The organism is Mesorhizobium sp. M0633 (genome assembly GCF_040320645.1).
Taxonomy (GTDB): domain Bacteria; phylum Pseudomonadota; class Alphaproteobacteria; order Rhizobiales; family Rhizobiaceae; genus Mesorhizobium.
In genome coordinates, this window is the sequence record NZ_JAMYQC010000042.1 from 1 (window position 1) to 49878 (window position 49878).

General features: G+C 59.5%; 49 protein-coding genes and 3 pseudogenes. 31 read left to right on the plus strand and 21 right to left on the minus strand.

Annotation, left to right across the window (positions count from 1 at the left end):
• The first annotated feature begins 264 nt into the window (after nucleotides 1-264).
• Both NKI47_RS35260 and NKI47_RS30190 read left to right on the plus strand, forming a co-directional pair.
• Nucleotides 265-390: a hypothetical protein gene (locus NKI47_RS35260; RefSeq protein WP_352549760.1), complete on the plus strand. Its 126-nt coding sequence runs from the start codon at nucleotides 265-267 to the stop codon at nucleotides 388-390.
• A gap of 171 nt (nucleotides 391-561) precedes the next feature.
• Nucleotides 562-804 carry a hypothetical protein gene (locus NKI47_RS30190; RefSeq protein ID WP_352594785.1) on the plus strand — a complete coding sequence of 81 codons (243 nt, stop codon included), beginning with the start codon at nucleotides 562-564 and terminating at the stop codon, nucleotides 802-804.
• Here NKI47_RS30190 and NKI47_RS30195 read toward each other — a convergent pair.
• The 3 genes and pseudogenes from NKI47_RS30195 to NKI47_RS30205 all read right to left on the minus strand — a co-directional run.
• A pseudogene (locus NKI47_RS30195) lies at nucleotides 696-1197 on the minus strand (hypothetical protein); the annotation flags it as partial. The gene NKI47_RS30190 and the pseudogene NKI47_RS30195 sit on opposite strands and share 109 nt — an antisense overlap.
• 524 nt (nucleotides 1198-1721) lie before the next feature.
• Nucleotides 1722-1967 (minus strand): hypothetical protein, encoded by a 246-nt coding sequence (locus tag NKI47_RS30200; RefSeq protein ID WP_352479079.1) that lies wholly within the window; start codon nucleotides 1965-1967, stop codon nucleotides 1722-1724.
• An 83-nt stretch (nucleotides 1968-2050) separates the two neighbouring features.
• The gene (locus NKI47_RS30205; protein ID WP_352449750.1) at nucleotides 2051-2752 is read right to left on the minus strand and encodes a Crp/Fnr family transcriptional regulator; all 702 of its coding nucleotides are present in this window, start codon (nucleotides 2750-2752) and stop codon (nucleotides 2051-2053) included.
• Between the two features lie 412 nt (nucleotides 2753-3164).
• On the opposite strand from NKI47_RS30205, the gene NKI47_RS30210 reads away from it, so the two are divergent.
• Nucleotides 3165-3350, plus strand: a complete 186-nt coding sequence (locus tag NKI47_RS30210; protein ID WP_352594724.1) for a hypothetical protein — start codon at nucleotides 3165-3167, stop codon at nucleotides 3348-3350.
• Nucleotides 3351-3393: 43 nt separating this feature from the next.
• On the opposite strand, the gene NKI47_RS30215 is transcribed toward NKI47_RS30210, so the two are convergent.
• Together NKI47_RS30215 and NKI47_RS30220 are read right to left on the minus strand one after the other, a co-directional pair.
• A complete protein-coding gene (locus NKI47_RS30215) occupies nucleotides 3394-3606 on the minus strand; it encodes a hypothetical protein (protein WP_352594726.1) in 213 nt (70 codons plus the stop codon).
• A gap of 598 nt (nucleotides 3607-4204) precedes the next feature.
• Nucleotides 4205-4558, minus strand: coding sequence for a hypothetical protein (locus NKI47_RS30220; protein WP_352594728.1), 354 nt, complete (start codon nucleotides 4556-4558; stop codon nucleotides 4205-4207).
• 256 nt (nucleotides 4559-4814) lie between these two features.
• Here NKI47_RS30220 and NKI47_RS30225 point away from each other — a divergent pair, with 256 nt between their 5' ends.
• Nucleotides 4815-5036: a hypothetical protein gene (locus tag NKI47_RS30225; RefSeq protein WP_352594730.1), complete on the plus strand. Its 222-nt coding sequence runs from the start codon at nucleotides 4815-4817 to the stop codon at nucleotides 5034-5036.
• A 484-nt stretch (nucleotides 5037-5520) separates the two neighbouring features.
• Here NKI47_RS30225 and NKI47_RS30230 read toward each other — a convergent pair whose 3' ends face one another.
• The gene (locus NKI47_RS30230) at nucleotides 5521-5739 is read right to left on the minus strand and encodes a KTSC domain-containing protein (RefSeq protein ID WP_352594731.1); all 219 of its coding nucleotides are present in this window, start codon (nucleotides 5737-5739) and stop codon (nucleotides 5521-5523) included.
• Nucleotides 5740-6010: 271 nt separating this feature from the next.
• On the opposite strand from NKI47_RS30230, the gene NKI47_RS30235 reads away from it, so the two are divergent.
• From NKI47_RS30235 to NKI47_RS30300, 13 genes are all read left to right on the plus strand, one after another.
• Nucleotides 6011-6244: a hypothetical protein gene (locus NKI47_RS30235; RefSeq protein WP_352467844.1), complete on the plus strand. Its 234-nt coding sequence runs from the start codon at nucleotides 6011-6013 to the stop codon at nucleotides 6242-6244.
• Nucleotides 6245-7216: 972 nt separating this feature from the next.
• Nucleotides 7217-9244 carry a conjugal transfer protein TraG gene (locus NKI47_RS30245; protein WP_352594734.1) on the plus strand — a complete coding sequence of 676 codons (2028 nt, stop codon included), beginning with the start codon at nucleotides 7217-7219 and terminating at the stop codon, nucleotides 9242-9244.
• A 120-nt stretch (nucleotides 9245-9364) separates the two neighbouring features.
• A complete protein-coding gene (locus NKI47_RS30250; protein WP_352594736.1) occupies nucleotides 9365-9778 on the plus strand; it encodes a CopG family transcriptional regulator in 414 nt (137 codons plus the stop codon).
• Nucleotides 9775-10743, plus strand: coding sequence for a P-type conjugative transfer ATPase TrbB (gene trbB, locus NKI47_RS30255; RefSeq protein ID WP_352594738.1), 969 nt, complete (start codon nucleotides 9775-9777; stop codon nucleotides 10741-10743). The genes NKI47_RS30250 and trbB overlap by 4 nt, the downstream gene beginning before the upstream one ends.
• Before the next feature lie 11 nt (nucleotides 10744-10754).
• On the plus strand, nucleotides 10755-11063 hold the full coding sequence (locus NKI47_RS30260; protein ID WP_023680310.1) for a TrbC/VirB2 family type IV secretion system protein: 309 nt from the start codon (nucleotides 10755-10757) through the stop codon (nucleotides 11061-11063).
• Nucleotides 11063-11335 carry a VirB3 family type IV secretion system protein gene (locus NKI47_RS30265; protein ID WP_023680309.1) on the plus strand — a complete coding sequence of 91 codons (273 nt, stop codon included), beginning with the start codon at nucleotides 11063-11065 and terminating at the stop codon, nucleotides 11333-11335. The genes NKI47_RS30260 and NKI47_RS30265 overlap by 1 nt, the downstream gene beginning before the upstream one ends.
• A complete protein-coding gene (trbE, locus tag NKI47_RS30270) occupies nucleotides 11329-13779 on the plus strand; it encodes a conjugal transfer protein TrbE (protein ID WP_352594740.1) in 2451 nt (816 codons plus the stop codon). Before NKI47_RS30265 ends, trbE begins: the two co-directional genes overlap by 7 nt.
• Nucleotides 13776-14501 (plus strand): P-type conjugative transfer protein TrbJ, encoded by a 726-nt coding sequence (trbJ, locus tag NKI47_RS30275; RefSeq protein ID WP_352594742.1) that lies wholly within the window; start codon nucleotides 13776-13778, stop codon nucleotides 14499-14501. The genes trbE and trbJ overlap by 4 nt, the downstream gene beginning before the upstream one ends.
• Nucleotides 14502-14537: 36 nt before the next feature.
• Nucleotides 14538-15860 (plus strand): P-type conjugative transfer protein TrbL, encoded by a 1323-nt coding sequence (gene trbL / locus NKI47_RS30280; RefSeq protein WP_352594744.1) that lies wholly within the window; start codon nucleotides 14538-14540, stop codon nucleotides 15858-15860.
• Nucleotides 15861-16592: a conjugal transfer protein TrbF gene (gene trbF / locus NKI47_RS30285; protein WP_352467838.1), complete on the plus strand. Its 732-nt coding sequence runs from the start codon at nucleotides 15861-15863 to the stop codon at nucleotides 16590-16592.
• Nucleotides 16582-17610, plus strand: coding sequence for a P-type conjugative transfer protein TrbG (gene trbG / locus NKI47_RS30290; RefSeq protein ID WP_352594746.1), 1029 nt, complete (start codon nucleotides 16582-16584; stop codon nucleotides 17608-17610). The genes trbF and trbG overlap by 11 nt, the downstream gene beginning before the upstream one ends.
• Before the next feature lie 10 nt (nucleotides 17611-17620).
• Nucleotides 17621-18838, plus strand: a complete 1218-nt coding sequence (locus NKI47_RS30295; protein WP_352547784.1) for a TraB/TrbI/VirB10 family type IV secretion system protein — start codon at nucleotides 17621-17623, stop codon at nucleotides 18836-18838.
• A gap of 11 nt (nucleotides 18839-18849) precedes the next feature.
• Entirely contained in the window at nucleotides 18850-19122 is a 273-nt protein-coding gene (locus tag NKI47_RS30300; RefSeq protein ID WP_352517831.1) for a DUF2274 domain-containing protein, read from the plus strand.
• 588 nt (nucleotides 19123-19710) lie between these two features.
• Here NKI47_RS30300 and dgt read toward each other — a convergent pair.
• The 9 genes from dgt to NKI47_RS30345 form a co-directional block, all read right to left on the minus strand.
• Nucleotides 19711-21054, minus strand: coding sequence for a dGTP triphosphohydrolase (gene dgt / locus NKI47_RS30305; RefSeq protein ID WP_352594748.1), 1344 nt, complete (start codon nucleotides 21052-21054; stop codon nucleotides 19711-19713).
• Entirely contained in the window at nucleotides 20963-22012 is a 1050-nt protein-coding gene (locus NKI47_RS30310; protein WP_352594750.1) for an abortive infection family protein, read from the minus strand. Before NKI47_RS30310 ends, dgt begins: the two co-directional genes overlap by 92 nt.
• Before the next feature lie 244 nt (nucleotides 22013-22256).
• Nucleotides 22257-23429 (minus strand): hypothetical protein, encoded by a 1173-nt coding sequence (locus NKI47_RS30315; RefSeq protein WP_352594752.1) that lies wholly within the window; start codon nucleotides 23427-23429, stop codon nucleotides 22257-22259.
• A 363-nt stretch (nucleotides 23430-23792) separates the two neighbouring features.
• On the minus strand, nucleotides 23793-24125 hold the full coding sequence (locus NKI47_RS30320) for a hypothetical protein (protein WP_352594753.1): 333 nt from the start codon (nucleotides 24123-24125) through the stop codon (nucleotides 23793-23795).
• Nucleotides 24126-24542: 417 nt separating this feature from the next.
• Nucleotides 24543-24992, minus strand: a complete 450-nt coding sequence (locus NKI47_RS30325) for a PAN domain-containing protein (protein WP_352594755.1) — start codon at nucleotides 24990-24992, stop codon at nucleotides 24543-24545.
• Between the two features lie 90 nt (nucleotides 24993-25082).
• A complete protein-coding gene (locus NKI47_RS30330) occupies nucleotides 25083-25748 on the minus strand; it encodes a hypothetical protein (protein WP_352594757.1) in 666 nt (221 codons plus the stop codon).
• The gene (locus NKI47_RS30335; protein WP_352594759.1) at nucleotides 25732-27165 is read right to left on the minus strand and encodes a hypothetical protein; all 1434 of its coding nucleotides are present in this window, start codon (nucleotides 27163-27165) and stop codon (nucleotides 25732-25734) included. The genes NKI47_RS30330 and NKI47_RS30335 overlap by 17 nt, the downstream gene beginning before the upstream one ends.
• 407 nt (nucleotides 27166-27572) lie before the next feature.
• Entirely contained in the window at nucleotides 27573-28271 is a 699-nt protein-coding gene (locus tag NKI47_RS30340; RefSeq protein ID WP_352547772.1) for a thermonuclease family protein, read from the minus strand.
• A gap of 123 nt (nucleotides 28272-28394) precedes the next feature.
• Complete coding sequence (locus NKI47_RS30345; protein ID WP_352594761.1) at nucleotides 28395-28874, minus strand: hypothetical protein; 480 nt, start codon at nucleotides 28872-28874, stop codon at nucleotides 28395-28397.
• A 700-nt stretch (nucleotides 28875-29574) separates the two neighbouring features.
• Between NKI47_RS30345 and NKI47_RS30350 the strand changes: the two are divergent.
• Nucleotides 29575-29852 (plus strand): annotated as a pseudogene (locus tag NKI47_RS30350) (integrase core domain-containing protein); the annotation flags it as partial.
• A 124-nt stretch (nucleotides 29853-29976) separates the two neighbouring features.
• On the opposite strand, the gene gmd reads toward NKI47_RS30350, so the two are convergent.
• The 3 genes and pseudogenes from gmd to NKI47_RS30365 all read right to left on the minus strand — a co-directional run bounded on the left by gmd (nucleotide 29977) and on the right by NKI47_RS30365 (nucleotide 32348).
• Nucleotides 29977-31047, minus strand: a complete 1071-nt coding sequence (gene gmd, locus NKI47_RS30355; RefSeq protein WP_023718702.1) for a GDP-mannose 4,6-dehydratase — start codon at nucleotides 31045-31047, stop codon at nucleotides 29977-29979.
• A gap of 140 nt (nucleotides 31048-31187) precedes the next feature.
• Nucleotides 31188-31504 (minus strand): annotated as a pseudogene (locus tag NKI47_RS30360) (nodulation factor ABC transporter ATP-binding protein NodI); the annotation flags it as partial.
• A gap of 439 nt (nucleotides 31505-31943) precedes the next feature.
• A complete protein-coding gene (locus NKI47_RS30365) occupies nucleotides 31944-32348 on the minus strand; it encodes a hypothetical protein (RefSeq protein WP_352479097.1) in 405 nt (134 codons plus the stop codon).
• Nucleotides 32349-32595: 247 nt separating this feature from the next.
• Here NKI47_RS30365 and NKI47_RS30370 point away from each other — a divergent pair, with 247 nt between their 5' ends.
• From NKI47_RS30370 to NKI47_RS30400, 7 genes are all read left to right on the plus strand, one after another.
• Nucleotides 32596-32751: a hypothetical protein gene (locus tag NKI47_RS30370; protein WP_352483792.1), complete on the plus strand. Its 156-nt coding sequence runs from the start codon at nucleotides 32596-32598 to the stop codon at nucleotides 32749-32751.
• 393 nt (nucleotides 32752-33144) lie between these two features.
• Nucleotides 33145-34134 carry a nodulation protein NodZ gene (locus NKI47_RS30375; protein ID WP_352547767.1) on the plus strand — a complete coding sequence of 330 codons (990 nt, stop codon included), beginning with the start codon at nucleotides 33145-33147 and terminating at the stop codon, nucleotides 34132-34134.
• Between the two features lie 152 nt (nucleotides 34135-34286).
• Entirely contained in the window at nucleotides 34287-34448 is a 162-nt protein-coding gene (locus NKI47_RS30380) for a hypothetical protein (protein WP_352479197.1), read from the plus strand.
• Between the two features lie 55 nt (nucleotides 34449-34503).
• Complete coding sequence (locus tag NKI47_RS30385; protein WP_352594764.1) at nucleotides 34504-35919, plus strand: mannose-1-phosphate guanylyltransferase/mannose-6-phosphate isomerase; 1416 nt, start codon at nucleotides 34504-34506, stop codon at nucleotides 35917-35919.
• A gap of 666 nt (nucleotides 35920-36585) precedes the next feature.
• The gene (locus NKI47_RS30390; RefSeq protein WP_352479198.1) at nucleotides 36586-36759 is read left to right on the plus strand and encodes a hypothetical protein; all 174 of its coding nucleotides are present in this window, start codon (nucleotides 36586-36588) and stop codon (nucleotides 36757-36759) included.
• 347 nt (nucleotides 36760-37106) lie between these two features.
• Complete coding sequence (locus tag NKI47_RS30395) at nucleotides 37107-37565, plus strand: (2Fe-2S)-binding protein (RefSeq protein WP_352467057.1); 459 nt, start codon at nucleotides 37107-37109, stop codon at nucleotides 37563-37565.
• A gap of 3 nt (nucleotides 37566-37568) precedes the next feature.
• Nucleotides 37569-39770: a xanthine dehydrogenase family protein molybdopterin-binding subunit gene (locus NKI47_RS30400; protein WP_352594766.1), complete on the plus strand. Its 2202-nt coding sequence runs from the start codon at nucleotides 37569-37571 to the stop codon at nucleotides 39768-39770.
• A gap of 706 nt (nucleotides 39771-40476) precedes the next feature.
• On the opposite strand, the gene NKI47_RS30405 is transcribed toward NKI47_RS30400, so the two are convergent.
• The 3 genes from NKI47_RS30405 to NKI47_RS30415 all read right to left on the minus strand — a co-directional run bounded on the left by NKI47_RS30405 (nucleotide 40477) and on the right by NKI47_RS30415 (nucleotide 42235).
• Nucleotides 40477-41667, minus strand: a complete 1191-nt coding sequence (locus NKI47_RS30405; RefSeq protein ID WP_352594768.1) for a tyrosine-type recombinase/integrase — start codon at nucleotides 41665-41667, stop codon at nucleotides 40477-40479.
• Nucleotides 41667-41918 (minus strand): helix-turn-helix domain-containing protein, encoded by a 252-nt coding sequence (locus NKI47_RS30410; RefSeq protein ID WP_352594770.1) that lies wholly within the window; start codon nucleotides 41916-41918, stop codon nucleotides 41667-41669. The genes NKI47_RS30405 and NKI47_RS30410 overlap by 1 nt, the downstream gene beginning before the upstream one ends.
• 65 nt (nucleotides 41919-41983) lie before the next feature.
• Nucleotides 41984-42235, minus strand: a complete 252-nt coding sequence (locus NKI47_RS30415; protein ID WP_352594772.1) for a hypothetical protein — start codon at nucleotides 42233-42235, stop codon at nucleotides 41984-41986.
• A 788-nt stretch (nucleotides 42236-43023) separates the two neighbouring features.
• Between NKI47_RS30415 and NKI47_RS30420 the strand changes: the two genes are divergently transcribed.
• From NKI47_RS30420 to NKI47_RS30445, 6 genes are all read left to right on the plus strand, one after another.
• Nucleotides 43024-43986, plus strand: coding sequence for a LysR family transcriptional regulator (locus tag NKI47_RS30420; RefSeq protein WP_352594774.1), 963 nt, complete (start codon nucleotides 43024-43026; stop codon nucleotides 43984-43986).
• 196 nt (nucleotides 43987-44182) lie between these two features.
• On the plus strand, nucleotides 44183-45196 hold the full coding sequence (locus tag NKI47_RS30425) for an amino acid ABC transporter substrate-binding protein (RefSeq protein ID WP_352594776.1): 1014 nt from the start codon (nucleotides 44183-44185) through the stop codon (nucleotides 45194-45196).
• A 70-nt stretch (nucleotides 45197-45266) separates the two neighbouring features.
• Entirely contained in the window at nucleotides 45267-46454 is a 1188-nt protein-coding gene (locus NKI47_RS30430) for an amino acid ABC transporter permease (protein ID WP_352594778.1), read from the plus strand.
• A 3-nt stretch (nucleotides 46455-46457) separates the two neighbouring features.
• On the plus strand, nucleotides 46458-47597 hold the full coding sequence (locus tag NKI47_RS30435) for an amino acid ABC transporter permease (protein ID WP_352594780.1): 1140 nt from the start codon (nucleotides 46458-46460) through the stop codon (nucleotides 47595-47597).
• A 63-nt stretch (nucleotides 47598-47660) separates the two neighbouring features.
• Entirely contained in the window at nucleotides 47661-48389 is a 729-nt protein-coding gene (locus tag NKI47_RS30440; protein WP_352594781.1) for an amino acid ABC transporter ATP-binding protein, read from the plus strand.
• 62 nt (nucleotides 48390-48451) lie between these two features.
• Nucleotides 48452-49684, plus strand: a complete 1233-nt coding sequence (locus tag NKI47_RS30445; RefSeq protein WP_352594783.1) for a MalY/PatB family protein — start codon at nucleotides 48452-48454, stop codon at nucleotides 49682-49684.
• Nucleotides 49685-49878: the final 194 nt, after the last annotated feature.

Genomic DNA, 49878 nt, shown 5'->3' on the forward strand with positions numbered 1-49878 from the left:
GCTCGAAATAGACCCCGATACGAGAGCGTTCTCTCTGGTCGGCGCATTTATGGGCCATTTTGCACTTCTTGAAACTCGCATCGGAGCTGCTCTGGGCGAGGTACTTGGCGTCAATGGGGCACGTCGACTAATCGTCAATCGAAACATGGGTTCGACGAGAGGATCAAAACCGGACGCACACTTAAGGGGACCGGAACCGGAATGTCAGGCTTCTAAAGCCGATGGCAGAAACCGGATACGGATGTCGAAAAGGCCGACCGCCTCGTGTTCGACCTCGACCCCGATGAAGGCCTCGATTTTGAGGCCGTCCGCGCCGCTGCCTTTCAGTTCCGCGCTATCCTTGAATCGCTGGGGCGGGGTCGCGCTGACCAATCCTTGCCCGATCTGTAGCGGCCGACGCGGGAAGAAGGCAGTAAAGCCGGGATTTAAACGGCAACGCGGCTCTCATGGCCTTGCCTGATCGGAACCTGCGGAGATCGGCCTCGTTTGGCTGAAGCCATGGCAAAGATCAATCCGAGGACCGTCGCCAGTCTTTTGAGGGAATACGGACAACGGGCGTCTATGCGCGGCGACAATCCCTATCGCATAACGGCATACTTGCGCGCGGCAGACAGTCTGACGGCGCTGTCGCAGCCGCTTGACCGGATCATCGCCGCCGGCGCGCTCACCAACATCCCGGGGATCGGTGACGCGCCCGCGGCTCGCCGCCTATTGTCTGCAGCTGTCGCTGCGTCCTGTTCGCGCCAGACCGTAACCAGGTCGCGGTCAAGCACATCCTCCACGTGCTGCGGGTCGAACACGTGAAAGGTGATGTTTCTTGCCCGCCCGCGGAGTTTCACCGTTTTCGTCCCGGCGCTCTGCAAGCGACCATCTTTCAACCAGCGGTGCCGTTCGGCCGTCGAGATCGTCAGAATGTCCTCGATTTCACGAGGGATTACGGGCAAGTCTTCGATATTCTGCAGTGCTTTGGATAGGATCCCGAATACCACCTGCACATCATTCTCGGCGCCTTCAGACAGGCGCAGGGTAAGCACGCGGGACTCGATATTGAAATTTCCTGAACTCCGTTGGAAGGCGGGCGCGTATTTCGAGAAAAATACCCCTCACTCTGACGGACGATCCAAACGTTGCAGCTGGGGTTAAAGGCCACTCTCCAATCAGCTTCGCTGTTGCATTGATTTTACGGCGCGTGGACATGCCCCTTTATATAGATCCCCGATAGTCGGCAGCGATGAGCCGATCGCAAAGCCAACATGAGTTCTAATCCGCCAGCGGTCTGAACCACGATGCCCTAAAAGCGCAACCACGATTGTTAGCGGGGCCGCTTGCAACTCCGGCTAACAGGAAGCGGCCGAGTTGATCTCGAAGTGCGATATCAGGCGCGTTGCCGCCTGGCGGCTGTACGTGGGCCACAACCTGACCGTCCGTGATTGGGAGCCACATGGCTAAAGCGGCTGTTCCGCTATTGAGCCTCGACATGCGTTTTCGGGACCCACCCCGTCGGATTCAATCGTGAATCCCGCATCGATCGCGCTTCGCGCAATCAGATCGCCAAGTTGCCAGTCCGTGAGTTCGCAAAAGGGAAGCATTCTCCTCACGGTGTGGCTAACCTCGGATATCGAAATGCTCGGGCTGCCGATGTTGTCGATCAGGTGGCGGACAATCGCTTGGCGAACGTCCGATAAGGTAGGCGTCTGCGCGAGCGCAGGCATCACCCGGCCCTATGAATGGAGCCGTGGTTCTGCGGCCACGGCTGTTTTTAAGTCGAACGCGACTGGCACACCGTGAATAATGGATGCTGCCGCCAAGAGCTCCTCCAGCTCGCGGTCGGTGGCCCTGCATGCGGGCATGAGTGTTCGGATGGCGCGGATTGCCTGTGCTATCGAAAGGAAGTGGGCCTTGCCTCTGGAGAGAACATAGGCTTCGGCGGCTCTTTCAACCGTGACTGTGTCAAAAGTGGTGGTCATCGAGAATTCCTCCCTGAACCCTGACCCACACGATTTACGGCACGAATTCGGTAGCTTGCAAGGGTTTGTCTGATTTAGGACAGTTAGGCTGAGGCTAGGCCGAAGTGACTTTGCTCCTCCTCCCCGTAAGCACCATGCGTGAGTCGTATCATTCCAACGCGGTCGATAATCGTGATCTCGCCGCGCTTGGCGTGAACCAGCCCCCGATATTCAAGCATTTGGAGGGCCGTGGTAACGCCGGGGCGCTGGGCACCAAGCATTGTCGCCAGGAATTCATGCGTCAGGTAGATCTTATTTCCTTCGACGCGGTCTTGGACCATCAGCAACCAGCGGGCCAAGCGCTCCTCGATTTTGGAGTGGCCGTTGACCAGTGCCGTCCGGGACGACTGGATGAGGAACGCGTGGGCATAGCGAAGCAGTGACTCGCGAAGGGATTGGCTCTCTGCAATCGCAGAGCGAAGAGCTTCAACCGGGAGGATCCAGCCATTACCTGCGACTTGGATATAGGTTTCATTGGGCGACTTGTCCTGGCCGAGAATAACGGCAACTCCTGTCATGCCGTCATGGCCGACGATGCCGACTTCGCTTTGCCGCCCACCGGTCATCGTAGCGACCACTGACGCGATGCCCATCTCTGGAAAATACACACGCTCGATCGGCTGATAAGAGACTTCCAGCTGGTCTTTGATGTTGAGTTCGACGTGATGCAGTGACGGCCTCAAAAGCGCGAAATCCTCCGAGGAGAGGGTTTTCAATACATGGTTGCGAAGAAGGGATTGGGGCATGGCTCTCTCTCCCATGCGGGCAAGAGCACGTACCTCTTACTGTCGGCTGCGTCCGACGCGCTGGCGGCCGATGTGGGAAGCATAGCCTTCAAATGTGCGGTTGGCAAAGAGTCCGTGCCTGGCGAAAGGCTCGGGGAATGTCGGCTTGAGTCCCGTAGGTGGTGGGCGCTTCTTATGACTTATGAGGCCGGTCACGAATGTCCGGAACCGGCCTAAGCAGATCGGCAGGTTTCGAGCATCGAGTTGGCAAAAGCAGTCGTTCAGCTCACGTGATGAGTTTCGGGCGCCCTCGCTTTGCGCTTACCGACATTGTGCTTCACCCGTTCCGGCCCTCTTCTTAAGCGCAGTAACTTTGAAACAAATCCGGCCGGCAGGCGTTCCAGCATGGCGGGCGGCGTTGCCGGAGGACCCAATGCCCGACGAATACAATGACATCGTCATCCCCCAAGACCACGATGCATCGCCACTTCGGGAGGAGGAGTATTTCGTCCTCTGCCCGGGGTGCGGCCAAGCGTTCGACATCAGGTGTATGGCAGAGGCGCTTCATCACAACGAGCTAGGCCACGAGCCATACGACCTCGACCGTAGTCGGCAGTGATCGACGACCGTCGATGAGCGTTTGGAGATGTCCCTTCAGGCCTCTATACGAGCCGGGTCGAGACCAGCACCGAGGGTAAGCTCTCGCTCATCTGGCCGGTCACGTTGCCGACCGATCGGCCTGACGAATCCCTGTCGCGAGGGCGGATCTTCGCCGGCACGCTATGTCTTGACGATACCTTGCGGGCTTTCAGCAACGACTTGATGCCGTTGTGGTCGTCGTCGATGCGGCCGCGGCCGACCGAAAGCTTCGACAACGTATGCACCGCATGCGACAGTTGTTGTTCATCCAGGGCGACGGCGCCTACTCCACCGCAACCATGTCGCCCAGTTCTGTCACGACGCTCCGAAGCAGACCTGCTCCCGGCATCGGGTGCCGGGACCAACATGTGATCTCCATAATGCGTAAGAGCCGGAGGCCCATCGCCGGCGACAAGGCGCTCATTGCAGAGAAAGGTTAACGATCGATCGGATGCCCGCGTGCCTTCACGCGCAATGTTGCTGGGCGCCTCCTTCGACAGCGCGCACATGCGACACGTCCTGGCCGCGCGCGCCGCCTGTTGCCGAGAGCGACGATCGCGAATGCGCGAACGGCTGGACGGCAGGTGAAGCGGGGTCGCGATAGGCGCACATCGGACTTGCTTCACCGGTAGTCCGAAGACGCCAGCGACACTATCTGACCGAAAGCAAACAGAAGCTAGGCGTGCCCCACTGAAAGCACAAGCAAGCGCAAACGTTCCTGGACTGATGCTCGGCTGGCGGCAACTTGCTCGCCAGCCGAGTTTATCTTAGCCGGTGGTCGGGGGAGACCAGCCAGCCACACGCTGGTGATTCCAACCCGAGCCGATGTGCCAATCAGCAACCTTCGTCGGTCTTTTTCACCTGGCCTGGCGCGGCGGTTTTGGCTGTCGTGTCCTGCTGACCTGGCGCCGCCTGCTGAGCGCTGCCAGTCTGCTGGCCGGGCGCGCAGTCTCTGGCCGAGTTCGCATTTGTGGTGCCGCTGGTCGTGGTCGTGTCGGTGCCTTGATCGCCGGACATGTTGGTGCCGCTGCTCGTCGTGCCGGTGCCCTGATCCGTCGTGCTGGGCATGGTTGTCGTGGTCGAGGTGCCGCTCGTCGAGGTTCCGCTCGAAGTTCCGCTGGTCGTCTGGGCAAAGGAAAGCCCGGCCGACACCGCCAGTACGGCCGAAGCCAAAAGGATGCGTTTCATGTTCTTTCTCCTGTCTGAATGCGCGGTGTGCGCTGGCAAATCCAACAGGCAGATAGAAAGAGTGTTCCCCCAAGAAGCTCAACTTTTGTCACTCTGGTCGTAGGCCAGCCTTAAAGTGGCGGACGTATATTAGAATCCTCTTGAAGAAGACGCTGCCCGCACCAGAATCCGTGGCATGGCTCGGGGAATAGACATTGGTGACCAGGTGGCCATTACGGCCAGGGTTCGAAGGCGGATAACAGAGGACCGCGTAAGCGTGTCGATCCCAGGCTACGACTTCCCACATTCCATCATCGACCACAGCAAGGTGAACCGAGGCCAGCAAATCGACCTGAAAGGCGAGGTCACGCGCATCGACGAGGACACCGTGACGATCGACCTCGGGCCGCTGGTCACGGTCGACCGTGACAAGGTCCGGTTGGTAGAGAAATATAGGCCGCCAAACCGACGAAAGGCACTTGTCGTTGCCCCGGATTAGAACCGACAACATCGCGACGGGCTATGAGGGCAGGCCGCATGACGGGCCGGTAGAGGACGAGTCGAAGCACTTGGTCTACTGCCCAGTCTGCGGCCAAACGTTCGACGCGCGCGATCTTGGACAGGTCTTCCACCACGCTGAGTCCCAGCACGAGCCGCTTCCGGTCGAGCAATAGTCCAGCTAGTTGAGCTCCGGCGGCAGACCGACGTTGAGACCCTTCAGCGCGCCACCGCGTACGTTGGATGAGAAAAGGGTGCTGCGTGCACCGCGCCTTCCCCGCGCGCCGATGTTCCACCTGGACCGCAAAAAAGTCCCGCCGCACTGCCAGAACGGCGGGACCGATCAAACGCTTTGCACCAGGCGGGGGGATGCGGGGGGTTGGGCTTGCCAGGTGAGCGCGGACCGTAACCAACCCTAAGCGCGGCAACGCGTCCACCAACCGCCGGTTGGAGCGATAGGACGATTGAGCGGTCGGCAGGTCAGGTCATCCCGGGTCGCTATCGCTCGCAACCAGACGATAGCGGAAATTGTTGCGGATGTGGTCGTTGAAGTAGCGGCCCTTGGCGAACGCGGCCCGGAACGCGGCAAAGGTTTCCGGCGGTACCCCCTCAAACTCGTACCGCTTGCCGCTGGCCACAAACCAGACAGAGAGGATTCTTCTGTCAGGATCGTATTCCGTTTTGCGTATCGAAGTAGATGGCATGAGCACCACAGCCCGAGGCCCGCGCCTTGCGGGGAGCGCGGGCCGATCGGAATACCGATCTGCAGCAATACCTGGAGGGGGAGGATTCGCTGCGTGCACCGAACTTTCGCGGCGATCCCGTGTTCCATCGAGATACACAAAAAGCTGGCTGCACCTTTCGGCATCACGCGGACGTTGGATTTCTGAGAAAGCGCGAGCGTCAATACTAACTTCTGGTGATGGAATTTTCCCGTGAGATAGGCACGCTCCACGGCGAAAGGAGTGCCCCGCCATGACCGTCCTCGCCTACAACCTTGCCAATGACATCAAAGGATTATGGAGGGTCGTCTTCGTGCCGGACGAACTGCATTTGTATGTGGAATTCAGCCAGCCAGACGCCGACACAAACCCGGCTGATTGGATGAGCGTTGATGATTTCCTTGCATGGCGGCCGAAAGGCGCACTCCACGAGCGAGCGCGCGACAGCTTGGTTTCGCTCATTTGCAAGGCGCTGACAGGGCGGTGAGACACGGGAAACCCGCACCGAGATCGAGTGCGAGCGCCGCGAGTGGGCCTAGGGCCCCACAAGCCAGTGCGACCCCGCCGCCGGCAAACCGCGGCGGGCGAGTGCCTCGGGGACACGATGGTAGATTACTAATGCGTTCGCGCGTGTGGCCTTAAGTCGCAAACTATTGGCTTCAGAAGCAGGGCGTAGGGCTTCATTGATGGTGCTACCAACACCATATGGTGACCCATAGCCCTCCAAAACGAGAGAAGCTCGTCCCGACGGGTCGCACTGCGGCCGTCAGCTGGTAATTGCTACGAACTAGGAAACCATCATGCCTGAAAATATCAGACCAACTTCGAGAGACGTCCCCCTCATTCAGCTAGGCCTCTATCAGTGCCGCTTCCCGGTGAGCGAAGACGCTTCTGTACCTGGCGGTTATCGTTTTTGTGCTGGGCCAACTTCGCCGGATCGCGTCTACTGCGATCACCACCACAACATTGTGACCGCCGTGGACCCTCGTCGAGCCCGTTCGGGTCTTCACCTCGCTCAACGACGCGCCGCGTAAGCCTGACTGGCGGCGGCCTCCCGGCCAGGCGCTATGGGCTCCAAGGCCTTGGCTACGACGTTGCCATCGGCTCGGTCTGGCCCATCCTGCCTTATGCCGTCTTCGCCGATGTATCCCCCGTCGCCCAATTGAGAACGACGACTTCTCGCCGAGCCTTTCAGCTCGCTCTCGCACAAACGCGTCGGCTCCAAAGGTTTGTCTGTCAGCACATCTTCAATGTGCCCGCGCCTGAAGCCCCAACATCTTCTGCGACCAAACCGCGTACCTGGCACCGCCGATCGGTTGCTGCGGCGGATTTTCGCTGTTCGCAGCTGAACAATGCCTATCAACCTTGTCATCGCACCTAGTCGCACGTAGCGGCCGTTCGAATTCTCATCGCTCGGCGCGATGTTTGGTCCGTCTGGCCAGAAGAGCGGAGCAAGCCATTGACACCCACGAAGTTGCTGATTGGGCAGATCGCTGTCGTATTCGCAATTGTCATTCTTGGCGTGTGGACTGCAACCCAATGGTGCGCCCACATGCTCTTCTATCAGCCGCCACTCGGCGCGCCATGGTTTGTGACAGTCGGCTGGCCGATCTACCAGCCGTGGAAACTGTTCGAATGGTGGTTCCAATTTGACGCCTATGCGCCTGAAGTCTTCGACAAGGCTGGCATACTTGCCGGAGCCAGCGGGTTCCTGGGCTGTGCCGCCGCGATAGCTGGGTCCCTCTGGCGCGCACGGCAGCGGGGGTTGGTCACCACCTATGGGTCCTCACGATGGGCCATGAAGCTGGAGATCGAGAAGGCGGGGCTGTTTCAGCCGGCCGGCGTTTTCCTTGGCGGACTGAATTATCGCTATCTGCGCCATGACGGACCAGAACACGTCATGGCCTTTGCGCCGACACGTTCGGGCAAGGGCGTCGGACTCGTTGTTCCAACCCTTCTTTCCTGGACCGGCTCGGCCGTCATTCACGACATCAAAGGCGAGAACTGGCAGCTGACCTCTGGCTGGAGGTCGAAGTTCTCGCACTGTCTCTTGTTCAATCCGACCGATCCGAGATCGGCGCGGTACAACCCGCTGCTGGAAGTGCGCAAAGGTCCAGATGAGGTCCGCGACGTTCAGAACATCGCCGACATTCTCGTCGATCCGGAAGGCGCGCTGGAGCGGCGGAACCATTGGGAGAAGACCAGTCATTCACTCCTGGTTGGCGCCATCTTGCACGTGCTCTACGCCGAAGAGGAAAAGACACTCGCCCGTGTCGCCACCTTCCTGTCGGACCCGCAACGCTCATTCGCTGCGACACTGCAGCGGATGATGACCACAAACCACCTCGGCACGGTGGACAAGCCTCAGGTCCATCCGGTCGTGGCCTCGGCGGCTCGTGAGGTGCTGAACAAGTCAGAGAACGAGCGCTCAGGCGTTCTCTCGACCGCCATGTCGTTTCTCGGGCTCTATCGAGATCCAACGGTTGCCGCGGCAACATCGGCCTGCGACTGGCGCATTGCCGACCTTGTGGATGCCGAGCGACCGATGTCGCTGTATCTGGTCGTGCCGCCGTCGGATATCTCGCGCACTAAGCCCCTGGTGCGATTGGTGCTCAATCAAATCGGCCGGCGGCTGACCGAGCGCCTGGAAGGTGACCCGAAGAAGAGCCGTAAGCACCAACTTCTCATGATGCTCGATGAATTTCCGGCGCTGGGACGGCTCGATTTCTTCGAGACCGCGCTGGCCTTCATGGCGGGTTACGGCATCCGCGCCTATCTCATCGCGCAATCGTTGAACCAAATCTCCAAGGCCTATGGCGAGAACAACGCCATTCTCGACAATTGCCATGTGCGGATTGCCTTTTCCTCAAATGACGAGCGCACGGCCAAACGCATCTCGGACGCGCTCGGTACCGCGACGGAACTCAGATCGATGCGCAACTATGCCGGCCATCGGTTGGCGCCCTGGTTGTCCCACGTCATGGTAAGCCGCCAAGAGACCGCTCGCCCCCTGCTGACGCCGGGTGAGGTGATGCAGTTGCCGCAGGCTGACGAACTAATCCTGGTTTCGGGATTGCCGCCGATTCGCGCCAAGAAGTTGCGTTATTACCAGGATCCGAATTTCACGGAGCGAGTGCTGCCTTCGCCGGTGCTGCGCGACGGTGCCTACGCGGATCGGCCCACGTCGCGCCCGGACGATTGGAGTGGACAGGTGCGCGGCGTGGATCGGCGTCTTGCTGGCGATGACGACAGTGCCGGCGCGGCAATCGAAGACGGAGGTGTCCAGCAGCAGCGCCATCCGGGCCTGCGCGAAGAACGGACCCTCGTCGTCCAGGAGCCTGATCAGGGCGATCTGTTCACGCCCGCAGACGATGACTGCGAGACGCTCGCCGACAAGCGCGTCATGGATCGGATTTCCACCGCAGCACGTGCTTACGGCGTCAATGAGGGAATGGGCGACGACAAGGACATCGTGCCCGGCTTCTGAACGGCGCGCCATACGCGGGCGCATCTCAGCGTAGATAACGGCCGTAAGCGATTTCGAGGATCTCGACGATGCTCGTTCCCGTCGCCGGTGCATCAGCGCCGGTCAGAGGGAACAAGCAGCATGAAGCCCCACCGCATTCGTCACCAGTTTTTGCTTGGACCCGAGTTGAGCGAGAAGCTGGAGAACCTCAGCCGCAATCCATCGACCACCAAATCGGCCATTGTGGCGCACGCGGTCGAGACCTTTATCGAGCAGCGTGGGGAGAATGAACTCGACCAGCGCTACGGCAAGAGGCTCGACCGTCTTTCCCGCGACCTCGGACATGTCAGGCGCGATGTCGAGATGATCCTGGAGAGCCTGGCGCTCTTCATCCGCTTTTCGATCACGCTTCATGCTCACACGCCGGTGCCGGACAGGGCCACGCAAGCGATTGCCCAGGAGCGCTTCGACAAATTCGTTGAACAGGTCGGCCGCCAGATCGCTTCCGGGAAACGGTCACTTGGCACCGACGATCGCAGGGGAGGGGAAGGATGAGTTCTCATCCGGAAGCCGACCATCGCCGCCGCGCCATGCTGCGCACCGCCATGGGTCCGGCGATCACCGAAGCCCTTGCCGATCCGACCGTCATTGAGGTGATGGTCAATCCCGACGGTGCGCTGCGGCTCGACCGGTTGGGTGAAGGCCGGGTCGACACCGGCGTGCACATGCATCCTTCTGAGGCCGAACGCATCATCCGCCTGGTCGCCTCCCACGTGCGCGCCGAGGCGCATGCGGACAATCCGATTGTCAGCGCCGAATTGCCATCGGGCGAGCGCTTCGAGGGTCTGCTGCCGCCTGTCGTGCTGGGGCCATGCTTCGCCATCCGAAAGCCTGCGGCGAAACTCTACACGTTGGCCGACTATGTCGCCGACCGGGTCATGCTGCCGCTGCAGGCCGATGCGCTGAAGAAGGCGGTCCGCGAGCGGCGCAACATCCTGGTCGCCGGCGGCACGTCGTCGGGCAAGACAACACTTGCCAATGCGCTGCTGGCACAAGCCGCCGATTGCGACGAGCGGGTGATCCTGATCGAGGACACGCGCGAACTGCAATGCGCGGCGAAGGATTGCGTTGCCTTGAGGACGAGGCGGGGGTCGGTCACGCTCGCCGATCTCGTGCGCTCGACCCTGCGGCTCAGACCCGACCGCATCATCGTGGGCGAAGTCAGGGGCGCGGAAGCCCTGGACATGCCGAAGGCATGGAACACCGGGCATCCCGGCGGCATCGCGACGGTTCACGCCAATTCGGCGCGCTCCGCTCTCTACCGTATCGAGCAGCTCGCCCAGGAAGCCGTCGTCACCGTTCCCCGCCGCCTCATCGCTGATGCGGTAGATCTGATCGTCTTCATCGCTGGGCGCGGATCCTCGCGCCGCATTGACGCGATCGCTGAGGTCACCGGTCTCGACAGCAGCGGTGATTACGCCGTCACCCCGCTCACGCTTCCGCAACTCCAGCAGTTTTGAAAGGTCACCTCATGCTCAAGAAGCTTCGCTTCCTTTCGTCCACCGCGCTCGCGTTTCTTCTCACCGTCCCGGCCCACGCAGCGGGCTCCGGCATGCCTTGGGAACAGCCGCTGCAGCAGATCCTTGAGTCGGTGCAGGGACCGGTCGCCAAGATCGTCGCGGTGATCATCATCATCACCACCGGCCTGACCCTTGCTTTCGGCGACACGGCAGGCGGTTTTCGCCGGCTGATCCAGATTGTCTTCGGCCTGTCGATCGCCTTCGCGGCATCGAGCTTCTTTCTCTCCTTCTTCTCCTTCGGCGGCGGGGCACTCGTCTGATGGCCACCGGAGAGCAGCATATCGAGGGTTTCGAAGTCCCCGTTCACAGGGCATTGACTGAGCCGATCCTGCTGGGCGGCGCGCCGCGAGCGGTGGCGATCCTCAACGGCACGGTGGCCGCGGCAATAGGCCTTGGCCTGCAGCAGTGGATCGCCGGACTGGCGCTCTGGATCGCCGGCCACACCCTCGCGGTCTTTGCCGCTCGCCGCGATCCGGACTTCGCCAGCGTGCTTGTCCGTCATCTTCGCCTGAAGGGCTGGCTTGCATGCTGAACCTTTCGGAGTATCGCGGCAAAGCCGATCGGCTTGCCGATCATCTGCCCTGGGCCGCTTTGGTCGCGCCCGGCATCGTGCTCAATAAAGACAGTAGCTTCCAGCGAACCTTCCGGTTCCGTGGCCCCGACCTTGAAAGCGCGACCGAAGCCGAGTTGGTCGGCATCTGCGCACGAGCTAACAATGCGCTACGAAGGTTGGGCTCCGGATGGGGGTTGTTTTTCGAGGCCGAGCGCGTTGAAGCGCTGGGCTATCCGAGCTCGGCTTTTCCCGATGCTGCCTCATGGCTGGTCGATGAGGAACGGCGCGCGGCCTTCGAGGGCAAGGTCGCGCACTTCGAGAGTCGCTATCATCTGACCTTGGTCTTCATGCCGGCGCCAGATGGCCAGGCGCGGGCGGAAAGCGCACTGGTCGACTCGCATCACTCGGGAGGGGCTAGAGACTGGCGCCAGGAGCTGGCGTGGTTTCGCGACGAGACCGACCGCGTCCTGGATTTGCTGTCCGGCTTCATGCCGGAAGTGCGCGCCCTCGATGATGCCGAGACGCTAACCTATCTGCACGGCACAATCTCGACCTACCGCCATCCGGTCGCCATGCCGGAAACGCCAATGTATCTCGACGGTGTTCTGGTTGACGCGCCGCTTACCGGCGGCCTGGAGCCGATGCTGGGTGAGCAGCATCTGTGCACCCTCACCATCCTTGGTTTCCCGAACGTCACCCGGCCAGGGATCCTCGACGCGCTCAACCATCAGGATTTCGCCTACCGCTGGATGACGCGCTTCATCCCGCTCGACAAGACGGAAGCCACAAAGACACTGACCCGGTTGCGCCGTCAGTGGTTTGCCAAGCGCAAATCGGTCGCAGCCATCCTGCGCGAGGTCGTGACCAACGAACCCGTCCCTCTCGTCGATAGTGACGCCGACAACAAGGCGCTCGATGCGGATGCCGCCCTTCAGGCATTGGGCGGCGATCACGTCGGCTTCGGCTATCTCACCACAACGGTGACGGTATGGGACCAAGACCGGCAGGCCGCCGCGGAAAAGCTCCGAGCGGTTGAGCGCATAGTCAATGGGCTCGGCTTCACCACGATCCGTGAAAGCATCAATGCGGTCGAGGCGTGGCTCGGCTCGTTGCCCGGTCATGTCTACGCTAACGTTCGCCAGCCGCTCGTTCACACGCTGAATCTTGCCCATGTCATGCCGCTGTCGTCGGCGTGGGCCGGTCCGGTGGATAACGAGCATCTCGCCAACGTGACTGGGACCGAATCCCCGCCGCTTCTCTTCGCAGAGACCAACGGGTCGACACCGTTTCGGCTTTCCACCCACGTCGGCGATGTCGGCCACATGCTGGTCGTTGGGCCGACCGGTGCCGGCAAGTCGGTTCTGCTCGCGCTAGTCGCTCTGCAGTTTCGACGCTATGCCGGGGCGCAGGTCTATGTCTTCGACAAGGGCAATTCGGCTCGTGCGGCAACACTGGCCATGGGCGGAGAACACCACGCTCTGGGCGCGGATGGTGCGCTTGCCTTCCAGCCACTGAGCAATATCGGCGACCAGGCTACTCGCAGCTGGGCGGCGGAATGGATCGCCGGCCTCGTTGCCCATGAGAATGTCAGCGTTACGCCGGAGGTAAAGGAGGCGATCTGGTCGGCACTCATCAGCCTTGCCACTGCGCCGGTGCAGGAACGCACGCTGACGGGCCTGTCGGTTCTGCTTCAGTCCAATGGGCTCAAGGCCGCGTTGATGCCCTACACGCTCGACGGTCCCTTCGGCCGGCTGCTCGATGCCGATGAAGATCGGCTGGCTTTGTCGGATGTGCAGTGTTTCGAGACCGAAGAGCTGATGCACAGCCAAGGCGCTGTGCTCCCGGTGCTCACCTATCTGTTCCATCGTCTCGAGGAGCGGTTCGACGGACGGCCGACGCTGCTGATGCTCGACGAGGCGTGGGTCTATCTCGACAACCCTCTCTTTGCCGCCCGCATCCGTGAATGGCTGAAGGTGCTGCGAAAGAAGAACGTGTCGGTGATCTTTGCCACGCAGTCGCTTGCGGACATCGCTGGCTCTTCCATCGCGCCGGCGATCATCGAGAGCTGCCCACAGCGCATTTTTCTCCCCAATGACCGTGCCGTGGAACCGCAGGCGCGGGTGGCTTATGAGCGATTTGGTCTGAACGAGCGGCAGATCGAATTGGTCGCCCGTGCCACATCGAAGCGCCAGTATTATGTGCAGTCGCGCCGCGGCAACCGCCTCTTCGAGCTCGGGCTCGGCCCGATCGCTCTTGCGCTCTGCGGCGCCTCTGATCCGGCCACGCAAGCTTTGATCGACAGCGTCCTGTCAGAGCACGGGCAGGACAGCTTTGCTTCCCGGTTCCTGAGTGCGCGCGGCCTCGATTGGGCTGCCGAGCTTCTCCAGCAATTCCCTCAACCAGACAAGGAGCAATCGTCATGATGCGGCGCCGCCTTCTCACCAGCCTGATCACCGTTTCCCTAATCGCAAAACCGATGGCCGACTACGTCCAGCCGGCCCACGCCCTAATCGTGTTCGATCCGTCGAATTATGCGCAGAACGTGCTGACAGCGGCACGTTCCCTGGAGCAGATAAACAACCAGATCCAGTCGCTTCAGAACCAGGCGACGATGCTGCAGAACATGGCGCGCAACCTTCAGCGCCTGGATTTTTCTTCCGTCGGCCAGCTCACAGGTTCGCTCCAACGGATCGACGGCCTGATGACCCAGGCCAGCGGCCTGAGCTTCGATCTCGACAAGCTTCAGAACCAGTGGCGTTTGCAATATCCGGAAAGCTACGACGCCACAATCAAGGTCAGCGATGTGGCGAGCGCCGCGCGCGAGCGCTGGCAAAACGCCATGCAGGCGTTCCGCCAAACCATGAGCGCGCAGTCGCAGATCGTGGAGAACGTGCGGGCCGACGGCGACCTGCTTACCGATCTCGTCAACCGCAGTCAGGGCGCGGCAGGTGCCCTTGAGGCAAGCCAGGCCACCAATCAGCTGATCGCGCTTTCGACCAAGCAGCAGATCCAGATCCAGACGCTGCTCGCGACCCAGTTCCGGGCTGAAGCCGAAGATGCTGCCCGCAAGGCGCAGTCCGAGGAAGCCGCCCGCGAGACGACGAAGCGTTTCCTGGGCACCGGTACGGCCTATCCCGGCAACTGATCAGCAGTTCTTCAAGACAACGAGGAAGGCGGCGACATGAATGACCTCGGCGTCATTGATCGCTTGATGGAGACTTTTACCCGCTATATTGATAGCGGGTTCGGTCTGCTTTCGGGCGACGTCGCCTTTCTCACCACCATCCTGATCGGCATCGACATCACGCTGGCAGGCCTGGTCTGGGCGTTCGGCGGCGAGCCCAATGTTCTTGGCCGGCTTGTCCGAAAAGTGCTCTATGTCGGCGCCTTCGCCTTCATCCTGAATAATTTTAAGAACCTCGCCGACATCATCTACCATTCCTTTGCCGGGCTCGGCATCAACGCATCGGCCGGCAATCTGTCCGCCGACAGTCTCCTGCGGCCAGGCCGCATTGCCGCGGCCGGCTTCGAGGGCGCCTGGCCGCTGCTCAATCAAGCGAGCCAGCTAGTCGGCTTCCCCGAGATCTTTGGCAACGCGCTGACCATCTTCGTGCTGCTTCTCGCCTGGTTTCTGGTCCTCATCGCCTTCTTCATTCTTTCAATTCAGCTCTTCATCACCATCTTGGAGTTCAAACTCACCACATTGGCCGGTTTTGTTCTGGTGCCCTTCGCGCTCTGGAACCGCTCGGCGTTTCTGGCCGAGCGCGTGCTCGGCAATGTGATCTCGTCGGGCATTAAGGTCATGGTGCTTGCTGTCATCGTCGGCATCGGCTCCACGCTCTTCGGCGAGTTCGCTTCCGCGCTGCAAGGCAAGGAGCCGGACTTGGCCGCAGCCATGTCACAGGTACTGGGCGCGTTGGCGCTGCTTGGGCTCGGCATTTTCGGGCCGGGAATTGCCTCGGGTCTTGTCTCGGGCGCGCCGCAGCTTGGCGCGGGAGCCGCACTCGGAACCACCGCGGCGGCCGCCGGATCAACGCTCGTTGCCGGAGGTGCGGCGCTTGCCGGCGCGCGCATGGCAACCGGCGGCGGTCTCGCCGCCGTTCGAGCCGGCACGGCCATGGGATCGGCTGCTTCCACAGCTTGGCAGATGGGGCGTGCAACATCGCCCGAGTCCGGCCTCTCCGGCGTAGCGGCTGGACTGCAGGGCGTTGCCGGCGCAGCTGGCGGCGCCGCGATGCGGGGAATGCGATCTGCAACAGAACCATTCCGGCGCAGCGCCGATGCCGGCCGCAATGCCGCCTGGACCGCGACGGGCGGCACGCCGACCGCATCAATGACCGGAAACCCTGCCGCGTCAGGTGCCAATGCCGCGCCGGCGTGGGCGAGGCGCTTGCGTTCCCAACAGACCGCGCGCGCCCATCGCCACGCCGCCACGCAGGCCGTCCGCGATGGCGATCGGGGTGGAAGCGGGGCCAACCCCTCTCTCAACGACAAGGAAGACTAGATGCTCTTCAAGCGACCTGTTCAGCGTTACGGGAAGACGCCCCACCCCGTCACACCATACCAGAAGGCCGCCCAACTTTGGGACGAGCGCATCGGCACTGCGCGCGTGCAGGCAAGGAACTGGCGCCTGATGGCCTTTGGCTGCCTCGCTCTGGCCATCGGGCTCTCTGGTGGACTCTTGTGGCAGTCGATGCAGGGCCGCGTCGTGCCTTATGTTGTCGAGGTCGACCGCTTCGGTGAAACACGGGCTGTCGCGCCGGCAATCCAAACCTACGAGCCCGACGATGCCCAGATTGCCTGGCATCTCGGCCATTTCATCCAGAATGTCCGCTCCGTCTCCACCGATGCGGTGCTGGTGCGGCAGAATTGGCTCTCGGCCTACGACTTCGCCACCGACCGTGCAGCCCTCTTTCTCAATGAGTACGCTAAGGCCAATGACCCGTTCGGCAAGATCGGCACGCGCAGCGTCTCGGTGCAGGTGACGAGCGTGGTACGAGCGTCCGACAACTCCTTTCAAGTCAAATGGACCGAGCAGGTCTTTGAGCGCGGCAGCCTCGCCAGCACAACGCGTTGGACCGGGATCCTCACCATTGTGATCCGGCCGCCGAACAATACCGATCAGCTGCGCAAAAACCCGCTCGGCGTCTTCATCAATGCCATCGACTGGTCGCGCGAGCTGGACAGCGCCGCGCCGACAACCGTTTCCCCGAAGGAGCCCGCCAATGACAAATAGAGCCCCATCGCTCCGCACCGTCCTGATCCTGTCGGCGTCGACCGCGGTACTTTCGGCCTGTGCCTCGAAGCCGGTGCTGCCACCGCAGATTTCCTATGACCATGCTGACTTCAAGCCGGCCGCGATTGAGAAGGCGCCGGAGAAGCCCGTCAAGGTCGTGGAAGTGCCGAAACCGCTGCCGCTGCCCGGCCAGTTGCAGCCCGAGCCGGGCAAGGCTGCTGAAGACAAGCGCTCGCCTGAAGAACGTGTCGCCGATGCCAACAAGGCGGCGACGCAGCAACCCACCAAATATGGCTATGTGAATGCGGTGCAGGTTTACCCTTTTGCCGAAGGCGCGCTCTACCAGCTCTATGCCGCACCGGAGCGCGTCAGCGATATCGCTCTGCAGTCAGGCGAGAAACTCCAATCCGTGTCGGCCGGCGATACAGTGCGCTGGGTAATTGGCGACACCGTCAGTGGCTCCGGCGATGACCAGCGCACCCATGTGCTGGTGAAGCCCTTCGCGCCAGGACTTGCCACCAATCTGGTGATCACCACGGACCGGCGAAGCTATCACCTGCAGCTTCAAAGCACGGATAAGACCGCCATGGCGGCCATCTCCTGGACTTACAGCGAGGACCAGATCATCGCGCTACGCCGGCGCAATGCGCAGGCCGACGCCGCTATGCCAGTGGCGTCGAATGTGGCTCTCGAAAATATTCGTTTCCGCTATTCGATTACCGGCGACATGCCGCCCTGGAGGCCGACGCGCGCGTTCGATGATGGCAGCAAGGTCTACATCGAGTTCCCGCGCCGCATCGATCAGGGCGAGGCCCCGCCGCTCTTCATCGTCGGAGCTGACAGGGACAACCAGCTCGTCAACTACCGCATACGGGGCAACTATTACATCGTCGATCGCCTCTTCGCCGCGGCCGAACTGCGCCTCGGCGCCAAGCAGCAGCAGGTGGTGCGCATCACGAGGACCGACGGCAGGCAAGCGCCGCGGCGGATATTGCTCTTTTCGCGTCCCAGCAGGTGAGGGACGGCCCATGACGGATACTTCCCGCTCCGATGCTCCACCGAAACTCGATCCAGAACAGCTGCAGCTGCGGGCCTCACCTCGCCGCGCTGTGCGCTTCAAGCGCGGCATTATTGTCGCCATTGCAGCTGTTGGTTCCGGCACCGTTCTAGGCGTCACCATGATGGCGCTGCAGGGACCGGCGCTGCGCATCAAAGAGCAGGCTGACGAGCTTTACAACACTGAGCGGAAGCCAACCGCGGAGGCAATTGAAAGGCTGCCTAAGGACTATTCCGGGATCAAGCCCAAGCCTCCGGTGCTTGGACCACCGCTGCCCGGCGACCTCGGCCGCCCCATCCTTGAGCACCAACGCCAGCTGGGCATCGCGCCGAGCCAGGAGGTTTCGGCGGAGGAGCAGCGCCTTGCACAGCAGGCGGTCGAGGCGCGCGAATCGCAAGTCTTCTTCCGGATCGAAAATCGACCCCGGCAAGCGGATGCCGCCGGCAACGGACAGGGCGGGCGTCCACCCTTTGAGGCAACGGCTCCACAATCCGATGCCGCACGCGATTCAGCTTCGGTAGCACCGGCCGAGGGCGACCCAAACAATCAACAGCGCAAGCTCGATTTTGTCAGCCAGCGGAACACAAGTGGGATCTACAATCTGCATGCACTGCAGACGCCGGCTTCGCCGTATCAGCTGATGGCCGGCAGCGTCATCGCAGCGAGCCTAATCACTGGCATCAATTCCGACTTGCCCGGCCTCGTCGTCGCACAGGTCACCGAGAATGTGCACGACACAGTCACCGGCAGCACCTTGCTCATTCCGCAAGGCTCTCGCCTGATTGGCACATATGACAGCGTTGTTGCCTTTGGACAAAGGCGCGCGCTGCTGGTCTGGCAACGGATACTGCTGCCCGACGGCTCTTCGATCGAAATCGACAATCTGCCGGCGACGGACACCGCCGGCTATGCCGGGCTTGAGGACAAGGTGGATTTCCACACCTGGCAGCTGATCAAAGGCGTTGCGCTGGCCACGTTGCTAGGGGTCGGCACGGAGCTGAGCCTCGGGGAAGAGGAAAGCGACCTGGTCAAAGCAATCCGCGAATCCGCTCAGCAGAACGTCAGTCGAGCTGGCCAGCGCATCACCGAGAAGAACCTCAATATTCAGCCCACGATCACCGTCCGCCCTGGATGGCCACTGCGCGTCATCGTGCACAAGGATCTTGTGCTACGGCCGTACCCGAATTGACTGGAGTCATCATGACCAATCTGAAACTCGGCAAACTTCCGGATCGGACACCTTCGAAGATCACCATAAGCGTAAGTGCAGACCTGAACCAAGCACTGAAGGACTATGCGGCGCTTTATCGTCAGACCTATGGCGAGTCCGAATCGGTAGCGGAACTGATCCCGTTCATGCTGGCGGAGTTCCTGGAAAGCGATCGAGCGTTTGCCAAGGCCAGAAAGGAAGGGCTCCCTGTCGTCGACATGTCAGAGAAATCGCGGCGGCAGGCAATTTCAGGGTCCGAATAAGTGACAGCGACCAGTGAGTCCGAGGGGGCACCTTTCTAGGCGGGCAAATGCATTGAAGCAATTTGCCGGCAGCAAGCCGAAACATAGGGCACAATAGATGAGCTGATCTGCCCCGAACCAATGCCGGCTCTGCGCCCAATATCGGCTGTTCGAAGTGATGGTCGCCTTGCCCAAAAGCAGCCATTCATTCACTGATAGCGCGCTTCAGACTGGGTTCGCCCGAACTGCTGCCTTGAGAGGATGCCGGCAAAGCTCCTAGACGACGTCGCGAATCCGACCAATTCTACCGACGAGTTTCCAAGCGAAGCGACAGGAGCTTTGGCAATGATCAGAAGCGTTAGCTCTCTTGCGCCGCTCACCGGGTCGGGCGCGTGTCCGCTTCGGCCATTTTGGCGTCCTGCAAGCAGAAATTTCGCACACGTCCCATGATCGAATGAAGGCGGACGCCATGCTCGGATCGGGTGTGGCGGTCCGTTAGCGAACATTTCTTCTGCTCCCTCCAGGACCTATTCGACCGCCAACCGCGCCGGTGGAATGATCGGTCGAAGATCTTCGTCGCTCACAGATATGACGCGCGCCTGTCGTCGCCTATATGCCGGTGAGCATCCTGGCGATCCTCACGGCATATCGATCGGTCATCCCCGACGTGAAGTCGGCAAGGGCGTGTAGCGCTTGCTCGGCATTGGCAATGTTCCGCAAGTCTAGATCGAGGGCCCTGACGAGTTGCCGATTATGGTCGGAGAGCTTCTCCTGATCCCACCTGGCGTTGGCAAGATTCTCAAATAGGGGAAGCACACCTGACATGACATTGCCAATAACGCGCCGACCGGACACCTCCAACTCGGTCTTTCTCCGGGCGGTGAATACCTGGTCACGAGAAAGGGCCTTCATTTTAGCGAAGACGGAAACCATGGATCCGGTATCGGCTAGGGAATTAGAGAACGTGCCGCCCATGATGGCGTCGTAGTTGGCTTTGAAGGCTTGGACGCAGCTCTCAACTGCGACATTAATGCTCAAAGCCCGCAGCAATGCGATGTGCTCGGCCTGGTTAAGGCCGCTCACGTCGCGGTTAGGGTTGTTGGCAGCCTCGTGTAGCAGGTCCCTGACCGTGTCGAATGGGAGCTCCCCGGTCGTGAAAGCGTCCTCAAGATCGACGATGTTATAGCAGATATCATCTGCGGCTTCGACGATGAAGACCAAGGGATGTCGCCGCCACCAGTTCCCGGCTCGGGCCCCTTCCTCGGGGAGTCCCAGCGAAGCCGCTGCGTCCTTGAACAGCTCGAGTTCGGAACGGAAGATGCCGAACTTCTTGAGACCGACATATGGCGCAACTCCTCTGGCGACGACACTCTCGCGAGCGGCAGAAGTGACCGGGTACTTGGTGAACGCCCCAAGTGTCGCCTTGGATAGTCGCATGCCGCCGTCGTTGCGGTACATCTCGAGCCGGGCAACAATTCGAAACCCCTGCGCATTCCCTTCAAACTTCATGAACTCGGTGCGGTGCTGCTCCTCTATCTCTGCCATCACCCCTTTGGCATCGTTGAACTTCTCCGCGAACCAGTCACCCATCGCCGCTTCTCCGGAGTGACCGAAGGGAGGGTTGCCAATGTCGTGGGCGACGCACGCTGCCTGAACGATGTTCGCTAGGCTGTTGGACTCGCCGCTGGCGATCCGGTGCGTCTCCTCAAGCCAACTACCGATTCGCATAGCTAACGATCGTCCGACGCTGCTGACCTCGACGGAATGGATCAGACGGTGATGCACGTGATCATGCTCGTAAAGAGGCTGCACTTGGGTCTTGTTGGCCAGCCGACGAAATGGCGCAGAGAAAACGATGCGGTCATGATCCTGAACGAAGATCGAACGGTTCAGCTTGGGCTCGTAGTGCTTGTCGCCAAGTCGTCCGCTGCACAGCAGTTTTTCCCATTCCATTTTGTTGGCCCCAAATTCCAAATGCGCTTCGATGCCAATCAGTAGCTTGTGCTGAGAGGGTCGCCAAGCGAATGTCTGGATCCGGCGGTTGGTGGACGATGGCCCAGACGCGGATCTGAAGTCCGCTTCTGATGCAACAGAGCTGAAGCCGGCAGACCGCTCCCGGCCCCCGATCAGTCCTCGAACGACCGACCGTCGACCGCCTGATGAACCGCAGAAGTGCAGCAACGCTATCGAAGATGAAGCGCGCTTCATCGGGTTGGATCAGGTCGGGATTGTCGTGTGCCAATGATTTGTTGTTCCGAATCGTGTTGAACGACTCGAGAACGCTGATTGAGCTTTTGATTATGCGCTCCGACATCTCGGTCAGGTTGCGCTGCGCAGTAAGCAGTTTAACGTATCGACCAGCTCTGGCGTGCAGCGCATCGTTCTCCCCGCACTCGCCACCACCATGCTTGCGCACGAGTGAAGCGAACCGCTTCATGCAGTAGGTGTGCAGACGGTCAAGCGCCGCTTGGGGCTTTTTCGCATCGAGATCACGACGGATCGCCGCAATCAGCTCGTCCAATGTTTGACTAGGTTCGAACGCCTCAAATGCTGATGCGTCGATGTGATCGCTTGCGCCTTCAAATATCGCGACAACGGCAAAGTAGCTGTCTCTGATGCCGACCCCCGGCCACGACAAGGACTCGCCATACTCCCATAGCTCGCGCAGCGCCTTCGCAACTACGCCCGCCGGCGCCCTTTCGATGAACGAACGGAGCCGCTTCGCCTTGGACGTTCCCCTGCCGTCGAAGAGGTTGGAGACAGAGGTGTCGATGCCCAACTCTTCGAAGAAGAAGTCTGCAAAGGTTCGGTCGTTAAAATCAAGGACGTAACCAGTATCCAGAGCGAGCGACTTCTCGAACGGATCGCGTAGGCGTCTAGGGATCAGCTGCTCGTAGGTGCGTGACATCATGGACGATGCTTAGGCGGGGTTGGGACTGGTCGCAAGGTCGCACGGTCTGTTCTGAAGTCTTTCCCGGCATCTGCTTCGTCGCGAGCCGCGGAAGAAGCAATCATCTACCTCGGGTTTAACTTACGACATCCGTCGCGTCGGGCTTAAACGTCTGCTATCGGCTGCTCTGACGCTGAGAGCCGCCAGCCCGTCTTCGATCCCACAGGAGCCATCTTCTCCCGGCCGCGACGTATCAACGACGGCGTCATGGGTACGATCGCAGCATTTCCTCGAACCCGGCCATCCAGTTGGGATTGATCTCCGTCCGGAAAACTTGCGAGCGCGTCGAGCGCAGAAATTCCACGAAGGCTGCATCGCTGCCGTCGCGCAGCACGCTGGCTCGGCTAAAATAGTGTTTGGGCCGCGTCTCAGTCGCTACGAGTTCGGCCATATCCTGAAGGGCATGGGCAAAGCCCATCAAAACTGGGTCGGCTTCAGCCTCAGCGCCGCCCCAGGCGAAATGCTCGTCCGCCCGGTAGTAGGCTTCGTCGAAGCCCCCATGCGCTTCGGCGACTATCAGCCCACCTGCCAGCAGCGGCCCCAGCTTTTTGATACGCTCCGATGCCGGCACGTGCTGGCCGAGTGCGCCGAATAGGCCGACTTCGATTCCGCCACGGGCCGCGACCGCTGATCGCAATCCATATTGCTCGAGCCGCCCTTCGCGCCCGAGCGTCTCGTAATGCTTGAGCACCGCGGGATCGAAGCTTTTCCAGAAGGCGCGAATCGGCTTCGGAACCAGAGTCTCGCCGTCGCGAATGCCGCGCACTAGTCGCACTAGCATCAGCTGACGGGCAAATAGGTTGGTGCCTTCATAGGCGATCGCTGCACGTTTCATGCCGCGCGGCAGACGCGGGAGCAGCCGGCGCAGCATCATCAGCATTTCGGTGTATTCGAATGCCATGAAAAGAATTCGGAACAACGTATCCGCCGGGATGTTGGCTTCGATCGCAGCATCGCTTGCTGCGAGCAGGCCGAGCCCGTCAGCCTGGATCTCACTAATCAGCCGCGATATCATCGCGTGCATCCGCCGCCCCATCTTGCTGCCGAGTGTGGCGACGCCATTGGGCCGGCCATTGTCGTCGAACTTCTGGAGTGTCTCGGGCAGGAGGAAGCGTTCGCGCTTGGGACCATCCCCGCTGTTGTCGAAGCGGAGTTCTTGATATCGGTTCGCAATCCAGGCGAACATCTCGAAGGATGGCGCATCCTCGACCTGTTGCAGAATATGCGCGACCTCGTGGCCGGCGATGAAGCTGAGGAGCAATTGAGCTTCCAAGACAGCGACGAGCTGCTCATCGAAATATTTGGGCCGGGGGACGACATTGCCCGCCCCCTGATCTGCGCTGTAAGCGGCGAGACGCGAATTGGCGCGCTCGGTCATCGCGACGGCAAGCGCAAGATCGCCGTCGTCATAGAGCGCCTCGGCCGCCCGGATAAGGAATTCTACATGTGAGATGATAGGTCGTTCGCCCCAGAAGCCACGCAAAAGCAGTAGCTCGAGCGCATTGGCCTGCTCGATGTCGACGAAGGCGACATGCACACCCTCATAGCTCATCACGACACTCGACCATTGCATAGTGCTGATTGGCACCAAGGCGAAATGGTGGAGCGTCCAGGAATAGTGGTTCGCAAGGAAACCGCGCAGGCGATGGAGCGCAGCGCGATGGGAGGCGGTAACGCGTCCTGCCGGCGTGCGGCCGAGGCGCTGCTTGATTATCTGCCAAGCCGGACGAGGGATCATGGTTCAGTGCTTGTCGCGCGCGTCGAGCAGCGCGAGGATCTCCTTTACCTGCGACGGCTTGAGATTCTTGAAGCGGACCTTCTCGCCATCTTTTTCATATTCGAATTCGCCACGCGATGTGATCAGATAGGTAAGCGAGGCAGTCACTAGCGGCACCAGAATCGGCTTCAGCTCCACGACCCACTGGACAAGGTTCGCACCGTCGAAGTTGCCGACCTCGATTGGATCACCCAGATCATTTTGGAGATCGAGCGCGTCAGCGAGCCTGAGCTCCTTCCAGAGTTGCCGAAACTCGCCGGCATGGTCGGTGGGAATGCTGATCGAAATGGACGCCATGGTCGTCCTCCCTATTGTAATCGCAGTGGTGGATCAGCGTCGCGAGACAGTCAATCGGTCGCGTGCCTTTGGTCGAGCTGGAAGTCGCCTGAAAGTTGCGTCGAATGACGACAATGGACCGGGACCAGTCGGCAGCATCCGACTTAGGTGAAGGGCAGCTAACCGGTCAGCGCCGCTTGGAACCTTCCGGGCAGGAAACGGCAAATTTTGACATTCAGTCAGACGGTGTCCGCAATGCGCCGACGACAATTCTTTCTCTGAGATGCCTCAGTAGGCCCCACTTTGCGTTCTGTTAGAGCTTGGTCGAAGAACATTCCTGCCGCTAACCCCAAGGTTATCGTGGAATTTTGCTACCCACTTCTTTGACAAGTGGCCTGGCTTCAATCGCTCCTTGAGGATAGGTGCTTTGCTTCAACTTTAGTTGGCGACGCTCTTAACGCCAGATGCGACCGCTGCGTTATCAGCGGATTGGGTTATGCTGTTGAAAAGGACACACGCACTTTCTTTTTTCCGGAAATTGAAGCCTAAGCAGGATTTGTCGTTTGCGCACTGCAATATGCAGTCGGGATATCGGAGCGGAGAGGTCCAATAGGCATTGCCAGAAATTTCCGTTTTGATGGCGAACACCAAATTTGAGTAGCGCAAATTGCCCTCGACGACCTTCCTGGCAGCCATGATGGACTCTTCGCTTTTGACCAAGAGCGATGCGTCCCCTTTCATAAAGCAAGCTTGGAATTTCGTGTTGTAGGTAACCGCCAAACATTTGAAGTCTCTGTCGCAGGCACTTTGACACTGTTCGGAGCTCACGTTTCTCATTGGCATATCGGGCAGGTCGTTTCCGATCGCGTCCCACCCTGCCACGACCACAAATCCGCTATCTGGATCGACACTAGGTGCAGGAGTTTGTATGGGTAACGCACTAGCTTGTTCTCGAGACTGGTCACGAATGACGTCTGATCACCCAAATGTGCGACCATCCAGCCACGCACACTTTGTTGCCAGATCAACAGCCGACGAATCATTGAGACCGATCAGCTGGAGCGTTTGAACGGCAGCGCCGGGTCCGATGGGAGGCGAGCTCGGGGCAGATCGAGTCGCCAACGAAACGTTCACTTCGACGCCGTTTACACTTCGGCGAGAATAGCACCAAGCCCGGTCCCAGGTTTCGTCGTTCTCATCCTTGAAGTGGTGGCCCGAGATAAGCTCCCAGGTGCTGCCTTGGAATTCTACATTCTTGGTGGCGAACTTGTTGAAGTCGACCGTCACCACGTCAGGCTTGGCAGGCACATCAGCCCGTGGCGTTTCTTCCGGCGCAGGCTTTGGAGTTGGAATCGGAATAGGTGCGGGATCATCGTTGGGGACTGTGCGCGCGCTCGGCTGCTCCACCCTCGGCAACATCACTGGCTCGGGGACGTTCTTATCCCAGAGACCAAGCTTGATGCCCAGCCCAATCCCGACTGCCGCCACTGCGATGGCCCCGCCTGTCGCCATTCGGCGAATGGCGGTCGCTCGAGCTGTTTTCTCTTGAGCCGCGGCTTGAGCTTGCAGGGTCGGAATTGCCGACCTCTTGACGGCGAGATCGACGGCTTGTTCAAGCAGCGTGGTGTTATGCCTGACGAGCACTTTTGCGGTCCTTCATTGATACCGTCACGAGATCAGCGACCTCAGGCGGCAAATCTTGGTCCAGGGCTTTTCGAAGAACTTCGGGGTCGTCGGTGAAGAGCGGAACGTAAAGGATCTCTTTGACGATTTTTTCGACAGGCACCTCTACCCTCTTCTCAACCTCTTTCTCTACCGTAACTTCGACCGGTACCTCGACCGTTCGAACCCGCCGCCAGCGCCAACTCAAAAGCATTCTGCGAAGCAGTGTGGAAAACTTGCTCTTCGAATTATCCTCTTCTCGGGCGGCAATTCGCTGGAGAGCGAGTGCCACCATTGCCGTGATTGGTCCCGCGAGTGCGGCGATGAGCGCGAGGGACCCAAACCAAATTACAGAGATTTTTCCCGCTTGCGCTTCGGTGACTAACTCCGGTTTGCTCCCGTACCATCGTGAGGCAATACGCCGGACCTGATCGGTTCGCGCCATGGGGATCCGCTCCTTCTCCAAACCGCTGAGTTCCTTGGCAATCAGGTCTTGTCTGACCTGGTTTTGGGCCGAGATGTTTGCCTTGTTGGCCTCAGCGGCCTGCGCTTCTGCGAGCCGTTTGCCAGCGTCATCCAATCGGCGCTGCCAAGCCCCGGCATCACTGTCGCGCGTCTGTTCCAACGTCGAGCGTCTATCCATAAGTTTTTGCCTCTGGTCGGCAGTCATAGGAGGGCTGCTTGCCCGCAAACGATCGAAACCTGCACGCAGGGCGGCGACCTCTTGGTCGAGCGGCTCTATCTGAGTGTCGAACTTGGCTATAATTTTAGTGCGTGGATTAGCAAGTTTCGCCACTTCTGATTCTAGCCGGCGTGCCGAGTCGCTATCGCCGGAATCGCGCGCCATCTTGATACGTTCAACAAAGCTGTCGCGTTGACGCTCGAACTGATCAACGGCTTCCTTTGCTTCGCCGTCGCGCTGCTGAATCAACGCCAATCGAACCGCGCTTTTTTCCTCCACTTGGTCGCGAACGCGCGACGCTTCTGGAGTAAGGGCGGTCGTTCCCTCCAATTCAGCATTGACCTCGGCAATCTGCGACTGAAAGGTCGCCCGGGATTTTTCCGCAAGAGACGCAAGCTGCTCAATTTCGGAACGCGCTTGTTCGACCTGATCGGATTTTCGGCCAAGTTCGTCGGCCGAGGCCAGCTTCATAGCCTCCTGGTCCAGCGCGTCGATTTTGTTTACGAGTTCCTCGTAACGCAGTTGGCGCAGAGCACCCGCTCGCTCCATTCCCATAAACACCGTCTCAAAGGTTATGCCTGCCAGAACGAGGAGGAAGACCAAGATTATGGGCTTCCAGAGCCAAGACGCGCTGAAAAGCAGTGTAGCTATCGGTATCTTGGTGAGCTCCGCGATTGCCACCATGAGAAAGGGTGCACTGGCGAGCGTCAAATCCATTGCAGTGACAGACTCGCTTGCAGAAAACGCTTGTACGCCTAATGCTACACCTGTCGTAAGACCAATCGCTGCGGCCGCAATCTCTAGGGCCCAGGCACCACGGTAGGTCCACTGGCCATAGCTTGCCAGCTTTTGACTTCATCACAGTCTGCATTTTACTCGCCCCCCCGACAGGGCAACATCACGCCTTGATCGCCTGCCAGCATACACTTAACGGTTTTGAAAGTCTTAGTTAAGGCGTCTTCTCTCTATTGTCGCAATAACTTTTTCTGCCCTTCAGATATAGAATATAGAATACCTCGTCAAAAAATGGGGTTAGCAGACCGCGTCGCCCATGCATGGTCTTCGTTGGATCGGTGTAAGCGGAAAGCCGAACAGGCCGTAGCGCTTACTCCGTTACATTTCAGCTAGCAGAGTGTTTCGCATGGGATCCCATCCTTGTCGCGATCGAGTTTTCCGCCCCATGAGCAGTTTTGCAGGTACCAGTTGGCTTCGTCGCAGGAACCGATCTGCTTGCACGTTCTCCGCGGCTCGCAAGAATAGCCGCTCTGCGCGACCAGCTTACGGCTGATGATGCCCAGCGGGCGAGTCGATGGCGCCGCGCCGTCGGCGTGCGCAGCGCGCCATTCCCAGGGTGCCTGAAACGTCCCGGCCCACAGGCCGATCTTTGAGGCTTGGGCTTGCGCCTGCTGCCCCGCATAGGCGCCCTGGCTGTAGTGAGGCCAATCCAGCGCCTGGCCGTGCTCGACCATCCAGGCGGCCACGCCCGCGCCGTCGGCGCGCCGACAATCGCCGACAAAGCGGTGGTAGCGGTCCCACGTTACGAATGTGCATTCGAGCGGCCTCGACGCGGCCAGGAATGTGTACAGCGCTTCGGCCGATCGCCGGCCGCAAGGATACTCGGCGCCATTCGCATCGCGGCACAGCTGCCGGCTCTCTGGCGCGTCGATGCCGTTGAAACGGACGCGCTGGCCGTGGATTTCGATCGTATCGCCGTCAATGACGGAAGCGACACCGGTAAGCGAGGCGGGCGCCGCCCTTCGTGGGCTGGCCTTTGATGCATCGTCGCTACGTTGCGCGCCCGACGGCGCCAGGAAGGCGGCCACCGCCGCCGCTGCCGTAAGACCGAGCATTGCCGGCACGCTCGCAAGTTGGGGCCGCCACAGCTTGGCACCGGTGGGTCTCTGCCACCGATTGGATCGATATTTGCGGTATGGCCTGCTCATCCGCTACGCCGACCAGCCCGGCCATGCGCTGTCGACCATGGGCAGGCCGGCGCAATAGTAATCGTCAAGGAACCGCCCGGTGGACCGGTCGCGGCAGCGCCAGATAACGCTGTAGTTCTGGCCATAGAATTGGTCCCACGCGACGCCATAGGTTTGTGGTGGCGGTGGCCGGTAATATGTTCCGCCTCCATAGCCGTTGTTGGCAGCGACACCCACGACTGCGCCGCCGACAGCCGCGATCGCTATGCCTGTCGCGACAGCATTGTCGGTTTGCACAAGCCTGGTGCACTTCTCTGCTGTTGCGCCCCTGCGCACTAGAAGGGCCGCTACCCTGCTACGATACTGTTCGTCCGTGCTGCTGGCGAGAACGTGACATAGCGCAACGGTATTCATTGCCGTGAGATCGCTGTCCGACACGACAGTGCTCGTAGAGCAGCCGCTGACGCACAGGGCTGCACTTGCGATGAGTGCTCCAATTTTCATGTGAATTCCCCCAAACAAATATTGGGGCGAGTCCGACTTAGAAGTCCAGAGTTTTGTTTTTCACATCGCTACGATTCACAGCATGCTGCGGCTAGCTGGCATCCACTGCAACCAACTCTTCCGCCGGTCGTTGACTGATGCTGGGTTGATCTCAGCCACTCCAGAACTTGCCCGCTGGCTCAAAACCGGCGGGCTTTTTTTCCGCGACGCCGGAAGGCTCTATCTGGCCGCATGTTGTGGTACATCGGCACGCCGTCATCGGGCCGTGCCGTTGACCAAGGTGGTCCCTCCGCCATGGCGGCGCAGCCTTGACCGTCCGCGCGGGCCATCCCAATCAAGCCCGCTGGCTTCGGTCGGCGGCTTTTTATTTGATCCCCGGCGCCGTCGGCTTGGATCTAGATCCTCGCCAGTGCCGGATTTGAAGGTAAGCTGCGGCACTTCGTGCGGGACGGACCATTGGTGTGCAGCAAGAGCGCCGAGTTCATTCGGCCAAGATTCTGCACTAGGCCGAGGTAGGTGAAGGCAGATAGCTATCGGGTAATCGCTGAGATATTGGAGATAATGTTCCCCCATGGAGGTGTGTACCAGTATTATAAGTTTCCAAACTTCATGTACGAACGCCGTGGACGAGCTGCTGTGTGCGCTTGCCGTAAATCGCTTCCGCGAGTTCACAGTCGGAGGTTGGCTAGGACCCTAACGCGAGAGCTTCAACGGCCCCCTTCGCGATGAACTCCTCAACGAGACGCGGTTCACGTCCCTGGCCCAGGCCCGCGCGAGGCTCAATGTATGGCGCGCCGATTACAACGGCGCGCGTCCGCACTCGCACATCGGATGGCAGACACCCAACGAATGTGCATCGACCTTCAACCCGCGACGGTCGCTCGCGCTGCGCAACGTGAAACGCTCCGCGCCAGCACCCGTCGCGTCCACTGGCCATCAGGGCAAATCCACCCCGGAAACGAACTCAAGACTGGATAAAATTTGGGGGAAACGTCAGGGCGGCCATAACTTTGCAGTCTTCAGACGCGAGGCGGCCTACAACAGCGCTGCCCACCATGCTTGTGGCCCGGGACCCACACGGCTTTTCCCTTCAGATCGTACACTATGCTTCCTTCATGATTACCGATGTCTGCATGACCTTGAGGTCTTCCCGCACCATTTCCGCGGCGAGCTCGCGCACGGATGTCTCATGCACCCAGCCAAGCTTCTCCTTCGCCTTGGTGGCATCGCCCAGGAGAAGATCGACTTCCGTGGGGCGGAAGTAGCGTGGGTCTACCTGGACTAGGCATCTGCCGGTCTCGACATCATAGCCCTTTTCGTCGACTCCCTCACCACGCCATTCGAGCTCGACGCCGACATCTTCGAAAACCCATTCGACGAATTGGCGCACAGGGGTCGTCTTGCCCGTCGCCAGCACGTAATCATCCGGTTGATCCTGCTGCATCATCATCCACATACCACGCACGTACTCACGCGCATGGCCCCAATCGCGTTGAGCATCGAGATTGCCGAGATAAAGCTTGTCCTGCTTGCCGAGGTAGATAGCAGCGGCGGCGCGGGTGATCTTGCGCGTCACAAAAGTTTCGCCGCGCAGTGGGCTTTCATGATTGAAGAGAATGCCGTTGGAAGCATGGATACCATAGGCCTCGCGATAGTTGACCACGATCCAGTAGGCGTAGAGCTTGGCGGCGGCGTAAGGGCTGCGCGGATAAAAGGGCGTTGTTTCGTTCTGCGGTACGGATTGCACGAGGCCGTAGAGCTCTGAAGTCGAGGCCTGATAGAAGCGGGTCTTGTCCTTCAGACCGAGGAGGCGGATCGCCTCAAGAAGTCGCAATGTTCCGATACCGTCGGCGTTTGCTGTGTATTCCGGCGTTTCGAACGACACCTGGACATGGCTCTGAGCGGCCAAGTTGTAAATCTCGTCTGGCTGGGATTCCTGAACTACTCGGATGAGATTAGTCGCATCAGTGAGGTCACCGTAATGCAAAATTAGGCGCGGATCGGGATCGTGCGGGTCTTGGTAGATGTCTTCGATGCGACCCGTGTTGAAGGAAGAGGAACGTCGCTTGATCCCATGAACGACGTAGCCTTTTTCCAGCAGAAGACGGGTAAGATAGGCACCATCCTGTCCCGTTATGCCCGTAACCAGAGCAACTTTCCTGTTCTCGCCCATTTTCTTCCTGCTCTATGGTAGTTGAAGTTTCGAATCTGGCTCGCACACCGCCAGCAAACTGCGGCCCGCCCCATACCCTATGGTAGGATTTCGACAGATGCGGCGCGGAGCTCGTCATTGACAGTGTCAGCCAGCGAGCACACCTGCTCCTGCTTCGAGGCATAGCAAAACAGAGTCTCGCCGCTAACCTGCCTAAGTCGCGCATGCGGCCTGAGTGCCGAACTCAGCTCACGGGGTGAGCGACATAGATTTCAATCACGTCGCACCCGATTTGCTCATCAATCAGCGAGTTAGGACGCCCTTCTGGGATTCTACATCCGTTCTCAAGCACGCACAGTCGGTTGCCCAGCCGCTCCGCTTCTTCCACGAAGTGGGTGGCCAGTGGAATCGTATTGCCCTGCGCCAACAGGGCACGTAGCAGTTCCCAGATAAAATGGCGAGCATGTGGGTCCAACCCACACTAGAACTCCACCATCCCTCTTTTGCGCTGACCAAGTAATCTTTGCCTGCTTCAGCGTCTTCTACTGGAAATTGTTTTGATCAGTGAAATCGATTGTTTGGATGAGGTGCATCCATAAAATGGATTGTTTGACAGGGCAGCGCGGCACCATCGGCGGCACAAAGTCGTGGGCGCGAGGTTTCGCTCCGCGCGAAGACAAAGTTCGTGGCAGTCGGGGGCTTTGGGCGAACCGCACATCTGAGACGGCGGCGAAAAGCCGGGTAGGGCATTACGTATTGACCCCCAAGGAATTTCGGGCGCGCTAGCCCGAAAACGGTGGCTGGGCTTCAACGATGGGCGGGACGAGGCGACCATCAAACTGTGATTCATACTGTAGGCGATCGCAGTGCGGCGAATTTGAACGGCCGCCTTTGCCAGCCCTCGCCATCGCATCCGGCTACAGGTGCCGAAGATCTTCTCGATCCGAGTACAAATTCTGTGGATCGGTTGGTTCCAGGCGTCGAGCTTTCGGCCTCGTCGCGCCCCCACATAGCGGTTGCGACGATGCGCGGCCTTCCACCCTTGGCGCGCACCGCGTCGCCGAGATGATTGCCTCGGTAGGCGCTGTCGGCAAACACTTCGCCGGGATTGTCGGGCAGAGCATCAGGAACGGCGTTGCCGTCCTCGGTGTGGGCGCCGTGACGGCGATCTCCTCGACAAGGGCCGTATCGGCGTAGGCACCGAAATGGGCTTTGAAGCAATGAAACGCTGGTCGGCGCTTGTACTTGACCCAATGGCCCTCTTCATCATCTTCGCTGGCCGAGGCGATGATCGCCGCATCGACAGGCGTGCCGATCTTCACCTGGATCGCTGAACTGGCGGGTGATCTCGGCGAACAACAGGGTCATGAACCTCAAGGGCCTGTCGAAAACGGACGAGAGCGGGTTCGCACAGGTGTCCGCTCTGACACCGAGAACCCGCAGAACCGTCGGAACGATCCTCCACATGGCTGCAGACGCCAAAATTCCTCTCCCGGCCATCGTCGCACAGCATCGCGTGCCAGTCGCTCAGTCCAGCCGGCTCGAAAGCTATCCGGCAGGAGTTGCGCCATGTTGGCGCACTTGAAAGCGTCAGAGGGCGCCGTGTCGCATCTTTCGATGGGACCGGACGCCATGATGGCCATAAATGACGTGGATGGCCTGCGCCTGACATTCGACGGCTGGCGGGTCCTGCACATCCGTCCTTCAGGAAACGCCCGCAAATGACATGTTACGTTGAGGCAGTTAAGAATTGGACTTGAAAAAGGGACTTTGTGGACTGCCTCGACCGGCTGTTTCGCTTAGCAAAGCGCGGCCCCACGTCAGCAGAGGCTCATGGTCAAGGAACGCCTTAGTATCCATCACATGGATGGGCCACATTCACGCAATCAATTTTACACATGTCGCGTGGCGCATTAGAGAACGCTGAATTTAAACCGGAAGCGAGTGTACCCGGCGTCAAGATTTGCGAGCGTCACAGAGATAAGGATAGGCAGTGCTGAGGAGCTCTTCTGCCCCACGCGCAGCCTCTACCAAATCGCCCGGCGTAACGGTCGACTAGTATCGATTAAGAGATCCCAAGTCAGATGCAACCTCGTCTCTGAAACGAGATTTCCGAAAATGCAGGTCAGTGGATTGGTAAAGCGCAGGTTCGTCGTCTCTCAGAGGCGTACGGGGTTCGGTGATTGTCTGTGGTCGCTGGCGGCCGCTTGGCGCTACGCTCAGCGGTCGGGACGAACGCTAGCCGTCGACTGGCGCGGGTCCTGCTATCTCGACCAACCCTTCACAAATGCCTTTCCGGTGTTTTTCCAACCGATCAATGACATCGCTGGCGTACCGGCTATTTGCGACGACCGGATCAACGACTTTTCCTTCCCGGGTCCATTCTTCCCGGAGTGGTGGAATAGGCCAGCGATCGACTGCCTTTACCGCCCAGATGAGCAGATTTTCCAAGAGCGCGACGAGTTGGGCGAGCTCTTTCAGGCCGAACACGATGTCGAAGCGAACACAGTAGTGTGTGACGCTTGCTTGATGTGGCGCTGCGATGAGGATGCCGAGCGGCAGATCTTCCAGAGTGTCAAGCCTCGGTCTGAAATTCAAACACGCATAGATGCCATTTACCAAGAATGTTTTGAGGGGCACAGCATCATCGGGGTTCATGTTCGACATGGTAACGGTGAAGACATCATGGACCATGCGCCCTACTGGGCCGATCCGGAGTTCGCCGTTCGACAAGTGTGCACTGCGGTTGATAAGGCTAAAGCGTTGCCGCACCCCAAGCCTGTGCGGCTGTTCTTGTGCACGGACAGCGCGCAAATCCTGGATCATCTGTCGGCCAAGTTTCCCGATCTTCTCACCGTCCCCAAGCATTTCCGATCCGATCAAGACGGCCCCTTACACACTGCAGCACTTGGGATGGACGGCGCAATTTCCGCCCTCGTTGAGATGTATCTTCTCGGGCGCTGCGATACTGTAGTTCGGTTTCCTCCGACGAGCGCCTTTACACGATATGCACGCCTTTTCGTACCGCGGGTAATTGAGTTCGATCTGAAGGACCCAAGTCGTTTGATTTTGATAGAAGGCAGCCAAAGAATCTCTCATCTTGATTAAGACCGCTACCTGGGCAATTCGGCAAATGGAACGAACAGGCATAGAGACATCGACCGCAATCCACGAGAGGCGGGCCATGGCATACGCTAAATGTCCCGCAGCTGCTCAGCTTGATCCGCAGGCTTGAGGATCCGGACACACTGCAGCAGTTCTTGGCTCCATTCGGGACTGTTGCCGACGTCGATGAAACCAACGGCCTTAGGGCACGAATACAGAATGACGAGATCATTCATCTGCGGCCGTCCGGCAACGCGCCAGAACTTCGCTGTTACTCGGAGCGCCGCAAGACCATCCTAGAGCGACGGCGGTCGTGACGCTGACGCTAAGGGCGCGGGCAATGACGTCCAGAGACGAAATCGAGGTTGTTTAATGAAAGTGGTTCCCGTCATCATCAGCGGTGGAGCCGGATCGCGGCTATGGCCCGCTTCGAGGCAATCGCACCCCAAACCTTTCCTTAAAGTAGCAGATGGACATTCTCTCATTCAGCACACTGCGCTGCGCGTCGGTTCGATAAAGGGCGTAGTGGAACTCGTCGCCGTGACATCTGGGGAACACCTCTTCCTTACCAAGGACGAGTTCGACGAACTAGATTCCGTGGTCCTGCCACGCACCTTTCTGCTCGAGCCTGAAGGCCGGGATACGGCCGCAGCCGTTGCGGCAGCCGCCATCCATGCCAAGGCAACGCAAGGTCCTGACGCGATTCTATGCGTCTTCCCAGCCGATCACATGGTTGGCAACCTGCCTGCATTTTTAGACGTCATGTGCCGGGCCATCGAACATGCGAAGCTCGGGCGGATCGCCACATTGGGCATCACCCCAACCAGACCGGACACGGCATTCGGCTATATCGAAGCGGATGGTGAGAAAGTCGTCCGTTTCGTTGAAAAACCGGATCTGGACACAGCCAAAGCCTATGTCGCGTCCAAGCGCTTCTTCTGGAACGCCGGCATTTTCTGCTTTAGCGCACAAACCATGCTCGAAGAGATGGCATCGCATTGCCCCGCGGTGATCCAGGCCGCCTCCGACAGCTACGAGAACGGGCGCTTCAGTCAAGGCGAAGGCTTTGCCAAAATCGAACTCGCGCCTGAGCATTTCGGCTCCGCCCCGCGAATCTCGCTCGACCACGCTGTCATGGAGAAGACGAACAAACTTGCCGTGGTTGCCTGCGACATGGATTGGAACGACATCGGATCCTGGAACGCAATGGCCGATTTGATCGCCCCCGACGAAAGCGGGAACAGGATACGCGGCGATGTGCATATGGTCGACACGACCGGCAGCTATGTGAGCTCCGACAAGCGCGTCATCGGCACGGTCGGTGTCAGCGATCTGGTGATCGTCGATTCCCCGGACGCTTTGCTTGTCGCATCCCGCGACCGCGTTCAGGACGTCAAGAAGCTGTTCGAGGGCCTCAAGGCTTCAGGACATGAAGCTCACCTGGTCCATAGCACGGTACACCGGCCGTGGGGTACCTACACGGTTCTTGAGGAAGGCGAGCGCTTCAAGATCAAACGCATCGAGGTGAAGCCCGGTCGGCGGCTGAGCCTGCAGATGCACTATCATCGTTCGGAGCACTGGGTCGTGGTCAGCGGCTCCGCGAAAATCGTCAATGGCGAGCAGGAGTTGTTCCTGGCGACAAACCAATCAGCCTACATCCCCTGCGGCCATAAGCATCGGCTGGAGAACCCAGGCAGAATTGACCTGGTGATCATTGAAGTGCAGAGCGGCGATTATCTCGGCGAGGATGATATCGTTCGCTTCGACGACGTATATGGTCGAACGTAGATTTCACCCGCATGACGAGAACGGTCAACGTGTCGCTGACTAATTACGACTAGGAAGGCCGTCTGCCCACTCAGGACCGGATGCTTGTGGAATCGGGAATTGACCAAGGCAGCGGCGAATGACCGCAATCGGCATCAGGGTGGGACAAATCAACCGGAAAAGACCGGAGAGCTTAGTAACGCAACACAGTCCCACTGTCGAATAGCCTTTGATATTTCTGACTTTCCAAGCACCCTCAGGGCCCACCAAAATTATATCAATGGCTTATGGCCGACTTCGCTCTGAAGTGGGCCAAATCGACCTCGCTATCCCCGCAGCACTCAGTTCGATTGTTTTCGCATGAAAACGAGCAAGGACCGGGGGAGGGCGATCTTGTGGTGGCTTCTATGTCCAATCTTGCTCCTGTTCGTCGTCAGGTTGTGTGCAGCCACATAGCGCGGCTATCGCGAGGCTGGAAGGCCTCCGATCGATAGGTGCGGCGAACGGCGGCAACGAGGTGCGAATAGGATGGCTGAGCGTATGATCGAGAATACCGCAGTTGCGGTCTAGCGCGAAATGCAGCGTCTGTGACTCATCGGTCATTGCAGCGGGAAATCATGACCCTAAGCCGCCCTTCATCAGCCCACCAGCGCCCAGAAGAAGGCGAAGATCCGTCACAATGCCTACCTGTACCAAGGCTTCAAGCAGTTCACCGCGAATGTGAAGACCGCCAGCCATTGCTTCTTCATTTTCGGCCATTCGCTCGCTACGAATGACGACCACATCCTTAACCGCATAGCGCGTGGCAAGTTTCTGGCATCTATGGTGAACCAGCATCCGCGGATAACCAGCGGATCATGAACCACGCGAACGAGCTAGCGGTGCAGCGCAACGAAAAACCGCCGCTTGATGTCGTCTTTTATGATGCTGCTACAGTTCATGTCTGGGGTTTAGGCTTAGAAGCGGAATGACTGCCAACCAGGTCATCGAGCCGGAAACTGACCGGCCGGTCGGCCCAAAAATGACATTCAGTTGCCTCCAGCCTTTCGACACGAGCCACTTCACGATCTCGCGATTGCCAGCTAGCGGCTTGTTGCTCGAGCTGCGCGATCCTAGTCTGTGGTCGCTATGCCTCAGCAAGAAGAGTCCGGTTCCTAGCCGGGCGGAGGCGCAACGAGATAGCCAGCTCAGGACAAGGAGAGCAAGCCATGGTCGCTTTTACCCTCAATGGCGAGGCGCGAACACTCGACGTCGATCCAGAGATGCCGCTGCTCTGGGCGATCCGTGACGGCATCGGACTCACAGGAACGAAATTCGGTTGCGGCCTTGCCCAGTGCGGCGCTTGCACGGTTCACGTTAACGGCATGCCGACGCGCTCGTGCCAGACCGCAGTCGGCGACATCGAAGGAGCCTCGATCACCACCATTGAGGGCGTGTCGGGCAAGATCGGCGAAACGGTCCAGGCCGTGTGGGCCGAGTTCGACGTACCTCAATGCGGCTATTGCCAGTCTGGCCAGATCATGTCGGCCGTGGCCCTCCTGACAGAGACGCCGAAGCCGACGGACGATGATATTGATTCGGCGATGAGCGGCAATCTCTGCCGCTGCGCCACCTATCATCGCATCCGCGCGGCCATCCACGAGACCGCCAACCGGCTGGAGACTTGAGGCATGTTGCAGTTTCTCCCGAAGCATAATGCCGTGGGGCCCACGCGCCGCCAGTTCCTCCTCGGCACGGCCGTCACCACCGCGGGCCTCGCCGTGGGCTACCGGCTAATGATGGCCGCGCCCGCCAACGCACAAACGACGCCTGCAGCGGTCCAGGCGAATCCCTTCCAAACCTATGTCGAGATCACACCGGAGAACCGAATCGTCATCCACTCGTCGCAGTTCGAGATGGGACAAGGCTCCTATTTCGGCATCGCCACCCTGGTTATGGAAGAGCTCGACGGCGCCTGGGCGCAGGTCCACGTGGTCGGCGGATATGGCAATACCGCGCTCTACGGCAATCTCGCCTGGGGCGGGGCCGCGCAGGGAACCGGTGGCTCCACGTCGATGAGCTCGTCGTGGGAGCGCTACCGCAAGGCGGGTGCTGCCGCACGGGCCATGCTGGTGGCGGCCGCGGCGCAGCGGTGGGACGTGCCAGCCGGCGAGATCACAGTGGCTTCCGGGGTCGTGTCGCACGCCTCAGGGATGCAGGCGCGCTTCGGTGACCTGGCTGAAGCCGCAGCGGGAATGCCGGTTCCCGACGACGTGCCGCTAAAGCCGCGCGACAAGTGGGCCCAGATCGGATCGGACAGCCTCAAGCGCTACGATTCCGCCGGCAAGACCAATGGCGCGCAGACCTACACGATCGACCTCAAGATGGATGGACTCAATACGGCCATTATGATCCATCCGCCGAAGTTCGGCGCTGAGATCGAGAGCTTCGACGCCTCCAAGGCCAAGGCACTCGACGGCATTGTCGATGTCGTCCAGACGCCGCGCGGCATTGCCGTGGTCGGCAGGGACATGTGGACGGCGCTCAAGGGCCGCGATCTCGTGGAGGTGACCTGGAACGAAGAGAAGGCCGAAAGGCGCGGCACGGCCGAGATCATGGCCGAATACAATAAGGCAGCAGACGATCCGGGCGCGGCCACCGCGCGCGACGACGGTAACACTCCCGCAGCGTTGGCCAGTGCTGAGAAAGTCATCCAAGGGCACTACGAATTCCCCTATCTTGTCCATGCTTCGATCGAGCCACTCAACGCGGCCGCCCGAATCAACGAAGACGGCACCATCGACGTCTGGGGCGGACACCAGATGCCCGACCTTTATCAGGCGGCTGCCGCTCAAGTAGGCGGCACCACGCCGGACAAGGTGAGGCTGCACGTGATGAAGACCGGCGGCAGCTTCGGCCGCCGAGCGGTCTCGGACGCAGATCTCATTATCGAAGCTGTTTCCACAGCGCGTGCACTGGGACCCGGCAAGCCAGTGAAGGTGCAGTGGACCCGCGAGAACGACATGCGGGGTGGGCGGTACCGGCCGGCCTATGTGCACGCAGTCAAGGCGGGGCTCGACAAGGAAGGCAATGTCGTCGCTCTCCATGACCACATCGTGGGCCAATCGATCGCGGGCGGTTCGCCCTTTGCGGCGATGATCGAGAACGGCATCGATCCGACCTCCGTGGAGGGCGCCACCAACCTGCCCTATGCGATCCCGAACCTGGAGGTCGAGCTGACCACCACGGACGTGAACATCCCAGTGCTGTGGTGGCGTTCGGTAGGCTCCACCCACACCGCTTACGCAATGGAAACCCTGATTGATGAGCTCGCCGCCGCTGCGAACCGTGATCCGGTCGACTTCCGCTTGTCGATGCTCGGTCACCATTCACGGCATGCCGGCGTGCTGAAATTGGCTGCTGAGAAGGCAGGCTGGGACAAGCCTCTGCCGGAAGGCCATTTCCGCGGCGTGGCCCTGCATGAAAGCCTCTCGACCTATGTCGCCGAGGTGGTGGAGATCACCTTCAACGATGGAAATGATTTCAAAGTCGACCGCGTCGTCTGCGCGGTAGATTGCGGCACCGCGATAAATCCTGACCAGATCCGCGCTCAGATGGAGGGCGGTATCGGCTTCGGGCTAGGCGCGATCCTCCAGGAGGAGCTGACCCTGACGGGCGGTGTCGTAGACCAAGAGAACTACGACACCTATATGCCGCTCAGGATCGAGCAGATGCCGCGCGTCGAGGTGCACATTGTGCCGTCCGACGAGCCGCCCACGGGCGTTGGCGAGCCGGGTGTGCCGCCGATCGGCCCGGCCGTCGCCAACGCGCTACGGGCGGCGACGGGCAAGACGATCCGCAAGCTGCCGATCATAAAGAACTTGTCAGCATAGCCGGGAATGACACCATGAAAACGGCCGGATGAAGATCGCGGTCGTAGGTCGTTTTTGAACGCCTCCTGACAGGCGATCACCTCCATTCGATCAATTTCCGGCGGCTGCCCGGTCCAATATCCGGTTTAGAGACGGTAACCCGTGTTCTGAACGACCGCAGACGGTCGTTGGTGCTGGTAGCACTAAAGAACCGCTTTCGAGACGCAAACGCCGCACGCAAATGTCTCGAAAGGGTCACGCTAGAGACTTTGTACCACCTAGTTGCATGTCTGCTATCGCTTTCTGGGCGCGAGAAGCGGCCGGTCCTCTGACGGCCCCATAACAGGACATTGATGTCTTCGCGCTGAGCGTCAGCAGTTGGCGCTACCGCGACCCTTCTCAGGAAGGCTGCACACCGACGCGATCTTCCTTTCGCCTTGCGCAAACCTCCCTTCCGAGTGAGGCGTTCAGTGCGTCGGCTTGGTGGACTGAGGCACTTCTGAGTGGGACAACAACATTGAAAAACATTGGAAAAGATTTGAATGCTCTGAAGTCCCACTGATCTCTTATCAATTGATTTTTATGGCTTTCTGAATACCCTCCGGGCCCACCATAACCATTAATTTTATTGAGGAAAATACGCCTCGGCCCAAAACGTTTTGGGCCCATTATGGGCCGAAAAAAGGGCGGCCGATATGCCACCCTCCACTTGGTCGGGTTGATTCACTCATTTGATGACGCGCAGGGGTATCCGTTGCTTCATGGCGTCGCGTTTGGCTTCCCGCTCGTTAATGGCGCGGGCGATATCGACAGCCATCCGTCTCTTATTGGCCTCTCGCACATACTCGTCTGTTACCGTCATTGAAGAATGCCCCATCGCCTCCATGATAGCGCGCGCTTGGATGTTGCATTCGGCGAGATACGTGCCGAAGGTACGTCGCAGCCCGTGCAGGGTGTAGCCCTCCGGGATGCCGGCCTGCTTGTTCCAATGTGCCATCATGCCGGTGAGGCTCTTTTCGGAGAACGGACGCCCATAGGCATTCTTCAATACCGTGCCACCCTTAGAGCGATCTAATGGCACTAGAGCTTGCGCCAGCTTGTCCACGACAGGGATGAACATCTCGCGCCCGCCATGACGGTTGCGGTTTTTCTGCTGTCGGAAGTTGAAGGCTTCGATTGTTTCCAAGGAGCCATCGAACAATTCGATCTCCTGGAGGACCAAATCGTCCCATTCCAGTGAGGCGATATCGCCGCGTCGGCTACCGAGCCAGAAACCGAGCGCATAGCAGGTGCGCGGCGCTGAGCCGATTGGATGGTGCGCCTCGAACTTTTCACGAATGGCGATCGGCCAGGCGGGATTGGCAGTCGATTTTGGAATGCGGACGCGGATCGACAGCGAGGGATCGTCCTGCGGTTTGATCCATTTCTCAACGTCGATCGCCACCCACAGAAGCTTCTTGATTGCCACCAGCAGGTGCTTGGCAACCGTCCGGTTGGTGGCAAAGACGCTTTCAATAATCACACGCAGGTGGTCGGCATCGAGATGTTCCACCGGCGTGTTGCGCCAGGTCAGCGGATAGGCAGGATCGACCTGCATCTGAAGGAAGCGCTCAATAAGCCGAGCATTCTTCTGCTGCGTCGCTTCGTCGAAGTCCAGCCATTCCATCGTCGCTTCAAGTCGGCGTGCCGCATGACCAAATGTTTTTGGCAACGCCCGACCGGGCAAGTCAATGATGACAGCGTTTTGACGTTGGCCTTGCGTTGCCTGTTCATAGGCGGCTTCGAACTCAGGATCGCCTGGTCCGCCAGGAAGCCGAATTTCGGGCATTCCTTTGCCGCGATAGCGATAGATGAGCTTTCCGTTCTTGATGCGCGACGAAACGCCGGGGTAGCGGACATCTTTGAATGGCCTGGCCATTAAATCTCCCTTTGAGTTTTCCGCTGCCGTTGCTCCACAGGCGGGCAATCCTCCAGCATTGCCTGAAGCGAAAGGGTCTTGCTTTCCATGGCAACGCGCAGGAGTACCGGGTAAGGGAAGCCTCGACCTTGCTCTATGCCTTCAAAAGTGCGTTTCGGTATTCCCAAGACCTTGGCTGCACTCTCGGCGGTGAATCCTCCCTTCGCCCGCCAGGCTTTCACTTCTCGCGCGAGCTTTTCATTGTCGTTCACGTCATCTCACCCGCTAGGCGATGACCGTACTACGCCTGCAGCGTATACGCAATGTGCGTAGTTGCTTATCTCCTTATCGGCTCTCGTTTGCTCCGCTCCAGTAGTTGTTGGAGACCATTGTCTTTGTCTGGCAGGGCGGAGAAAGCGATATCGAGCGCCACACGATCCCAGATGGCGCGACTGTTGACGTGCTTAGGCCTCGGCATGCGGCCGTCAGCAACCATGTCGTCGAATAGTGTCGATCCGACACCGACATAGCGCGCTGCTTCCTGACGAGAGAGGCCGCGGGGTGGGTACGAAAGCGCGTCACTCTTCATAGACGCGGCCTCGAGAACGTCGGTATCGAAACAGCACAACGATATCAAATCCAGGCGGCTGGCTGCTTCGACAAGCCTCGGTCCCGATAAACGGGGCCATATTGCAGTCGGCACAACAAATCCACATCCCGCACCATCCGGTAATGAAGAGATCGTATTGCCCTAGATACGGGATGTTGCGTGGTGCGGAAGCTACCTCGCCGGCTCGTTCGGGAAAGGCGAGTAGCGACGTGCAAATCGGCAGGGTGAGATGCGGCAGAATGCTCCGGTGCAGATTTCGGGGGTTCAAGTCGCTAGACCGCTACATCGTAAGACCCACTATCGAGGAGGCGCTCTTTAAGTTTTGGCGGCATGCGGCGTGACAGCACTAGCGATCAAGCGCAGAGAGCCCGGAAAGTCGCGGCTCGTGGCAATAATAGATGAGCAGAACAACCAGAATCGGGTGAGTCCAGGGGGCTCGGGTGCGCAAATCTGGCACGAAAGTTCGGGGCATCCGGCGGTTTTTGTCGATTGATTATCGCCAATCAGGCGACCCTGTGCCCTCGCTCGTCCATATTCAGTGGGTACGCTTCGTGGGTCCTTCCACGGATGTTTTTCGGAGCCGATACTCCCTTGAATGACAGGCTATTGCTTGCATCGCTTGAGCAGGTTGGGAGATCAAGTGGATGACGGCCCTCCCTACAGGTCAACGTGGCATTCAATCACCCATTTGTTCGCCATGGCATCGTTCGCGCGTTGGAAGCGATGTTAGCATGCGGGCGAGGCATGATGAAAACGGGGAAGGTCTCATGAGTTTCGATGATATCGATCTCAATTTGCTGAGAGTGTTCGACGTGATGATGCGTGAAAGGAGCGTAACGCGCGCAGCTGCCGAATTGGGAAGAACACAATCAGCTGTAAGTCATTCCCTATCAAAACTTCGGTATTTATTGCAGGACGAATTGTTCACGAGAGACGGGGGCGAAATGCGACCAACCCCTCGGGCAGTGGAGTTGCTGTCAGATATTTCTGCTGCGCTGGCTACGATCCGCGCGTCGATCGACCGGCATCAGATCTTCAATCCAGCAACGACGCGACGCAACTTTCGCGTGGGACTCACTGACTATCACGCCATGATATTCATCCCAGGGCTCATTCGAGAATTTTCGAGGCAAGCGCCTGGCGCGACGCTGAACGTCATTCCCGCAAACGGACCCGAAATCGGTTCATCGGTCTATTTGAGACAAGTCGACTGTGCACTGACGGGAGCGGCAATACGCGGCGACCCAGGTCTCTTGAAGGTGGAGCTTGGCCAGGATCGATTGTTTTGCGCGGTGTGGAGTGGAAGCAAGATCGCCAGGAACGCAATGACACTGCAAACATATTTGGCCAGTTCTCACCTGCAGATTTCCGCAGATGGTCTGGCAGAAGGCCTCGCGGATGCCGCCCTCAAGCAACATGGTCTCCGGCGCAATGTCGTTGCGACCATCTCGAATTATCTGGTGCTGCCCTGGGCGCTTCGCGGCACTGAACTGATTACTCATTGCGGCGATGCAATCCTGCAAATGCTGGACGAGAGGAGTGAGGTGACGTTGGTCCCGCCGCCCCTTCCCGTATCGAATGTGAATGCCTGGCTCATTGTTCACCGCCAGATGGCGAATGACCCGGGTACCAAATGGCTCCGGGAAATAATCATGAGCATCTACAACGAGTCGCGGACCGAGAGAGACGAAGGGTCAACCGTCGGAGCACCGGGGTTGGCTGCACCATAGGTCGCGCGCGCCGTCGCTCATTCGATTAGCCCGCCCCAAGCAAACCAGCCCGATCAGCACTCAAGCTCCCTTTCACCCGAGAGCGAGTGCCTCCTCAATTATGAATGAGGCTCATTTTCGCAATGAGAACAGTCAATTTGACGAATAGTCATACTTGAGGCCACATTCCCTTCAACAAAAACAGGGGAATACCGAAATGAGATCGATGTTCAAGGGCTTTCTTGCCCTCGCTATCGCGTGCACCGCCTCCTCGGCGTGGTCCGCAACCCTCGACAATGTCAAAAAGAATGGAGTGCTCACATGCGGCACGAACTCGGCGACGGCGGGCTTCAGCCTTCCCGACAATGAAGGCAAATGGACCGGATTTGTGGTCGACTACTGTCGCGCGGTTGCCGCCGCCGTGCTCGGGGATGCGCAAATGGTTAAGTTCATCCCATTGACGCCAAAAGACCGCTTCACCGCCTTGCAGTCGGGGGAGATCGACATTCTTGCACACAACGCAACATGGACATCGTCGCGCGATACGTCTCTCGGCATCCTGTTTGCGGGGACGTACTTCTATGACGGCCAGGGATTTATGGTGCGCAAGGCGGACAACATCACATCAGCCAAGGGGCTCGAGGGCGCATCGATTTGCGTCACCCAGGGCACCACGACCGAGTTGAACCTTGCCGACTATTTTCGCTCGCAGTCGATCAAGTACACCACGGTTGGTTTCGCCGACGAGGAAGCTGTCGTGAAGGCTTACGAGGAGGGGCGTTGCGACGTCTTGTCCGCGGACACCTCCACCTTGAACGCGTCGCGGCTTCGCATGGCCAAGCCGGACGACAGCATCGTTCTTCCCGAGCTGATCTCCAAGGAGCCGCTTGGCCCGGCGGTGCGGCAGGGTGACGACCAGTGGTTCAATGTGGCGAAGTGGACGCTCTACGTCATGGTGGCCGCGGAAGAAAACGGGGTCACCTCCAAGAACGTCGATGCCATGAAATCGTCGGATAATCCCAGCATCCGCCGTTTGCTCGGCGTGGAAGGTACCATAGGCAAAGACATCGGGCTCGCCGACAACTGGCCGGTCGAGGTGATCAAGCAGGTTGGCAACTATGGTGAAGTCTTCGATCGCAACATCGGCAAGGATTCACCGCTGAAAATGGAGCGCGGCATGAACGCGCTCTGGAACAAAGGCGGCGTTCAGTACGCTCCGCCGATTCGCTAGGCAAAGCATGGTTGCAAGGCGATGGCGCGTTACCGCCAGCGCCTTGCACAGATCCCGATAGGAACACGCCATGTCCGATTTGTCGCTTCCAGCGCCCTCGCGCAGGAGCCTATCGCAGCACGATACGAAAGTGCGCGGCGTTTTCTACCAGCTCTTGCTCGCAGGTTGCCTGTTGGCTTTGGCCCTGGGCATTGGCATCCAGACCGCATCGAATATGCGGGTCCGGGGGATTCCGCTCTCATTCGATTTTTGGAATGAGGCTGCCGGCTTCGACATCAATCAAACCCTGATACCGTACGATGCACTGTCCACCTACGGTCAGGCGTTCTGGGTGGGAGTGGTCAATACCCTCTACGTCAGCTTACTCGCAATCTTGCTGGCCACCTTGCTTGGCTTCGTCATCGGCGTTGCCCGCCTCTCGCCGAACTGGATCGTTTCGAAGGTGGCGACCGCCTATGTCGAGCTTGTGCGCAATGTCCCGTTATTGCTGCAGCTGCTGTTCTGGTACAACGCCGTCCTCAAGCCGTTGCCTTCCCCGAAGGCGTCCATCGCCATCCCCGGCGGCATCTATCTAAACAATCGCGGCCTCATCATTCCGGAGATCCAGCTGCATCCGGGAGCGGGACTGATGGGCCTGGCATTGGTAGCGGCCATTTCCTGCTGCATTGCATTCTGGTTCCGCGCCAAGAGCGTCCAGAAACGAACTGGCAAGCAGCTGCCGGTATTTTTGATCAGCCTGGCGACCTTGATAGGATTTCCGCTGATCGTGTTCCTGGCGGCTGGCGAGCCGGTCTCGTTTGTCGCGCCGCAGCTGCGGGGTTTCAACTTTCAAGGCGGACATCAACTCTATCCAGAGTTTGCCGCTCTCCTGATCGGTCTGTCGGTCTACACCGGATCCTACATCGCCGAGATCGTCCGGAGTGGAATCCAGGCAGTGCCAAAGGGCCAGAGCGAGGCTGCGTATGCGCTGGGGCTGGCGCCGGGCAAGACGCTTCGCCTGGTCGTTGTTCCGCAGGCGCTGCGTATTATCATCCCGCCTTTGACAAGCCAGTATCTCAATCTCATCAAGAACTCGTCGCTTGCGGTGTTCATCGGCTATCCCGACCTCGTTCAGATCTTTGCCGGGACGGTACTCAACCAGACCGGCGCCGCCGTCCAGGTCATGGCGATCACCTTGTCCGTCTATCTCGTTATCTCCCTTGCCACGTCGTTGGCGATGAACGCGTGTAACCGACATTTTGCGATCGTCGAGAGGTGACGCATGAGCGATCAGTCCATGCATTCGCCAGTTGTCAGCAGCGCGCTCATACCAGCGATGGCGCCCCCCGCTGACGTTTGGCCGGGTCCAGTGACCTGGATGAAAAAGAATCTGTTTTCGACGCCTTCTTCAGGCGCGCTGACAATATGCTTTATCCTCCTCGCCGTGTGGCTGCTGCATCACTTTCTGAGCTTTGCGATCTTCGACGCGGTCTGGAGCGGCGGCCGCGAAGCTTGCCGTGCGAACAGCCAAGGAGCTTGCTGGCCTTTCATTGCCGAGAAGTTCGACTACCTACGATACGGCGCGTACCCGGCTTCCGAGCGGTGGCGCGTTGATCTCGCACAGGCGATCGGCGCCATCCTCATCGTTTGGCTCCTGTGGACGAAGGCTCCGCGGCGCAAAGTGGCGGCGTTGCTATTCTTCCTTGTCTACCCCGTAGCCGCGTTCGTTCTCGTGCGCGGGCTCGCCTGGCTCCATTTGTCTGTCATCGATACGACGCTCTGGGGCGGTCTCTTGATCACGCTGCTGATGTCGATTGTGGGCATCGTCTTCTCGCTTCCGATCGGGGTTATCCTGGCGCTTGGACGCAGGTCCGAACTCCCTTTCGTCAAAGCGGTTTGCGTCACATTCATCGAAGTCGTCCGGGGGGTGCCGTTTATCACGGTATTGTTCATGGCGAACTTCATGATGCCGCTCTTCGTCCCGGACTATCTGACGCCTGATCGTCTCCTGCGCCCGCTCATCGCGATAGCGCTGTTCTCGTCCGCCTATATGGCCGAAGTTGTGAGGGCCGGCCTCCAGGCGATCCCGAAGGGCCAATACGAGGCGGCGAAGGCGCTTGGGATCAGCTACTTCGACATGATGCGCCTGATCGTCCTCCCCCAGGCGTTGACGATCGTCATACCGAGCATCGTCTCCACCTTCATCGGTCTGTTCAAAGACACGACTCTGGTCGCCATCGTCGGCATCGCGGATTTCCTGAAAGCCATCGAAACGGCGCGCGTCGATCCGAACTGGGCAGGCCCGACGATCTCATCAACCGGCTACCTCTTTGCGGGACTGGTCTACTGGGGCTTTTGCTTCGGCATGTCCCGTTACTCGCAATCGATGGAGCGCCAATTGGCGCGTGGCCACAAATCCTAGGACGCGACGATGATGTCTCAATCAATATGCGCAGCGACGAAGGGGACGCCCTACAACAAAGCGATGGCTATCGAGCTGCGTGCTGTCAATAAATGGTTCGGTTCGTTTCATGCGCTCAAGAACGTCAGCCTCTCGGTGCCCCACGGTCAACGCATTGTGATCTGCGGCCCTTCCGGGTCAGGCAAATCGACGATGATCCGATGCATCAACCATCTCGAGCAACATCAGTCAGGCGAGATCATCGTCAGCGGTAAGGCGGTAACCGAGGATCTGCGCAAGATCGACGAGGTCCGCAACAACGTTGGGATGGTTTTTCAACACTTCAATCTGTTTCCCCACCTCACGGTGCTTGAGAATTGCACGCTTGCGCCGGTTTGGGTGAGGAAGATGCCGCGGACGGCAGCTGAGGAATTGGCGCGCCATTATCTGGAGCGCGTCAGAATTGCCGAGAAGGCCGACAGCTACCCAGGGCAGCTGTCGGGTGGCCAGCAGCAACGCGCTGCAATTGCCCGGGCTCTCTGCATGAACCCGAAGATCATGCTCTTCGACGAGCCAACCTCTGCCCTCGATCCGGAGATGGTCAAGGAGGTGCTCGACACGATGGTGTCGCTCGCCGGTGAAGGTATGACGATGCTGTGCGTGACGCATGAAATGGGCTTCGCGCGGGAGGTGGCCGATCGCGTGGTGTTCATGGACCGCGGGGAGATCGTCGAGACCAACACGCCCCATCAGTTCTTCACCAACTCCCGGTCGGAACGGGCGCGGCAGTTTCTGGCGCAGATCCTCAAGTAGGGCCGTCCGCAGAGGCAAAGCGGCCGTGGCCGTGGCAATAGATTTTTTCAGGTGATTATCACATGGCTTGTGCAGACACGCCCGCATCGGCGGTTGGGCAACGAAATATTCCGAGAATTGATTTCGACCAAATCCACGATCGCCAGCAATTCGGATCCGTCAAATGGGCCAACCAGTGGGACGAGTTCTCTCCTCAGGTCGAAGGCCAGGACCTGCTGTCCCTATGGACGGCGGATATGGATTTCCGTGCCCCGGAAACCGTCATCGCGCGGCTGCGCGAGGCCGCGGACCATGGCATCTACGGCTACACACGCCGCGATCCGCGCCACTATGAGATCGTGCAATCGTGGTTCACACGCCGGCACAATTGGTCACCGAAACTGGAGACCCTCCTTCCCGCGCCGGCGATCATGCCGTCTGTGGCTGCGATATTGCGAACCTTCACGAAGCCCGGTGACGGCGTCATTGTGCAGTCGCCCGTGTACTCGCCCTATTTCGAAGTGGTTCAGGGAAACGGGCGGGCTCTGCTCACGAACCAGCTGAGGCTGCAGAACAACAGGTATGAGCTCGATCTGGAGGACTTCGAGAAACTGGCGGCCGGCGGCGCCAAGGCGTTCCTGCTGTGCAATCCTCACAATCCTGCCGGAATGGCCTGGACACGAGAAGAATTGTCGGCGCTGAACGACATTTGTGAGCGCCATGGGATTTTGGTTATATCCGACGACATTCACTGCGACATAAGGTTGTCGGACCGCCCGCACATCGTCTTCTCCTCCATCTCGGACGATGCCGCGGAGAAGTCGTTCATCTGCACCGCTCCGACGAAGACTTTCAACCTCGCCGGGGTGCCTTCGGCAACCATTGCGGTGGCGAGCAAAAAGCGCCGCGAGCAGCTTCTTGCCGCGATGCAGGCCTCATTCATGGTGAATGCAAACTTTTTCGGCCGCCTGGCCCTGGAGGTTGCCTACAGCACCGGCGCGCCCTGGCTCGATCAAGTCACACCCTACATCGCCAGCAACATTGATCTGGTTTGTGACTTCGCCGGCGAATACCTTCCAGGCATTACGCCCATGCGGCCCGACGCATCGTTTCTGGTGTGGTTGGACGCGTGCGCGCTCGATCGTAGAGTGGGTGGAATTCAGAAGTTCTTTGTCGATCAGGCCGGGGTCAATCTGTACGACGGCCGCGTCTATGGGCCTGGCGGTGAAGGCTTCATTCGCCTGAACGTCGGCTGCCCGCGTCCTCTGCTGCGACGAGGGCTGGAGCGCATGTCCAGTGCGCTGGCCTCCTTGTAATCGAGCGGAATCTGGCCGGAGCGCCCCGAATGCGAATAGCCGTCATCAATCCCAATACCAACTCCTCGATGACCAGGGGGATCGTCGCCGCCCCCCCGGCGCCGGGGGGGTGGGGGGCCGAGAGAAATGTGGAAAGGACCACACGGGCGCCAGGACACGAGCGAGCGCCGAGTTTTAGAGGCCCCCCCGGGGCC

What these genes read in the sequence shown, in the direction of transcription:
- trbB (WP_352594738.1), top strand. Translation starts at nt 9,775, where the DNA reads ATGAGTTCTCATCCGGAAGCCGACCATCGCCGCCGCGCCATGCTGCGC.
- gmd (WP_023718702.1), bottom strand. Translation starts at nt 31,047, where the DNA reads ATGGGCGAGAACAGGAAAGTTGCTCTGGTTACGGGCATAACGGGACAG.
- NKI47_RS30295 (WP_352547784.1), top strand. Translation starts at nt 17,621, where the DNA reads ATGACGGATACTTCCCGCTCCGATGCTCCACCGAAACTCGATCCAGAA.
- NKI47_RS30385 (WP_352594764.1), top strand. Translation starts at nt 34,504, where the DNA reads ATGAAAGTGGTTCCCGTCATCATCAGCGGTGGAGCCGGATCGCGGCTA.
- NKI47_RS30415 (WP_352594772.1), bottom strand. Translation starts at nt 42,235, where the DNA reads ATGAAGAGTGACGCGCTTTCGTACCCACCCCGCGGCCTCTCTCGTCAG.
- NKI47_RS30230 (WP_352594731.1), bottom strand. Translation starts at nt 5,739, where the DNA reads ATGCCATCTACTTCGATACGCAAAACGGAATACGATCCTGACAGAAGA.
- NKI47_RS30300 (WP_352517831.1), top strand. Translation starts at nt 18,850, where the DNA reads ATGACCAATCTGAAACTCGGCAAACTTCCGGATCGGACACCTTCGAAG.
- NKI47_RS30430 (WP_352594778.1), top strand. Translation starts at nt 45,267, where the DNA reads ATGTCCGATTTGTCGCTTCCAGCGCCCTCGCGCAGGAGCCTATCGCAG.
- dgt (WP_352594748.1), bottom strand. Translation starts at nt 21,054, where the DNA reads ATGGAATGGGAAAAACTGCTGTGCAGCGGACGACTTGGCGACAAGCAC.
- NKI47_RS30370 (WP_352483792.1), top strand. Translation starts at nt 32,596, where the DNA reads ATGTTGGCGCACTTGAAAGCGTCAGAGGGCGCCGTGTCGCATCTTTCG.
- NKI47_RS30220 (WP_352594728.1), bottom strand. Translation starts at nt 4,558, where the DNA reads ATGAAACGCATCCTTTTGGCTTCGGCCGTACTGGCGGTGTCGGCCGGG.
- NKI47_RS30200 (WP_352479079.1), bottom strand. Translation starts at nt 1,967, where the DNA reads ATGACCACCACTTTTGACACAGTCACGGTTGAAAGAGCCGCCGAAGCC.
- NKI47_RS30265 (WP_023680309.1), top strand. Translation starts at nt 11,063, where the DNA reads ATGGCCACCGGAGAGCAGCATATCGAGGGTTTCGAAGTCCCCGTTCAC.
- NKI47_RS30400 (WP_352594766.1), top strand. Translation starts at nt 37,569, where the DNA reads ATGTTGCAGTTTCTCCCGAAGCATAATGCCGTGGGGCCCACGCGCCGC.
- NKI47_RS30210 (WP_352594724.1), top strand. Translation starts at nt 3,165, where the DNA reads ATGCCCGACGAATACAATGACATCGTCATCCCCCAAGACCACGATGCA.
- trbL (WP_352594744.1), top strand. Translation starts at nt 14,538, where the DNA reads ATGAATGACCTCGGCGTCATTGATCGCTTGATGGAGACTTTTACCCGC.
- NKI47_RS30205 (WP_352449750.1), bottom strand. Translation starts at nt 2,752, where the DNA reads ATGCCCCAATCCCTTCTTCGCAACCATGTATTGAAAACCCTCTCCTCG.
- NKI47_RS30320 (WP_352594753.1), bottom strand. Translation starts at nt 24,125, where the DNA reads ATGGCGTCCATTTCGATCAGCATTCCCACCGACCATGCCGGCGAGTTT.
- NKI47_RS30190 (WP_352594785.1), top strand. Translation starts at nt 562, where the DNA reads ATGCGCGGCGACAATCCCTATCGCATAACGGCATACTTGCGCGCGGCA.
- NKI47_RS30405 (WP_352594768.1), bottom strand. Translation starts at nt 41,667, where the DNA reads ATGGCCAGGCCATTCAAAGATGTCCGCTACCCCGGCGTTTCGTCGCGC.
- NKI47_RS30250 (WP_352594736.1), top strand. Translation starts at nt 9,365, where the DNA reads ATGAAGCCCCACCGCATTCGTCACCAGTTTTTGCTTGGACCCGAGTTG.
- NKI47_RS30435 (WP_352594780.1), top strand. Translation starts at nt 46,458, where the DNA reads ATGAGCGATCAGTCCATGCATTCGCCAGTTGTCAGCAGCGCGCTCATA.
- NKI47_RS30445 (WP_352594783.1), top strand. Translation starts at nt 48,452, where the DNA reads ATGGCTTGTGCAGACACGCCCGCATCGGCGGTTGGGCAACGAAATATT.
- NKI47_RS30395 (WP_352467057.1), top strand. Translation starts at nt 37,107, where the DNA reads ATGGTCGCTTTTACCCTCAATGGCGAGGCGCGAACACTCGACGTCGAT.
- NKI47_RS30315 (WP_352594752.1), bottom strand. Translation starts at nt 23,429, where the DNA reads ATGACCGAGCGCGCCAATTCGCGTCTCGCCGCTTACAGCGCAGATCAG.
- NKI47_RS30335 (WP_352594759.1), bottom strand. Translation starts at nt 27,165, where the DNA reads ATGGATTTGACGCTCGCCAGTGCACCCTTTCTCATGGTGGCAATCGCG.
- NKI47_RS30260 (WP_023680310.1), top strand. Translation starts at nt 10,755, where the DNA reads ATGCTCAAGAAGCTTCGCTTCCTTTCGTCCACCGCGCTCGCGTTTCTT.
- NKI47_RS30420 (WP_352594774.1), top strand. Translation starts at nt 43,024, where the DNA reads ATGAGTTTCGATGATATCGATCTCAATTTGCTGAGAGTGTTCGACGTG.
- NKI47_RS30345 (WP_352594761.1), bottom strand. Translation starts at nt 28,874, where the DNA reads ATGAAAATTGGAGCACTCATCGCAAGTGCAGCCCTGTGCGTCAGCGGC.
- trbJ (WP_352594742.1), top strand. Translation starts at nt 13,776, where the DNA reads ATGATGCGGCGCCGCCTTCTCACCAGCCTGATCACCGTTTCCCTAATC.
- NKI47_RS30440 (WP_352594781.1), top strand. Translation starts at nt 47,661, where the DNA reads ATGGCTATCGAGCTGCGTGCTGTCAATAAATGGTTCGGTTCGTTTCAT.
- NKI47_RS30310 (WP_352594750.1), bottom strand. Translation starts at nt 22,012, where the DNA reads ATGATGTCACGCACCTACGAGCAGCTGATCCCTAGACGCCTACGCGAT.
- NKI47_RS30425 (WP_352594776.1), top strand. Translation starts at nt 44,183, where the DNA reads ATGAGATCGATGTTCAAGGGCTTTCTTGCCCTCGCTATCGCGTGCACC.
- NKI47_RS30235 (WP_352467844.1), top strand. Translation starts at nt 6,011, where the DNA reads ATGACCGTCCTCGCCTACAACCTTGCCAATGACATCAAAGGATTATGG.
- trbF (WP_352467838.1), top strand. Translation starts at nt 15,861, where the DNA reads ATGCTCTTCAAGCGACCTGTTCAGCGTTACGGGAAGACGCCCCACCCC.
- NKI47_RS30375 (WP_352547767.1), top strand. Translation starts at nt 33,145, where the DNA reads ATGCAGGTCAGTGGATTGGTAAAGCGCAGGTTCGTCGTCTCTCAGAGG.
- trbE (WP_352594740.1), top strand. Translation starts at nt 11,329, where the DNA reads ATGCTGAACCTTTCGGAGTATCGCGGCAAAGCCGATCGGCTTGCCGAT.
- trbG (WP_352594746.1), top strand. Translation starts at nt 16,582, where the DNA reads ATGACAAATAGAGCCCCATCGCTCCGCACCGTCCTGATCCTGTCGGCG.